We start from the raw sequence: 57,671 nt of genomic DNA, 5'->3' as shown, positions 1-57,671 counted from the left end.
GGACCGCGCCGACGACCAGCGGCTGGTCGCGTACGTGGTGCCGCGCGCCGGCACCGAACCGGCCGGTCTCGACCCGGCGGCCCTGACCGAGCTGGCCCGCGAGCACCTGCCGGAGTACATGGTCCCCTCGGCGATCGTGCCGCTCGCCGCGTTCCCCCAGACACCCAGCGGAAAGCTCGACCGCAAGGCGCTGCCCGCACCCGAGCGCACCGAAGCCGCGGCCGGCCGAGGGCCGCGCAACCACCGCGAGGAAGTCCTGTGCCGGCTGTTCGCCGAGCTGCTCGGGGTGGAGGAGGTCGGCATCGACGTCGACTTCTTCGACCACGGCGGGCACTCGCTGCTGGCCACCCGGCTGGTCGGCCGCATCCGCAACGAACTCGGCGTCGACGTGAAGGTCACGACGGTGTTCCGCAGTCCGACCGTCGCCCAGCTGGCGGGCCGGATCGAGAAGTCGGCCAAGTCGAACCGCCTCCAGCTGCGCCAGATGAACGCTTAGGAGTAGCACGATGATCCCGTTGTCCTTCGCTCAGCGTCGGCTGTGGTTCCTCCACCGTCTGGAAGGGCCGTCCGCGACGTACAACATCCCGTTCGTGCTGCGTCTGGACGGGCCGCTGGACACCACGGCCCTGGCCGCCGCGGTGACCGATGTCGTCACCCGGCACGAGAGCCTGCGCACCCTGCTCGTGGAGAACGCCGACGGCACCCCGGAGCAGCGCATCCTGCCGCCCGAGGAGGCGCGGCCGCCGTTCCGGGTGGCCGACACGGCCGCCGACGCGGTGGACGACGCGCTGCGCGAGGCGGTGGGCGCCGGGTTCGAGCTGGACACGGACCTCCCCCTGCGCACCACCGTCTTCCGTCTGTCCCCGCAGGAACACGTGCTGGTGTTCGTGTTCCACCACATCGCCGCGGACGGCGCGTCGATGGCGCCGTTCATGCGGGACCTGCTGTCGGCGTACGCGGCCCGCCGCGAGGGCGGCGCACCCCGGTGGACGCCGCTGCCCGTGCAGTACAAGGACTACTCGGTGTGGCAGCGGCGGATGCTCGGCGACGAGAACGACCCGGACAGCGTCGCCGCCGAGCAACTGGACTACTGGCGCGAGGCGCTGGCCGGGGTGCCGCAGCCTGTACAGCTGCCGCTGGACCGGCCGCGGCCGACCTCGGCCAGCCACCGCGGAGGCCACGTCGACTTCCAGCTGGAACCGGAACTCGTCGCCGGGATCGGGAAGCTGGCCGCGGACCACGGCGCCACGGCCCCGATGGTCGCCCAGGCCGTGCTCGCCGTGCTCCTGCACCACCTCGGCGCCGGCAACGACCTGACGATCGGCAGCCCCATCGAGGGGCGCCCCGACGAACAGCTCGAGGACCTGATCGGGTTCTTCGCCAACACCTGGGTGCTGCGCGTCGACCTGTCCGGGAACCCGGCGTTCGGCGACCTGCTGGACCAGGTGCGGGACCGGGCCCTGGCCGCCTACGACAACCAGGACATGCCCTTCGAGTACCTGGTGGAGCTGCTCAACCCGGATCGCACCACCGCCTACAACCCGCTCTTCCAGGTCATGCTGGCCTGGCAGTTCGCGTGGTCGGAGATCGAGGTGCCGGGACTGCGCGTCACCCCCGTCCCGGCGGGCACCGACACCGCCAAGTTCGACCTGTTCTTCAACATCGTCCCGGACCCGTCCGGGCGCGCGTACGGGCGCCTGGAGTACGCGACCGACCTGTTCGACCACTCCACCGCCGAGAGCCTCGTGGACCGCTATGTGCGCGTGCTGCGCCAGGCGGTCGCCGATCCCGGGGCGCGGCTCGGCACGGTGGACGTGCTCACCGAGGCGGAGCGGGACCGGCTGGCCCGGCTGAACGCGACGACGCGGCCGGAGCCGGCGGCGACCGTGCCGGAGCTGGTCGCCGCCCAGGTGGCGCGGACACCGGACGCGACGGCCGTGGTGTGCGGGCAGACCTCGCTGACGTACCGGGAACTCGACGCCCGCGCCGGCCGGCTGGCCGCCGTACTGCGGGACCGGGGAGTCGGCCCGGACGTCCTGGTCGCCGTGGCGCTGCCGCGCTCGGCGGAGCTGGTGGTCGCGCTCCTCGCCGTGCTCAAGGCGGGCGGCGCCTACCTGCCGATCGACCCCGACCACCCGTCCGCACGCGTCGACCTCCTGCTCACCACGGCCGACCCGGCACTGGTCCTGACCGACTACGCGACGGCGGCGGTCGTGGCGGCGTGCCGGCAGCGGGTCCTCCACCTCGACGACCTGAGCCTGGACGGCCCCGCCCGCGAAGCCGGGGACACCCCGATCGAGGCGGACAACCTGGCCTACGTGATGTTCACCTCCGGGTCGACCGGAACCCCCAAGGGCGTCGCCCTCACCCACGCCGGCGTGGTCAACGGCGTACGGGACCTGCGCCGGCGCACCCACGTCGAGGCCGGCTCCCGGATGCTCGCCGCCACCTCGGTGAACTTCGACGTCTCCGTGTTCGAGATCTTCACCGCGCTGACCAGCGGAGCGAGCGTCGAGATCGTCCGCGACGTGCTCGAACTCGCCGAACGCGGCAGCTGGACCGGCACCACCCTCAGCGCCGTGCCCGCCGTGTTCTCCGCCCTGCTCGACCAGATCGCCGCGAACGGCCGCCCCGGCCTGGAACTCGACGTGGAGACCGTCGTCTTCGCCGGCGAGGCGCTCTCCTCCGACCTCGTCCGCGCGGTGCACGACACCCTGCCCGGCACCCGCGTCGTCAACGCCTACGGACAGACCGAGAGCTTCTACGCCACCACCTTCACCGTCCCCGAGCAGTGGACCGGGACCGGTGCCGTACCGGTGGGAACGCCCCTGGCCAACATGCGGGCCTACGTCCTCGGGCCGGAACTGACGCCGGTCCCGCAGGGCGTCGTCGGGGAGCTGTACGTGGCCGGCCTGGTCGCCCGCGGCTACCACCGCAACGGCGCCGCCACCGCCGAGCGCTTCGTCGCCTGCCCCTTCGGCCCCGCCGGCGCCCGGATGTACCGCACCGGCGACCTGGCCCAGTGGGACGCCGAGGGCCGGCTGAAGTACGCCGGACGCGCCGACAACCAGGTCAAGGTGAACGGCATCCGCGTCGAGCCGACCGAGATCGAGACGGTCCTCGCCCAGCACCCCGCGGTCGGCCAGGCCGTGGTCACCGTGCGCGCCGACCACACCGGCACCACACGGCTCGTCGGCTATGTGGCGCAGACGGCCGACGCCGGCATCGACGCCGGGGTGACCGTCGCGGACCTGCGGCGGTTCGCGGCCAAGCGGCTGCCGGACTACATGGTGCCCGCCCAGCTCGTCGTCCTGGACCGGCTGCCGCTGACGGCGAGCGGGAAGCTGGACCGGGCCGCGCTGCCCGAGCCGGAGTTCACCGGCGCCGAGTACCGGGCGCCGCGCAGCGCGGTGGAGCGGGTGCTCGCCGAGGTGTACGCCGATGTGCTCGGCGCCGGTCAGGTCGGCGTCGACGACGACTTCTTCGCCGCGGGCGGGGACAGCATCCGCTCCATCCAGGTGGTGGCCCGAGCCAAGGCCCGAGGTGTCGTGGTCAGCACGCGGGAGATCTTCGAGCACCGCACGGTGGCCCGGCTCGCGGAGCTGGTCGAGGGCCGCGCGGACGAGGAGCGGGTGACGCTGGCCGAGCTGCCGGGCGGCGGTGTGGGCTGGGCCCCGCTGCCGCCGACGGCGGCGCATGTGCTCGGCCTGGGCGGGGGCATCGGCCGGTTCTGCATGTCGGCGATGCTGACCCTGCCCCCGGGCATCGACCGTGCGGGACTGGTGGCGACCTTGCAGGCGGTGCTGGACCGCCACGACGCGCTGCGCGCCCGGCTGGACCGGGGCGAGCGGGGCCTGCGGATGCAGCCGGCCGGCAGCGTCGACGCCGCCGCGCTGGTGCGGCAGGTCGCCTACGACGGCGCCGACGTGCAGGCCGAGCTGGACGCGGCCGCGGACCGGCTGGACCCGGACGCGGGGGTGATGGCGCAGTTCGTGTGGTTCACCCCCGCCGCGGACACGGACGCGGGCCGGCTGCTGATCGTGCTGCACCACCTGGTCGTCGACGGGGTCTCCTGGCGGATCCTGGTACCGGACCTGGCCGCCGCCTGGCAGCGGGTGCGCGACGGCCTCGAGCCCCGGCCGGCCGACACCGGCACGTCGCTGCGCCGGTGGGCGCACGCCCTGGCCGAGGAAGCGGCCGCCCCCGGACGAGTGGCCGAACTGCCCGTCTGGCAGGAGATCCTGGCCGGTGACGAGCCGCTGCTCGGCGCACGCGAGCTGGACCCCGCACGCGATGTCACCTCCACCGTGGACACCGTCCGCGTCCAGGTGCCCTCCGACGTCACCGAGGCGCTGCTGACCACGGTGCCCGCGGTGTTCCGCGGCAGTGCCGACGACGGCCTGCTGGCCGGCCTCGCCCTGGCGCTGGCCCGCTGGCGCCGGACCCGCGGCGTGTCCGGGGCCTCCACGCTCGTCCGCCTCGAAGGCCACGGCCGGGAGGAGCACCTGGTACCGGGCGCGGAACTGTCGGGCACGGTCGGCTGGTTCACCGCGATGTACCCGGTCCGCCTCGACGTGGCCGGCATCGACCTGGCCGACGCCTTCGCCGGGGGCACGTCCGTGGGCACGGCGGTCAAGACCGTCAAGGAGCAGCTGCGGGCGGTGCCGGACAACGGCATGGGATACGGCCTGCTGCGCCACCTCAACACCAGGACCGCTCCCGCGCTGGCCGCACTGCGCCGGCCGCAGATCGGGTTCAACTACCTCGGCAAGGCCTCCGGCGCCGACATCCCCGAGGAACTGCGGGGACTGGGCTGGGCGCCGGACACCGCGCACCGGGACCTGATCGCCGCGCCGGACGCGGACATGCCGGTGCTGTCCGCGCTGGAGATCAACGCCGTGGCCACCGACACCGGCGACGGCGAGGAGCTGACCGCCTACTTCGGCTTCCCTACCGGCGTGCTGTCCCGCGAGGAGGTCACCGAGCTGGCCGGGCTGTGGGTGCAGGCGCTGACCGCCCTGGCCCGCCACGCGCGCACGCCCGGCGCGGGCGGGCTGACGCCGAGCGACACGCCCCTGGTGAAGGTGGGCCAGGCCGAGATCGACGCCTGGGAGGCCCGCTTCGGCAAGCTGGCCACGATATGGCCGGCGACCCCCGCACAGTCCGGGATCCTCTTCCAGGCCAGGCTCGCCGGGGCGTCGTTCGACCCGTACCACATCCAGCTGGTGTTCCACCTGTCCGGCGAGGTCGACCCCGAGCGCATGCACCGGGCCGGGCAGGCGCTCCTCGACCGCCATCCCGCCCTGCGCGCCGCGTTCGTCGACCAGGCGGACGGCGACCTCGTCCAGGTGATCCCGGAGTCGGTGACCCTGCCCTGGCGGCACCTCGACCTGACCGCGCTGGAGGAGCCGGAACGCACCGAGACCTTCGAGCAGTTCCTCAGCCAGGACCAGAGGGACTACTTCGACGCGGACGAGCCGCCGCTGATGCGGCTCGCCCTCGCCGTCCTCGACCCCGGCCGGCCCGAACTCGTGCTGACCGCCCACCACGCCCTCTACGACGGCTGGTCCACGCCCCTGCTCATGCAGGACCTGCTGCTGCTGTACGCCTCCGACGGCGACCCGGCCGCGCTGCCCCCGACCCGCGACTACGGCGACTTCCTGTCCTGGCTCACCCGGCAGGACCAGGACGAGGCGGCACGCGCGTGGGCGGCCGAACTCGAAGGGATCGAGGAGCCGGCCCTGCTCGCCCCCGACTCCGCGAACGCGGACGACGGCAGCCGCGACCAGGTGGAGATCGCCCTGCCGCGTGACGAGGCGCACGAACTCGTGCGCCGCGCCTCCGCATTGGGCATCACCGTCAACACCCTGGTCCAGGGAGCCTGGGCGCTGCTGCTCGGTCAGCTCACCGGCCGCCAGGACGTGGTGTTCGGCGCGACCGTCTCCGGACGCCCGCCCGCGGTGACGGACGTGGAGTCGATGGTCGGCATGTTCATCAACACCGTTCCCGTGCGGGCGCGGTACGGGCCCGCGGACACCGTCTCCGCGTTCCTGCAGCGGCTGCAGAGCCGGCAGGCCGGCCTGGTGGAGCACCACTACTACGGGCTCGCGGAGATCCAGAAGTCCGTCGGCGTCCGCTCCCTGTTCGACACGCTGGTCGTCTTCGAGTCGTACCCCGTCGACCGGGAGGGGCTCGGCGCCGCCAGCGACGCCGCGGACGGGATCACCTTCACCGGGCTGCGCCCGTCCGCGGGCAACCACTACGCGCTGTGCCTGACGGCGGCGGCCGACCCGTACCTCCAGCTCGTCATCCAGTACGCGCCGGGCGTCTTCGACCGGGACACGGTGGAGACGTACGCGGCCCGCCTGGTGCGCTTCCTGCGGCAGCTGGCGGCCGACCCCGGGCCGAAGCTCGCGCGGATCGACTCGCTCCAGCCGGGCGAACGCGAGCGGATGCTGGCCGGGTTCGACGAGGCGGCCGCCCGCGCCCGCCACCTCACCCTCACCGAACTGGTCGAGGCACAGGTGGCCCGGACCCCGGACAAGGTCGCCGTCGTCGCCCAGGGCGAGTCGCTCACGTACGCCGAGCTGGACGCCCGCGCCGAGCGGCTCGCGGACGAGCTGGCGGGGCACGGGGTGGGCCCGGAGACCGTGGTGAGCGTCGTCCTGCCGCGCACCGTGGACGTGGTCGTGGCCCTGCTGGGCGTGCTCAAGGCGGGCGGCGCCTACCTCCCGGTCGACCCCGCCTACGCCGCCGCGCGCCTGCCGCACGTGCTGCCCACCGCCCGGCCCCACCTGATCCTGGCCGACGCCGGCACCCGCGCCCTGGTCCCCGCCACGGACATCCCGGTCCTCGTCCTCGACGACGTCGACCTCGTGGGCACGACCGCGGACGCCACGGCCGCCGCCCGGAGGGCGGTGCGCCCGAAGGCCGGCCCCGACAACCTCGCCTACGTCATCTACACCTCCGGCTCCACCGGCGTGCCCAAGGGCGTGGGCGTCACCCAGGCCACCGTCGTCAACGCCGTGGACACCCTGGTCGCGCAGGCCGGCGCCGAGTCCGGCCTGCGGATCCTCGTCGCCGCCTCGTTCGGCTTCGACGTCGCCACCTTCGAGACGTTCGCCGCGCTCACCCGGGGCGGCACCGCCGAGATCGTGCGCGACGTGCTGGAGCTGGCCGAACGCGACAGCTGGGACGTCGACGTCATCTGCTCGGTGCCGTCGGCCTTCGCCGAACTCGTCGACCAGCTCGCCGGCCGCATCCGCCCCACGGCCCTGAACATCTCCGGGGAGGTGCTGACCCCGGTCCTGGCGGAGCGGGTGCGCACCCGCTGGCCCGAGGCCCGCGTCATCAACAGCTACGGCCCCAGCGAGACCTTCTACGCCACCGGCTTCCTGCTGGACCCCGACGAGCCGTACGCGGCCGGCGTGCCCATCGGCCGGCCGTTCCCCGGCGTGCGCGCCTACATCCTCAGCCCCGGCCTGGCCCTGCTGCCCCCGGGCACGCCGGGCGAGCTGTACCTGGCCGGCGCCGGACGCGGCTACCACCGCCAGGCCGCCCTGACCGCGGACCGCTTCGTCCCCGACCCCTACGGCCCGCCCGGCTCCCGCATGTACCGCACCGGCGACCTGGCCAGCTTCACCCCCGAGGGCGAGCTGCTGCACCTGGGCCGCATCGACACCCAGGTCAAGATCCGCGGGTACCGGGTCGAACCCGCCGAGGTCGAGGCCGCCCTGACGGCCCATCCGCACATCGCCCAGGTCGCCGTCGTCACCCAGCAGCCCGGCGACACCACGCCCTACCTGGCCGCCTACCTCGTGCCCGTCGAAGGCCGGAGCGTCCCGGACCCGGACGCGCTGCGCGAGCACCTGGCCGACCGGCTGCCCGAGTACATGGTCCCCGCCGCCTACGTGTCGCTGGACCGGCTGCCGCTGTCGCCCAACGGCAAGCTCGATCTCAAGGCCCTGCCCGCTCCCGACCTCACCTCCGGCACGCCCTTCAGGGCGCCCGGCACCCCGCGCGAGCAGGCGCTGGCCCGCCTGTTCGCCGACGTGCTCGGCGTGGAGAAGGTCGGCGCCGACGACGGCTTCTTCGAGCTGGGCGGGCACTCGCTGCTCGCCACCCGGCTGATCACCCGCGCCCGCGCCGAACTGGGGATGGAGATCCCCATCCGCAAGATCTTCGACCTGCCGACGGTGGCGGCGCTCGCCGCATGGTCGGAGGAATCGGCCGTCCCCCTTCGCCCCGCTCTCCGCAGGATGATCGTAGAGGAGTAGACCCAGTGATTCCGCTTTCGTTTGCACAGCGCCGCATGTGGCTCACGCATCAACTGGAGGGCGGGGCCGAGACCTACAACATCTCCCCGGCGTTCCGGCTGAAGGGGCCGCTGGACCAGGACGCCCTCGTCGCGGCGGTCCAGGACGTGGTCGCCCGGCACGAGACGCTGCGCACCACCTACGTGCTGGACGAGAACGACGAGCCCCACCAGCGGATCCTGCCGGCCGCCCAGGCGCCGGTGGAGGTGCCGGTGGTCGAGGTGGCGCCCGACGGCCTGGACGCCGCGGTCGACGCGTTCATCGCGCACCGCTTCGACCTGACCGCCGACATCCCGTTCAAGGTCCGTCTGTTCCGCTGCGCCCCCGAGGAACACGTCCTGGTCCTCCTCATCCACCACATCGCCTCCGACGGCGTCTCGGGCGGCCCGCTGGCGCGGGATCTGACCACCGCCTACACCGCGCGCCTGGAGGGCCGGGCCCCCGAGTACGAGCCGCTGGCCGTGACGTACAAGGACTACGCGCTGTGGCAGCGCGAGCTGCTCGGCGACGTGGCGGACCCGGGCTCGCTGGCCGCGGCACAGGCCGAGTACTGGCGCAAGGAACTGGCCGGCGTGCCGCAGCCGCTGAGCCTGCCGCTGGACCGTCCGCGGCCCGCGACCAGGAACTCGCAGGGCGGCTCGCTCGGCATCGAGGTGCCGGCGCGGGTGGCGGCCGGACTGCAGCGGCTGGCCGACGAGCGCGGCATGACCATGTCGATGGTCGTGCAGGCCGCGCTCGGGGTGCTCCTGGGCAAGCTCAGCGGCGGGGAGGACGTGACGATCGGCAACCCGATCGCCGGGCGGACCGACGAAGGCCTCGCCGACCTGGTCGGGCTGTTCGTCAACACCCAGGTGCTGCGGATGGACCTCTCCGGCAACCCGTCGTTCGCCGACCTGCTCCCGCAGGTGCGGGACAAGGCGCTGGCGGCCTACGAGAACCAGGACGTGCCGTTCGAGACGCTGGTCGAGCTGATCAACCCCGAGCGCTCCACCTCCTACCAGCCGCTGTTCCAGGTGATGTTCGCCTGGCAGAGCTTCGAGAAGGCGGACTTCGAACTGCCCGGGCTCAAGGTGGAGTTCGAGCAGTACCTCACCAACACCTCGCTGGCCGACCTGTTCTTCAGCCTCGCCTACGACGGTTCGGGAGCCCTGCGCGGCGACCTCATGTACGCCACCCAGCTGTTCGACCAGGACACGGCGGAGGCCATCGCCGGCCGGTTCGTGCGGGTGCTGGAGCAGGTGGCCGCCGACCCGCAGGCGCCGCTGAGCGCCGTCGAGGTGCTGGAGCAGGACGAGCGGGACCGGCTGGTGCGGCGGGTCAACGACACCGCGCGTCCGGTGCCCGAGGGCACGCTGCCGGACGCGTTCGAGGCGCAGGTGGCGCGGACCCCGGACGCGGTGGCGGTGATCGCGGAGAGCGAGACGCTGACGTACGCGGAGTTCAACCGGCGGGCGAACCGGCTGGCGCACTGGCTGATCGAGCAGGGAGCGGGGCCCGAGCAGCTGGTCGCGGTGAAGATCCCGCGGTCGGTGGACCTGCTGGTCGCGGTCTACGGCGTGGTCAAGGCGGGTGCGGCGTATGTGCCGCTGGACACCGAGCTGCCCGAGGACCGGGTGCGGCACGTCCTGGCGGGCGCGCAGCCGCTGCTGCTGCTCGACGGCGTGCTGCCGGACGTGTCCGCCTACCCGGAGACGAACCCGCAGCGCGCGCTGACGCCGGACAACGTCGCCTACGTCATCTTCACCTCCGGTTCCACCGGCGGCCCGAAGGGCGTGCCGGTGGCGCACCGGTCGATCATGAACCGGATCGCCTGGGGCCTGGAGCACTTCCACGTCACCGCCGAGGACCGGATGCTGGTCAGCACCTCGGCGAGCTTCGACGCGTCGGTGCCGGAGATGTTCTCCAACCTGCAGACGGGCGCCTCCGTGGTCGTCGCGAGCGCCGAGGGGCGCCGGGACCCGGCCTATCTGGCGGAGCTGATCAGGCGGGAGCGGGTGACCGGCGCGTTCTTCGTGCCCTCGCTGCTGTCGGCGTTCGTCACCGAGCCGTCCGCCCAGGACTGCACGAGCCTGCGCTGGATCGAGGTCGCCGCCGAGGCGTTCCCGGCCGCGCTGGCCAACCGGTTCGTGGAACTGCTGCCGGGCTGCTCCGCGAACAACCTCTACGGCCCCACCGAGGCCACCGTCGAGGTCACCGGCTGGGAGCACGTGCCCGGCGCGGACCGGGTGCCGATCGGTACACCGATCTGGAACAACCAGGTCTACGTCCTGGACGCGGCGCTGCGCCCGGTGGCGCCGGGGGTGGCCGGCGAGCTGTACCTGGCCGGCACCTGCCTGGCGCGCGGCTATCTCGGGCAGACGGGGCTGACCTCGGAGCGGTTCGTGGCCTGCCCGTTCGGCCCGGCCGGCGCGCGGATGTACCGCACCGGGGACCTGGTGAAGTGGAACAAGGACGGCCAGGTCGAGTACCTGGGCCGTACCGACTCCCAGGTCAAGGTCCGCGGGTTCCGCATCGAACTCGGCGAGATCGAGCACGTTCTGACCGGGCATCCGTCGGTGTCGCAGGCCGCGGTCGTGGTGCGCGAGGACCAGAAGGGCGACCAGCGTCTGGTCGCCTACGTGGAGCCCGACCCGGACGCCGCCGTCGCCGACACCGGCGCGCAGGTCGACGAGTGGCGCCGGATCTTCGACGACAGCTGTGCCGAATCCGCCGAGGAGGCGTGGGGCGAGGACTTCCAGCAGTGGAAGTCGGTGTACGCCGGCGAGCCGGTCCCGCTGGAACAGCTGCGGGAGTGGCAGGACGCGGCGGTCGCCGGGGTGCTGCGCTTCGCACCGCGCCGGGTGCTGGAGATCGGCGTCGGCTCCGGCCTGCTCCTCGCGAAGATCGTCGGCGAGGTCGACGAGTACTGGGGCACCGACCTGTCCGCCGCCGCCGTCGGCCGGCTGCGGGCCCAGGCCGAGCAGGCCGGGCACGCGGACCGGGTACGGCTCAGCGTCCAGGCGGCCGACGACGTCTCCGGCCTGCCGCGGGGCGGGTTCGACACCGTCGTCCTCGACTCGGTGGTCCAGTACTTCCCGAGCGTGGAGTACCTGGAGCGGGTGCTGGACCAGGCCATGGACCTCCTCGCGCCGGGCGGCCGGCTCGTCGTCGGCGACGTCCGCAACGCCGCCACCCAGCGGATCCTGGCCACCGCCGAGCAGCGCGCGGCGCAGCCCTACGCCTCGCACGAGGAGATCCGGGCGGCGGTGGAGCAGGCGCTGCTCGCCGAGCGGGAGCTGCTGGTCGCCCCCGAGTGGTTCGCCGAGTGGGCGGCGCAGCGCGGCGCCGGAGCCGACATCCGGCTGAAGGCGGGGCGGGTGCACAACGCGCTGACCCGCCACCGCTACGAGGTCGTCCTGCACAAGGAGCCGGCCGACGCCCTCGACCTGGCCCGGGTGCCCGCGGTGCCCTGGACCGAGGTGGCCGGCCTGGACGGCCTGGCCGGCCGCGTGCAGCGGGCCGGCGGCCCGGTGCGCGTCACCGGCATACCCAACGCACGGCTCGTGGAGGAGACGGCCGCCGCGGTCTTCGCCGGTGTCGTCCGCGAGGACGCCCCCGCCGGCACGCCGGTAGACCCCGAGGACGTCGCCGCCTGGGCGCGGCAGCGGGGTCTGGACGCGGTCCTCACCTGGTCGGGCGAGGCCGTGCACGGCTTCGACGCGGTGCTGCTGCCCGAGCGGCGGGCCGTCCGCGGAGGCTTCGTGCCCAGCGGTGTGGCCGGCAAGGCCCGCGCGAACGCCCCCGCGCTCGCCAAGGCGATCGGCCCGCTGCTGGCCGAACTGCCCGAGTACCTGGGCGCGCGCCTTCCGGACTACATGGTCCCGGCCGCGATGGTGCCGCTGTCGCAGCTGCCGCTGAACCCGGCCGGCAAGATCGACCGGGGGGCGCTCCCGGCCGAGCACGCCACCACCGTCAGCAGCGGTGAGCCGCGCAACTCCCACGAGGAGGAGCTGTGCTCCTTCTTCAGCGAGCTGCTCAAGCTGGAACGGGTCGGCATCGACGACGACTTCTTCGCCCTCGGCGGGCACTCCCTGCTCGCCACCCGGCTCAGCGCCCGCATCCGCAAGCGGTTCGGCGTCGACATGCCGCTCAGGACGATCATCCAGTACCCCACGGTGGCCGAGCTGGCCGCGCTGCTGCTGATCGGCAGCATCCCCGGTGACCACGCCGACTCCTTCAACGTGGTGCTGCCGCTGAACCGGGACCCCGGCACGGGCAAGGAGCCGGTGTGGTTCTTCCACGGCGGCGGCGGCCTCGGCTGGGCGTTCTTCACCTTCGCGCCGTACGTGCCCGACCGCGCGGCCTACGCCCTGCAGTCCCGCGGCTCCAACGGCACCGACCCGCTGGCGGAGTCGGTGGAGGAGATGGTCGCCGACTACCTCGACCAGATCCTGAAGGTCCAGCCGGAAGGCCCCTACTACCTGATCGGCTGGTCCTTCGGCGGCCCGATCGCGCACGCCGTCGCCGAGGCGATGGACCGGCGCGGGCTCGAGGTCGGCCTGCTGGCCGTCCTGGACTCGCAGCCGGCCAACTCCGCCCCGGACAACGGCTTCCGGGAAGTGGCCGGCCGGACGAAGGAGCTGTACCGGGCCGACGTCGAGGAGGTCTTCGGCAAGTTCATGAACACCGGCAACATGGACAGCTTCCTGGACACCATGTCGCGGGTGGGCGCCAACAACCTGCAGAAGATGGGCGTCTTCGAGTCGCCGGTCTACCGCGGTGACCTGCTGTACTTCAACGCGAAGCTGGACAAGGTCGACGGAGTGACGTCGTACGGCCCCGACTGGCGGCCGCACGTGCTGGGGTCCATCGAGGAGTACGACGTGGACGCCACCCACCACGACCTGCACATGCCCAAGCCCGCGGGGCAGATCATGCGGGTCATCGCCCGGAAGCTGGCGCAGTGACATGTGCTCGCAACCGGTTCAGCGAACCATCGACAGGATGATCGGGAGGTGGTCGGGATGACGCAGCCCGGCACGTCCACGGACCACGGGGAGCAGACCACGCTGCTGTGCGTGCCGTTCGCCGGAGCAGGTCCTTCGTTCTTCCACCCGTGGCGGGAGCTCGCCGCCGGGCGGTGGCGCGTGACCTCGGTCGAACTGCCCGGCAGGGAGCGGCGGATCCTGGACACGCCGTACCGCAACGTCGTCGAGGCGGCCAAGAACGAGATCGACGGCATCGTCGCCGATCTCGGCGAGGGAACCCGGACCGTGCTGTTCGGACACAGCCTCGGCGCGGTGCTCGCCTACGAGCTGGTGCACCTGCTGGGCCGGCGCGGCGTGCACGTCGAGCGGCTGATCGTCAGCGGCTCTCCGGGGCCGTGGACCCAGCGCGAGCGGCGGGCCGCGGGCCTGCCGGACGAGGAGTTCCTCGCCAGGGTGGAGGAGTTCGCGGGCTTCCGGCACGAGGCACTCGACCACCCGGAGATGCGGGAACTGATCCTCCCCGCGCTGCAGGCCGACTGCGAGATGCACGAGGCCTACGTCCCCAGCACCGACGAACCGGTGCCGGTGCCGATCTGCTCCCTGCGCGGCGACCACGACGGCCTGGTCACCGCGGAGGAGGCGCGGCAGTGGCGGGACGCGACCACGGCCGGCTTCAGCTACGCCGAGTTCCCCGGCGACCACATGTACCTGGTCGACCACGGCCGGGAGATCCTGGACGTCATCGAGGCGGAGTCCGCACGCGGCCGCTAGCGCGGCCCGCGGCTCACGGAAGGGCGTCCGCCCCCCGGCGGACGCCCTTCCGGCGTGTGCGGGCGCCCCCGGCGGCCGCGTCCACCGCGTCCACGGCGCCGTCGAGACGGATTCGAGGGCCGTGTCACGGGTCTGACAGGCCCGTGCCAGGGGCGTGGGGACAGTGGCGGTATGAAGAGTTCCGCGATCGCAGTCTCAGGGCTGCGCAAGGCGTATGGCGACAAGGTCGTGCTCGACGGCATCGACTTCGAAGTCGCCGCGGGATCGGTCTTCTCCCTGCTCGGCCCGAACGGGGCGGGCAAGACGACTACGGTGAACGTCCTCACCACGCTGCTGACCGCCGACGCCGGGACGGTGCGCGTCGCCGGGCACGACGTCGTGACCGCCACCAAGGAGGTGCGCGCGGCCATCGGCGTGACCGGCCAGTTCGCCGCCGTGGACGATCTGCTGACGGGCCGGGAGAACCTGCGGCTGATGGCGGACCTCAAGCGGGTGCGCTCCGGTGACCAGCTGGTCACACGGCTGCTGGAGCGGTTCGACCTGGCGGAGTCGGCGGACAAGATGGCGTCGACCTACTCCGGCGGCATGCGCCGCAAGCTGGACCTGGCGATGACGCTGGTCGGCAACCCGCAGATCATCTTCCTGGACGAGCCGACCACGGGTCTCGACCCGCGCAGCCGGCGCACCCTGTGGGGGATCGTCCGCGAGCTGGTGGCCGACGGCACCACCATCTTCCTCACCACCCAGTACCTCGAGGAGGCCGACCAGCTCGCCGACCGGATCGCGGTGCTCAACCAGGGCCGCCTGGTCGCCCAGGGCACGGCCGACGAGCTCAAGCGCCAGATCCCCGGCACCCACGTGCGGCTGCGGTTCGCCGACGCCTTCGAACTCGACACGGCGGCGCGGATCTTCGCCGGCTCCACGCGGGACGACGAGGAGCTGACCCTGCGGGTGCCCAGCGACGGCGCGTCCAGGTCGCTGCGGGCCCTGCTGGACCGGCTCGACGAACACACGCTCGACGCCCAGGAATTCTCCGTGCACACCCCCGACCTCGACGACGTCTTCCTCGCCCTGACCGAGCGCCCGGCCGAGGACACCGAGCACACCAGCGAGAACAAGGAGGCGATCGCGCGATGAGCAGCGTCTCGACGGCGTTTGCCGACTCGGCGATCATGTTGCGCCGCAACGTGAAGCACACCCTGCGCAACCCCACCACGGTGTTCAACGCCGTCCTGTTCCCGATCGTCATCATGCTGATGTTCGTCAAGGTGTTCGGCGGCGCGTTCAGCGTCGGCCAGCACTACATCGACTACGCGACGCCGGGTCTGCTCGTGATGGCCGTCAGCTACGGCCTCGGCGCCACCGCGACGTCCGTGAACGACGACATGACGAAGGGCATCATCAACCGGTTCAAGACCATGGACGTCTCCCGCGGCGCCATGCTGACCGGACACGTCGTCGTCACCACCGTGCGCTGCCTGGTGGCGTCCGCGGCCATCGTCGGGGTGGCCTTCGCGATGGGCTTCGACCCGCACGCGAGCGCCCTCGACTGGCTGGGCGTGCTGGGGCTCTTCGTGCTGCTCGCCGTCGGGGCCAGCTGGCTCACCGTCGCCATGGGCCTGGCCGCGAAGACCACCGAGTCGGCGGGCCTCGCCACCGTACCGCTGATCATGCTGCCGTTCCTGAGCAGCGCGTTCGTGCCCGCGGACACCATGGGCGCCGGTGTGAAGCAGTTCGCCGAGTACCAGCCCTTCACCCCCATCATCGAGACCCTGCGCGGACTGCTGGCGGGCCATGTCTCGAGCGGCCACGCCATCGCGGCCCTCGCCTGGTGCGTCGGGTTCGCCGTCCTCGGGTACGTGTGGGCGCTCTCGACGTTCAAGAAGCGCGCCTGACCCCGACGGGCCCGGACCGGCCGGCCCGTCTTCGACCCGCCTCGGCGAACCCCGTGTCGCCGGGGCGGAGCCATGTCCTGTGCAAGGAGCAGAACGGGAGAGCCACCCGTTCGACGAGAATCGGTTAAGGAGACGGAGATCATGGCCGAGCCGTTCGTCAGCCTGACGAACCCCGAGTTCACGGACGACCCCATCGGCGCCTACGCGCGCCTGCGCGAGCAGTCCCCGCTCGTCCGCATCGGGTTCCCCGGCGGGCCGCCGGTCTGGCTGATCACACGGAACGAAGACGTCAAGGCCGCGCTGAGCGATCCGCGGCTCGTCGTGGACTACAGCAACGTACCCGGCCACCAGGGGCCCGGCATCGCGGACCAGATGGTCGCCGCGCTCGATCTGCCGGACGAGTTCGTGCCCTACGTCGCCGCCAACATGATGCTCAAGGACGGCAAGGACCACGCCCGGCAGCGCCGGCTCGTGACGCCGGCGTTCTCCGTCCGCCGCATCAAGGCACTGCGGCCCCGCATCGAGGAGATCTCCGCCGAACTCGTCGACGCGCTGGCCCGGAAGGGATCCGGCGACCTCATCGCGGACTACTCCTCCCCCCTCACCGGCACCGTCATCTGCGAGCTCATCGGCATCGACAAGGAGGACCAGCCGCAGATACGCGAGTGGATGAACGAGTACACCGCTCCCGACGCCGACCTGGCGGAGAGCGGCCGGGGCATGGTCGAGTACGTCAAGAAGCTCATCGGGCGGCGCCGGGCCGAGCCCCGCGAGGACATGGTCTCCGCGCTGGTGCAGACGACCGACGACAGCGGCGACCGGCTCAGCGAGGACGAGATCGTCTCGATGGTGCTGCTGGTGGTGAACAACGGGCACCACTCCACGTCCCACTTCATCCCGAACGCCGTCCTCGCGCTCTTCGACCACCCGGAGCAGCTGGCCCTGCTGCGCGCCAGGCCGGAAGCACTGCCGCACGCCATGCACGAGCTGATGCGGATCGCGAACCCCGTCCCGACCGCCGGCCCCCGCTACGCCACGGAGGACATGGAGTTCGCCGGGGTCCCCATCCGCAAGGGCGACGCCCTGACGGGCTCCTACCTGTCCGCCAACTACGACCCGCGGGTCTTCCCCGACCCCGAACGGTGCGACGTGGAGCGGGTTCTGGAGCGCGGGCAGAGCCACCTGTCGTACGGCGCCGGACCGCACTACTGCCCCGGCGCGGCGCTCGCCAACCTCGAAGGCCAGATCGCCCTCGACCACCTGCTGATCCAGCGCAACACCCTCGAAGTCACCGTCGCCCGCGAGGAGTTGACGTACACCGAGGCCACACCCGGAGGCGCCCGGCTGCTCGACGCGCTGCCCGTGCGCCTGTGAGCGCCGGCCGGTGACACACGAGGGCGGCCCCCGGACGGGGATGCGTCCGGGGGCCGCCCGCGCGGGCGCCGCCTCAGGCGGCGTCGAGGAGCCGCACCCTCGCCCGCTGGTCCTGCACGAGCTTGCCCAGCCGCTCCACGCCCAGGGCGATCTGCTCGGGCGTGAGCACGCTGAAGGAGAGCCGGGCCTGGTGGAACCCGCCCGTGCCGCCGTAGAAGTGGTGCATCGGGGTCCACAGGACGCCGAACTGGGAGGCCGAGTACTCGAGCATGTCGTCGTCGGCCGGGAACGGCAGCGTGACGACGACGAACATGCCGCCCTGCGGCGTGTTCCACGAGACGTCCCGCGGTGCGCCCGGCGCCGGTGCGAAGACGGATTCCAGACCGTCCAGCAGGGCCGCCAGGTTCCGGCGGTAGACCTCGGCCTCGCGGGCGGTGGCGCGCTTGAGACTGCACCCGTTGTCCAGGAGATACCCGCCGATGACCGCCTGGGCGACGGTCGAGGTGTTGAGCGTCACCATGCTCTTGAGCTTGGCGAGGTGGTCGGCGAGCAGCACCGGCTGCGCCGAGGACGCCCCGGCCGGCGTGACGGGCTGGTCCGCGATGACGTAGCCCACGCGGGCGCCGGCGAAGGCGGACTTCGCGAACGAGCCGAGGTGGATCACCTGGCGGTGCTCGTCCAGCGCCTTGAGCATGGGCAGCGGGGAACCACCGGCGCGGAACAGGGAGTACGGGTTGTCCTCGATGACGAGGATCTGCTGCCGCCTGGCCAGTTCCAGCAGCGCACGCCGGTCCGCCAGCGACATGCTTGCGCCGCTCGGGTTGGCGAAGTCCGGGACGACGTAACAGGCGCGGGGCCGCAGTCCCTCCCGCCTGGCCGCGTCGATCTGCCGCTGCAGGTCCTCCAGGTCGATGCCGCCCGCGCCCTCCCGGACCTCGCGCAGGGGAGCGCCGGCCACCCGTGCCGCGCCGATGAACCCCACGTAGTTCGGCGTTGCGGCCAGGATGACGTCGCGGGCGTCCCGGACGAGCGCGCGCAGCAGGAGCACCATCGCCTCCTGGCAGCCGGTGGTCACCACGATGCTCTCCGGGTCGACGGTGAGCCCCTCGTCGATCCGGAGCTGGCGCGCGATCAGCTCGTGGATGAATCCCTTGGTGCGCCCGTACTGGAAGAAGGTGCGCCGCACGTCCTGCGCGGGAAGTCCTTTCACCTCTTCGAGATAGCTCTTGAACGTCCTGAGGTGACGTGACAGATCCTCTACGTCGTAGAAGCCCTCGAAAGGGCGGCCCGCGGAGAAGGAGACCGCTTCCGGGTACCTTCCCGCGAGCTCGTTGAGCAGCGTCATCGAGGTGAGTGCGGGATCGTCGACCGCCTCGTGCAGATCGGTGACACTCAGCCGAATGGCCCCTGGTGGTATGGACATGGTCACGTCGTCATCCTCATCCGCCGGAGTCGAACAGCGCCCGGTAATGGCGCATGAATGCTGCCTCGTCGGGGTCCTCAAGAAGATATGTGCCGGCCCTCGAAGCGCGGACGACCACGACTAAAGGAGAGATGGATTCCGGCTCGGCTGAAAACCGCCCCCTCACTGTCCCGTCAGCGGGACGTTGACACCCTCCTGGGCGGCGGACAGAGTAGTGGACTGCTGGGAAAAGGCGAATCGCGTCCGCCGGGCGAAGAACGGAAAGGACCGGGTCGCGAGCCGAGTTGCCCGGCCAGAAAACGGCTGCGGATCAGGGCGATGCCGCGTCGACATCCCGCTTCGACCACCTCCACATATCCGGGGCTGAACGCCAGGAGCCGGCGGACGGTACGCGCGGCGGCTCCACGAACTCGTTCCGCGCGGCGAGCGGTACCTGACACCTGAAAAGGAGCTGACGCATGACCACACTGGACCAGGGCGTTCTGGAGAAGGCCGCGGCGGAATACGCCGAGCAGGGTTTCTCCATCATCCGCAACGTCGTGCCGCAGGACCTCCTCGAGGAGGCGTGCGCCCACGTCGACTGGCTCACCCGCAAGTACCCGGATCTGCGTCCCGAGCACTTCCACCACCCGCTGATCCGCAACGACGCCTTCTGGGCACGGCTGGTCTCCGACCCGCGCCTGGTGGACATCGCGGAGTTCTTCCTCGGCCCGGACCTGGCCTGCTTCACCGCCCACTACATCTGCAAGCCCCCCTACGACGGGCAGCCCGTGCTGTGGCACCAGGACGGTGCCTACTGGTCGCTGAGCCCCATGGAGGCGCTCACGGTGTGGCTCGCCGTCGACGAGAGCACCACCGAGAACGGCTGCCTGCGGATGATCCCCGGCAGCCACGAACTGCCCCTGCACAAGCCGTCGCTGCGCACCGACACGGACAACATGCTGTTCTCCGCCTCCGACGAGGACCTGGTGCGCGAGTGGGTGGACAAGCGCGGAGTCGTGGACATCGAACTCCAGCCGGGTGACGTCTCGATCCACCACCCCCACCTGCTGCACTACTCGGAGCCGAACACCTCCGCCAAGCGGCGCTGCGGTCTCGACATCGGCTACATCGCGACGACCACGCGGATCCACAGCGAGGGCATCTACCTCGACCCGCTGCTCGTGCGCGGGACCGACGCGGCCGGCCTCAACAGCTACCGCCCGTTCCCCGCCTACCAGGAGGGGGAGACGATCCCCTTCGCCGGGCAGGAGGAGTGGGACGAGCAGGTGGCCGTGCGCAACGCCGCGCTGCCGCCGCGTTCCCGGGAGCTGCCCGCGCAGAGCCCGATCGAGACGACGCGGCACATGATCGACCGCCTGCGCGCAGGCACCGCGAAGAGCTGACCCCGAGCCGGCCGCCGGCGCGCCGCGCCAGGACGTGCGTGCGGCGGCCGGTACCGGACCTGTGGCCCGACACCGCTCGACGGCGTCGCGCCACAGGTGATGCCGTATTTTCGAGGCCGCGGCGGGCCGCTGGGACCAGGAAGCGCGCCGGCACCGGGTGCGCCCCGACGTCCCTCGCGTCCACGCAGACGGCCGGCGGCCGGGCCCGTGGCCCGGCCGCCGGCCGCGGTCGGTCACCAGTCGAACGCCTCGCCGTCGCCCCGCTTCTCGACGCAGTACGTGCGGTAGGCCTCGGCCTTCGCGATCATGCCGGCGTCCCCGGTGCGCCGCGCCGCCTCCACGTACCAGTCGAACGCCGCGGTGGCGTGCGCGTGCCGCACGAAGTGGAACTCGGCGAACCGGCGGAAGTGCGCCCGCATGGTCGCCGGGGTCATGTCTGCGGCGGAGCCGATGAGCTCCTCGATCTCCGCCTCGGCCGGCGCGGGCCGCTCCACGATGCGGATCGGTTCGGACGCGGGGACGGTGCCCCGGATCGCCAGGGGCTCCCCGGTGTCCGCGAAGTCCAGGCAGAGCGAGAGCCGGGCGTTGCCGGACGTGCTGCGCGCGGAGTGCGGGTCGGTCGAGTGGATCTTCCACACCTCACCGCGGCGGATGTGGTAGACGAGGTCGTTCTCGGAGTGGAGGGACTCCTCGCTGGTACGCAGCGGAACCTGCACCCGGGTGCCCGGCTTCGCCCACTCGAGGAAGTCCACGTGCGGGGCGATGATGCCGTCCCGGAGGGCGAAGACGCGCACCCACTGCAGGCGGTCCAACGGGAAGTGCCCGGTCACCAGGGACATGATCGCCGGCAGTTGCCTGCCCAGTTCGGTGAGGGTCAGACTGCCGTCGTGGGGGCGGAACGCGGTGTCGGAATCGGCGCCGCTGCCGTTGGCGAGCACATGGGACGACCAGGATCCGAAAGTGAAGGCATCGTATTTGCCGTCGTATTCGTGACCGTCCAGGATGGACAGTTCGGATTCCAGGTCGTACGAATCGATGGGTAGCACAGCAAGCCGTTCCGACTTAAGCAAGGAAATCCCCTCCAGCGCATGATCGTTTGGCGCACCCGGAAATTGCTGGGCGTTCCCACCCGTTCGTCACCATAATTCTCCGCGGATATCCGTGGCAACGCTGCGGCGGTGCCTGCGGGCACCGCCGCAGCGTTGCCGTCGGCGGGCGGTACCGTCCCGTCGGCAGGACAACCGGCGCCCGGCGAAGGCGCACCCGGCTGTCAGCTCTTGCCCGGGCTTTCCCCGGCCCTCTACGTTGGCGTCGCGATGGCCCCGGGCGCACGTACCGTCTCGTAGCCGCACGGCGCCGGCCGGTGAACTTCGCGCACACCCAGACGTCCTTTCCGAGACGGCACGAATCCATCAGTGCCTGGACCGTCCGGCCTCCAGGCACGGCGCCCGTCGCAAGGGCGCTCGTCAGCCATTTCCGGGGATTTCGTCCCGCCCGGCGGGACGGCGGAAAGGGCCCCAGTGGCCGTGACGGCGGTGCCGGTCCGCGCATGCGGCCCGCGACGACGTGGGCGGGAATTCCCGTTCGACAGAGGAAGGAAAGGCTGGCAATGGCGTCAGAAGGACAGGCCGCGCCGTCGAGCGCGCCGGCATCGCTCGTGCAGGAGATCTCGACGCTGTGGCAGGACCACCTCGGCGGTCGCGAAGTCGGTCCGGACGACGACTTCTTCACGCTCGGCGGCAATTCGCTGACCGGCATCAAAATCATCGAGAAGGTGGCCGAGGACTACGGCGTCCAGCTTTCCGTGCGCGACTTCTACCTGGCACAGACCCCGGCCCGGGTCGCCGAGCTGATCGAGCAGGGGAGGGCGGCGACATGAGGCTGACGCCGGGCCCCGCGCGCGACGTCGACCTCGGCAGCGTCGACCTGTTCGACCTGGACCTGTACGCCTCCGGCGATCCGCACCCGGTCTGGGACGTGATGCGGGCCAAGGCCCCTCTGCACCACCAGGTCCTCCCCGACGGGCGGGAGTTCTGGTCGGTGACCCGCCACGAGGACGTCTGCCGCGTCCTCGGCGACCACCGGGAGTTCACCTCCGAGCGCGGCACGACACCCACCCACGTCGGGATCGACGACCCCGCGGCGGGCAGGCTGCTGACGTCCACCGACCCGCCGCGGCACACCGAGGTCCGCAGGCCGCTCGGGTCCAAGCTGACGGCCCGGGCGGTGAAGTCCTGGGAGGACTCCGTCCGCGGGACCGTCCAGCGCTTCCTCGAGCCGGCGCTCGACGGCGGGGTCTTCGACCTGGCCGAGCGGGCGCTGCTGCTGCCGGCGATGGTCACGGGCCCCCTGCTCGGCATCCCGGAGAAGGACTGGGCGGAACTCGTCCAGCTGACCGCGATGGTGACGGCTCCCTCGGACCCGCACTTCATGGTGGGCAACGAGCCGGCGACGCTGGCCATCTCCCACCACGAGCTGGTCAGCTACGTCACCGAGTGGGTCAAACGGCGCCGGGCGGCCGGCGGCGAGGACGACACCCTGCTCGCCCACCTCATGAGCGTCCGCGCGGGCGGCGCCCCGCTGACCGACGAGGAGATCGCCCTCGACGGCTACAGCATCCTGCTGGGCGCCAACGTGACGACCCCGCACACCGTCTCCGGCACGGTGCAGGCCCTCATCGAGCGGCCCGAGCAGTTCGAGAAGGCGCAGGCGGACCCGACGCTGATCCCGAACCTGGTCGAGGAAGGGCTGCGCTGGACGTCGGCCGCCTGCAACTTCATGCGGTACGCGGTGGACGACGTGCACATCGCCGGGGGCACGATCCCGGCCCGCGCGGCGGTCGTCGCGTGGATCGGGTCGGCCAACCGGGACGCCTCCCTGTTCACCGACCCGCACACGTTCGACATCACGCGGAGCAACGCCAAGCGCCACGTCGCCTTCGGGTTCGGGCCGCACTTCTGCATCGGGGCGCCGCTGGCCCGGATGACCCTGCGCATCTTCTTCGAGGAGCTGCTCCAGCGGTTCGGATCGATCGAGCTCGCCGGCGAACCGCAGCACCTGCGGTCGTACTTCATCGCCGGGATGACCCACCTCCCCGTCGTCGCCCAGAAACGAAGGACGCCATGACAACCGGCTCCACCACCGCCCTGTCGCCGTGGTTCGTCCGGCCGCCGTCCACCGACCACCCCGCCCGCCTGTTCTGCTTCCCCTTCTCCGGGTCCGGGGCGTCGGCCTTCAGCGCCTGGCCGGCCGCGCTCGACGACGTCGAGGTCTGCCCGGTGCAGTTCCCCGGCCGCGAGAACCGGCTCGGCCACCCCCACTACGGCACCTACGAGAACCTCGCCGCCGACCTGGCCGAGGCCCTGGCGCCGCTGCTCGACCGGCCGTACGCGTTCTTCGCGCACTGCGCGGGCGCGCTGCCCGCGTACGAGACCGTGCTCCGGCTCGCCGAGCGCGGCCTGCCCATCCCGGACTGCCTGTTCGTGTCGGGCCAGCCGGCGCCGCACGACGCCTCGCGCGACCGGATGCTCACCATGACCGAGCCCGAACTGCGCGCCGAGGTCGAGTCGTTCGTCCGCAGCCGGGGCATCGAGCCCCGGCCGGACATGGTCGACATGGGCCTCATGGTGCTGCTGCGCGACCACGCCGCCGCGGGCGCGTACCGGCGCACCGAACCGGTCGCGGTGGACTGCCCCGTCGTCGTCCTGCACTGGCGGGACGACCCGGACGTGGGCCTCGCCGACCTGCAGGGGTGGCGCCGGTACGCGGACTCCGTCGAGTTCCGGGTGGTCGACGGCGGCCACTACGACTTCATGGACGCGCCGGACGAGCTGCGCAAGCTGCTGACCCGCTGGTTGTGAGCGCACACCAGCCGCCCCCAGAGCCGTACACCGAGGGACCGGAAGGAACGCGTATGAGTGGCGCAGCCACCGATATTGCCGTCGTCGGGATGGCGTGCCGCTTTCCCGGTGTGCACGACCTGGCCGGGTTCTGGCGCCTGCTGCGCGCGGGGGAGTCCACCATCGGCACCTTCCCGGAGCAGCGGGCGGCCGACGCGCACACGCGGCACCTGTCCCACCCGGACGCCGCCACCTTGGACTCGGGCTCGTTCTTCGAGGCCGTCGACGCCTTCGACGCCGCCTTCTTCGGCACGAAGCCGGCGGAGGCGGCCGCCATGGACCCCGTGCAGCGGCTGGGGCTCGAGCTGGCCTGGGAGGCCGTCGAGGACGCCCGCATCCCGGCGAGCGCGCTCGCGGGCCGCGAGGTCGACGTCGTGGTCGGCGCCGGCCCTTCCGGCTACGAGCTGCTGCGCAGGCTGTCCGGCAGCGACCAGGACGACCACTACGCGGTGCTCGGCTCCAGCGGTGCGCTGATCGCGAACCGCATCTCGGGCCTGTTCGACGTGCGCGGGATGAGCCTGTGCGCGGACTCGGGCCAGTCCTCCTCCCTCGTGTCGCTGGCGCTGACCTGCGACCGGATACGGTCCGGCGCCGTCGACATGGCGATCGCCGGCGGCGTCCACCTGATCGTCGACCCGGAGGCCGGGGCGGGCCTGGCGAACCTCGGCGCCCTGTCGCCCGACGGCCGCTGCTTCCCCTTCGACGCACGGGCCAACGGCTTCATCCGGGGAGAGGGCGGGGCGTTCGTCCTGCTGAAGCGGCTCGACCTCGCCGTCGCCGACGGCGACCACGTCTACGCGGTGGTGCGCGGCTGGGGCGTCGGCAGCGGCGGCGCGACCTCCCGGATGCCGGACCCCAGCCCCGCCGGGCAGGCGGCGGCCGTGCGGTCCGCCCTGCGGCGCGCGGCGGTCGACTTCGGCGACGTCGACTACGTCGAGGCCCACGGCACCGGCACCCGGCTCGGCGATCCGGCGGAGATCGCCGGGCTGCGCGAGGTGTTCCGGGAGACCGGCCGCAGCCGGCCGCTGGCGATCGGCTCGGTGAAGGCGAACGTCGGGCACCTGGAGCCGGCCGCGGGGATCGTCGGCTTCGTGAAGGCCGCGCTGTGCGTGGACCGCGCCGAGCTGGTGCCGCAGCCGGGCTTTTCCTCCGCGAACCCCGCCATCGAGGACTTCGAGAAGGACTTCGACGTCCCGCGCTCCGCGCGGCCCTGGCCGGGCGAGCCGGGCCGGCCGCGGCGGGCCGGGGTGTCGTCGGTCGGGATGGGCGGCACCAACGCGCACGTCATCCTCGAACAGGCCCCCGAGGCGGCCCGGCCCGAACCGCCCGCCGGTGACGAGGACGCGACCTGCACGGGCGTGACCGGGCTGGTGCCGTGGGTGCTGTCGGCGCGCTCGGAGCCGGCCCTGCGGGAACAGGCGGCGCGGCTGCGGGAGTTCGTGACCGCCGACCCCTCGCTGTCGGCGGCCGACGTGGGGCACTCGCTGGTGACGACCCGGTCGTCGTTCGAGCACCGGGCGGTGGTGCTCGCCGGCGACCGTGCAGAGGCGCTGGCCGGTCTCGACCTGGTGGCGGCGGGCGGCGACGCGGCCCGGGCGGTGCGCGGCGTGGCCACGGCAGCCGCCGGCCCGGTCGTCTTCGTGTTCCCCGGACAGGGGTCGCAGTGGCTGGGCATGGGCCGGCAGCTGTACGCGGAGTCGGAGGTGTTCGCGCGTGCGATCGACGAGTGCGCGCGCGCTCTGCGGCCGTGGCTGGACTGGTCGCTGCTGGACCTGATCACCGGCGCGGAGTCGGCGCCGTCGCTGGAACGCGGCGACGCCGTGGTCCAGCCGGCGCTGTTCGCGATGATGGTGTCCCTGGCCCGGCTGTGGCGGTCGCTGGGAGTGGTCCCCGACGCGGTGGTGGGGCACTCGCAGGGCGAGATCGCCGCGGCCTGCGCGTCGGGCGCGCTCAGCCTTCAGGACGCGGCGCGGGTCGTCGCCCTGCGCAGCCGGGCCCTGACCGCCCTGGCGGGCCTGGGCGGGCTGAACGCGGTGGCCGCGCCCCTGAAGTGGGTCGAGGACCGACTGGGCCGGTGGCCGGCGCGGCTGTCCGTGGCCGCGGTCAACGGACCGGCCTCCGTGGTGATCGCCGGGGACCTCGAGGCGCTGGAGGAGTTCGCCGCGCTGGCGGCGGGCGACGGGGTCCGGGCGCGCCGGGTCAGGATCGAGTACGCCTCCCACTCCCACCAGGTCGAACGCATCCGCGACCAGGTACTCGAAGCCGCCGCGGGTATCACGCCGCGCCGGACGGCGGTGGAGTTCCACTCCACGGTCACCGCGGGACCGCTCGACACCCGCGCGCTCGACGCCTCCTACTGGTACGACAACCTGCGGTCGACGGTGCGGTTCGGCGAGGTCGTCGAGAACCTGATGCGCGAGCGCGGTGGCGTGTTCGTGGAGGTCAGCCCGCACCCCGTGCTCCGGGTGGCGATGGAGGAGGCCGCCGACGCGCTGGCGAGCCCGCCGCCGGTGGTGAGCACCCTGAGCAAGCACGACGGCGGCCTCGGCAGGGTCCTCACCTCCCTGGCCGAGCTGCACGTGCGCGGGGTGCCGGTGAACTGGCAGGCGGTGTTCGCCGCCGGCCGGCCGCGCCGGATCGGCCTGCCGCTCTACCCGTTCCAGCGGCAGCGGTACTGGCTGACGGCGCCCGCCGGCACCGACCCCGCGCACGGCACCGCCGCACAGGCGGACGGGCCGGGCGCGCACGCCGGGGCGGCGGCCCCGGACTCGCCGTCGGCGGTCCTCGCCCTCGTGTGCGCCGAGACCGCGGCGCTGCTGGGCACGAAGGGCGCGGGCCCGACCGGCACCGGTCTCCAGGCGCGGTCCACCGAGACCTTCAAGGCGCTCGGCTTCGACTCCTCGATGGCGGTGGAGCTGCGCAACCGGCTGGCCGCGGCGGCCGGGGTGCGGCTGCCGGCCACCGTCGCGTTCACCTACCCCACGCCGCACGCGCTCGCCGGCCACCTCTTCTCCCTCCTCGAGCCCGAGGCGCCCGAGGCGCCCGAAGCTCCCGGAACGGCGGAGGACACGGGTCTGGAAGGCCGCAGCGACGACGATCTCTACGCGTTGATCGAACGCGGATACGTATAGCCACACCGTTCTCAACAACCCTTGGGGGAGGCCCTGGTGGAGGATGTCGACAAGCTCCGGTCCTACCTGCGACGCGCCGTCGGCGACGCGCAGGAACTGCGGGAGCGGGTGCGCGAGCTGGAGGAGTCCGCGCGCGAGCCCATCGCCGTCGTGGGTGTGGGATGCCGCTTCCCGGGCGGGGTGACGTCCCCCGAAGGACTGTGGTCGGTCGTGTCCGAGGGCGTGGACGCGATGGGCGGCTTCCCCCTGGACCGCGGCTGGGACGTGGACGCCCTCTACGACCCGGATCCCGAGGCGCACGGAAAGACGTACACGCGCACCGGCGGGTTCCTGCCCGATCTGGCGGAGTTCGACGCGCAGTTCTTCGGCATCAGCCCGCGCGAGGCGCTGGCCATGGACCCGCAGCAGCGGCTGATGCTGGAGACGACGTGGGAGGCGCTGGAGCGGGCGGGCATCGACCCGGCCGGGCTGCGCGGCTCGGCGACCGGGGTGTTCACCGGGATCTACGGCGTCGACTACGGCCCACGGGTGGGCGGCGGCGCGGCCGGTGAGGTGGAGGGCTTCCAGCTCACCGGCAACTACCTCAGCGTGGCCTCCGGCCGGGTGGCGTACGTGCTGGGTCTGCACGGCCCGGCGGTGTCCACCGACACCGCGTGCTCGGCGTCGCTCGTCGCCGTCCACCAGGCCGTGCGGTCGCTGCGGTCCGGGGAGTGCACGCTGGCGCTGGCCGGCGGGGTGGCGGCGCTGCCGACCCCGGGGATGCTCGTGGAACTCGCCCGGCAGCGGGGCCTGTCGGCGGACGGCCGGTGCAAGGCGTTCGCGGACGCCGCGGACGGCACCGGCTTCTCCGAGGGCGCGGGCGTGCTGGTCCTGGAGCGGCTGTCCGACGCGCGGCGCAACGGCCGGCGCATCTGGGCGGTGATCCGCGGCTCGGCGATCAACCAGGACGGCGCGTCGAACGGGCTCAGCGCGCCCAACCCCCTGGCGCAGCAGCGGGTCATCCGCGCGGCCCTCGCCGACGCCGGGCTGCGGGCGGGTGACGTGGACGCGGTGGAGGCGCACGGCACCGGCACCAGGCTGGGCGACCCCATGGAGGCGGAGGCACTGCTGGCCACCTACGGGCAGGACCGGGACGGCACGGGCCCGTTGTGGCTGGGGTCGCTGAAGTCGAACATCGGGCACACGCAGGCGGCCGCGGGCGTCGGCGGCATCATCAAGATGGTCATGGCGATGCGGCACGGGGTGCTGCCCAGGACGCTGCACGTGGACCGTCCTTCGACCCATGTGGACTGGTCGGCCGGGGCGGTGGAGCTGCTGACCGAGGCCCGGGAGTGGACCACGCCCGAGGGCCGGCCCCGCCGCGCGGGCGTGTCGTCCTTCGGCATCAGCGGCACCAACGCCCATCTGATCCTCGAACAGGCACCCGAGCCCGCCGAGCGGGAGGAGACGCCGGCTCCCGCGGCCGGGGACGCCGCCGGACCGGTGCCGTGGGTGCTGTCGGCGAAGTCGGAACAGGCGCTGCGCGAGCAGGCGGTGCGGCTGCGGGACCACGTGGCCGCGGACGCGGACCTGCCGGTCGCGGACGTGGGGCGGGCACTGGTCACCACGCGCTCGCTGTTCGAGCACCGCCAGGTGGTGATCGGCGCCGACCGGGACGAGCTGCTCGCCGCCCTGACCGCCGTCGCCGCGGGCGACACCGCCGGCGTCGCCGGCGCGGTGTCCGGCGTCGCGCGGCCGGTCGGCAGGACGGTGTTCGTCTTCCCCGGCCAGGGCGGGCAGTGGGCCGCGATGGGCCGGGAGCTGTGGGAGACCTCCCCGGTCTTCGCCGAGGAACTGCGCGCCTGCGCGACGGCGCTCGAACCGTGGGTGTCCTGGTCGCTGATCGACACCGTGTGCGGCGGGCCGGGCGCGGCGGACCTGGAGGACATCGACGTCGTCCAGCCGGTGCTGTTCGCGGTGATGGTGTCGCTGGCCCGGGTGTGGCGCTCGCTGGGCGTGACCCCGGACGTGGTGATCGGCCACTCCCAGGGCGAGATCGCCGCGGCTTACGTCGCCGGCGCCCTGACCCTTGAGGACGCCGCCAAGATCGTCGCCCTGCGCTCCCGGCTGCTGGCCACCGTCACCGGGCAGGGCACCATGGCCGGCCTGCTGCTGCCCGAACAGCGCGTGCGGGAGCTGCTGGAGCCGTACGGGTCCCGGATCGGGATCGCCGCGGTGAACGGCCCGAACTCGACGACGGTCTCCGGCGAGACCGAGGCGGTCGAGGCGGTCGTCGCCGCCTGCCAGGCCGAGGGCGCCCGCGCCCGGCTGATCAAGTCCAGCGTGCCCGGCCACTCGCCGCTGCTGGACCGGTTCGACGGAACGCTCCAGGCGGAGCTGGGCCGGATCACCCCGCGGCCCACACCGGTGGCGATCTACTCGACGGTGACCGGCGACCTGATCGACCCCATGGAGCTCGGCACCGCCTACTGGTACCGCAACCTGCGGCAACCGGTGCAGTTCGCGCCCGCCATGCGGCGCCTGGTCGAGCAGGAGCGGGACAGCGCGGTCGTCGAACTCGGCCCGCACCCGCTGCTGGTGATGAACATCCAGGAGATGTTCGACGCCACGCCCGGCGCCACCGGGTTCGTGGTCGGCTCGCTGCGCCGCGACGAGGGCGGCCTCGCACGGCTGTACCAGTCCGCGGCCGAGGCCTTCGTCGCGGGCCTGCCGGTGTCGTGGGAGGCGGCGTTCCCGGCCGGCGCCGGCCGGTGGGCCGAGCTGCCCACGTACGCCTTCCAGCGGCAGCGCTACTGGCTGGACGCTCCCGCCGAGACCACCACCGCGAGCACCTCCGACCACCCGCTGCTCGACGCCGTGATCGATCTGCCCGGTGACGGCGGGCACGGCTCGGTCGTGGGCAGCGGGCGCCTGTCCCTGGAGCGCCACCCGTGGCTCGCCGGGCATGTGGTCCACGGCGCCGTCCTGGTGCCCGCCACCGTGCTGGCGGAGCTGGCGGTGTGGGCGGCGCACAAGGCGGGCCGCGACGCCGTCGAGGAACTCACCATGGAGACACCGCTGGTGCTGTCCCGGACGGCCGAGCGCGAGATCCGCGTCATGGTCGACGGCACGCGTGCGTTCAGCGTGCACTCCCGCGGCGCGGGCGAGGACGCATGGACGCGCAACGCCGTCGGGGTCGTCGGATCCGGCACCGGGGCGACCGGCGCACAGGAGGGTCTCGCCGCGTGGCCGCCCGCGGGCGCGGACGCCGTGCCCTTCGAGGACGTGTACACCAGGCTGTCCGCCCTCGGGTTCGACCACGGGCCCCTGTTCCGGGGTGTGCGGCAGGTGTGGCGCCAGGGCGACACCCTGTTCGCCGAAGTGGAGCTGCCCGCGGCCGACGGCGCCGACCAGAGCGGGTTCCGGGTCCATCCGGCGCTGCTGCACGCCGCGCTGCTCCCGGCCGGGCCGGCGCCGTGCACCGGCACCTCACGGCCTGAGGGCCGGCTGCCGTACCGGCTCACGGGCCTCGGCCTCGGCTCCGGCCGGCCGGCCGCGCTGCGCGTCCGGCTCGCCCCCGCCGGCGAGGACGCGCTGTCCGTCACCCTCGCGGACCGGAACGGCACACCGGTCGGGGGCATCGCATCGCTGAGCCTGCGGCCCGTGGACGTCGCACAGCTGGCCGAGCTGAGCTTCGACCGGCAGGACTCGCTGTTCCAGGTGGACTGGACCCCCCTCACGGTCGCGTCCGGTCCGGCCGCCGGCCGGTACGCGGTGGTGGGCGGCTCCGACACGCTCACCGCGTCCCTCGGCCAGGGCCGGCCCGTCCACACCGACCTCGGCGAACTCGCCGCCTCGGGCGGGGAGACGCCCCCGGTCGTCATCGCCGTCGTCGAGCGTGCGGACGGCGCCGGCACACCCGCCGACACCGAGCGGAACCTGCACCGAGTGCTGCGCTGGACGCAGACCTGGCTCTCCGACGAACGGTTCTGCGACTCCCGCCTGGTCGTGGTGACGCGGGACGCCTTCCACGACGAGCAGGTGCCGCACCCCGACCCCGCGGCCGCCGCGGTCTGGGGGTTCCTGCGCACCGCGCAGACCGAGAACCCGGGCCGCTTCACGCTCGTGGACACCGACGACCGGGCCGCCTCGTGGGCCCGGATCCCGGCCGCGGCCGCCACCGGGGAGGCCCAGCTGAAGATCCGGGACGGCAGGGTGAGCACACCGCAGCTGGTCCACGCCACGGGCGCGCCGGACGGGACACCGGAAGCCCTCGGCTCCGGCTCGGTGCTGATCACCGGTGGTACCGGCGGCCTGGGCGCGATGCTGGCCCGGCACCTCGTCGCCCGGCACGGGGTGCGCCGGCTGGTGCTGACCAGCCGGCGCGGGCCGGACGCCCCGGCCGCGGCGGCGCTGCGGGAGGAGCTGACGGCGGCCGGCGCCCACGTCGACATCGTGGCCTGCGACGTGACAAGCCGCGACTCCGTGGCCCAACTGATCGCCGGCGTGCCGTCCGAGCACCCGCTGACCGCGGTGATCCACTGCGCGGGCGTGCTGGACGACGGCGTCGTGGAGGCCCTGACCGAGGACCGTCTGGACGCGGTCCTCGCGCCGAAGGTGCGCGGCGCCTGGCACCTGCACGAGCTGACCCGGCACCTGGACCTGTCCGCGTTCGTGCTGTTCTCGTCGGTCGCGAGCGTGCTCGGCTTCGCGGGACAGGCCAACTACGCGGCGGCCAACGCCTTCCTCGACGGCCTCGCGCAGGCGCGCCGGGCCGAGGGGCTGGCGGCCCGTGCGCTGGACTGGGGGTTCTGGGCGGAGCGCAGCGAGATGAGCGCCGCACTCACCGACGCCGACGTGGCCCGCATGCAGCAGCAGGGCGTGCAGCCGCTGTCGTCGCAGGAGGGGCTCGCGCTCTTCGACGCGGCCGTCCCGGTGGACGAGCCGGTGCTCGTGCCGGTGCGGCTGAACCTGACGGCGCTCGGCCCGATGGCCTCGCCGCTGCTGCGCACCCTGGCCGGGGCGGCCGCGGGCGCCGAGGGCCCGGCGGGCCGGGAGTCCACCGGCACCGCCCTCGCCGAGACGCTGGCGTCGCTGCCGCCTCACGAGGCGCAGGCGGCCCTGCTCGACGCCGTACGCACGCAGACCGCGCTCGTCCTCGGCCACCCCGACACCGGGCGGATCGGCCCCGCCGCGACGTTCAAGGAGCTCGGGATCGACTCGCTCACGGCGCTGGAACTCAGGAACAAACTGGCGGCGGTGACCGGCCTGAAGCTGCCCGCCACGCTCGTCTTCGACCACCCGAACCCCGCCGACATCGCCCGGTTCCTGGCCGAGCGCATCACCCCCGACGCCGGCCCCGGGCCGCAGTCCCCGGCCGGTCACCTGGTCAAGGAGATCGAGGGGCTGGGCGCCCGGCTCGAGGAGGCGTTCCACGGGCTCGCGCAGGAGGACCAGGCCACCATCTCCGGTCTGCTCGGCGAACTGCAGGGCCGGGTCCGTTCGCTGGCGGGCGCCGGGGCACCGGCCGGCCTCGCCGACCAGATCAGTTCGGCCTCGGCGGGAGAGCTTCTCGCGCTGCTGGACAAAGAGCTCGGCTAGGGGAGAGCGATGACCAACGACAACAACGCCGACGTTCTCGACTACCTCAGGCGGACGTCGATCGAGCTGATCGAGACGCGCAAGCGCCTGCAGGAGCTGACGGACGCCGCTGCCGAGCCCATCGCGATCGTCGGTGTCGCCTGCCGGTACCCCGGAGGAGCGGCGTCCCCCGAGGAACTGTGGGAACTGGTGCGGGCGGGCGCCGACGTCATCTCGGACTTCCCCGACGACCGCAACTGGGACCTGGAGTACGACCCGGACCCCGACCGGCCCGGCACCTGCTCCACACGCAAGGGCGGGTTCCTGTACGACGCGGGCGACTTCGACGCCGAGTTCTTCGGGATCAGCCCGCGCGAGGCGCTGTCCGCCGACCCCCAGCAGCGGTTGCTCCTGGAGACCTCCTGGGAGTCCCTGGAACGCGCCGGCATCGACCCCGAGTCCCTGCGCGGCAGCGACACCGGCGTGTTCGCCGGCCTCGCCTACTTCGGATACGGCAACCACTTCGCCACCCCCGAGGCCATCGCGGGCTACGCGCAGATCGGTTCCCTGCTGAGCGTGGCGTCCGGGCGCGTGGCGTACACGCTGGGGCTTCAGGGCCCGGCGGTGTCGACCGAGACGGCCTGCTCGTCGTCGCTGGTGGCGGTGCACCAGGCGGTGCAGTCGCTGCGGCAGGGCGAATGCGGCCTCGCTCTGGCCGGCGGTGTCACCGTCGTCGGGATGCCGCAGGTCTTCCGGGAGATGTCGCGGCAGCGGGGCCTGTCGGCGGACGGCCGGTGCAAGGCGTTCGCGGACGCCGCGGACGGCACCGGCTTCTCCGAGGGCGTCGGCGTGCTGGTCCTGGAGCGGCTCTCCGACGCGCGGCGCAACGGCCGGCGCATCTGGGCGGTGATCCGCGGCTCGGCGATCAACCAGGACGGCGCGTCCAACGGGCTGACCGCGCCGAGCGGCCCGGCGCAGCAGCGCGTGATCCGGGCGGCGCTGGCGAACGCCGGGCTGCGGGCGGGCGACGTGGACGCGGTGGAGGCGCACGGCACCGGCACGACGCTGGGCGACCCCATCGAGGCGGGCGCCCTGCTGGCCACCTACGGGCAGGACCGGGACGGCACGGGCCCGTTGTGGCTGGGGTCGCTGAAGTCGAACATCGGGCACACGCAGGCGGCCGCGGGCGTCGGCGGCATCATCAAGATGGTCATGGCGATGCGGCACGGGGTGCTGCCCAGGACGCTGCACGTGGACCGTCCTTCGACCCATGTGGACTGGTCGGCCGGGGCGGTGGAGCTGCTGACCGAGGCCCGGGAGTGGACCACGCCCGAGGGCCGGCCCCGCCGCGCGGGCGTGTCCGCCTTCGGGGTCAGCGGCACCAACGCGCACGTGATCCTGGAGGAGGCCCCGCCCGAGGAGCAGGCGCCCGAGAGCGCCTTGGACGCGGGCGTGACCGGCGGCCCGGTGCCGTGGGTGGTCTCGGCGAAGAGCGCGAAGGCGCTGGAGGAGCAGGCGGGCAGGCTGCGCGACTTCCTCGCCGCCGACGCCGGCCTGGACCTCGCCGACGCCGGCTGGTCGCTGGTGGCGGGCCGGTCGCGGTTCGAGCACCGCGCGGTGGTCCTCGGCCACGACCGCGACGGCATGCTGAGCGGCCTGGCGTCGCTGAGCGCCGGCGAGGAGTCCGCCGCGGTGGTCCGCGGCGTCGCCGGTGACCTCGGCGGAACCGTCTTCCTGTTCCCGGGGCAGGGCAGCCAGTGGTCCGGCGCGGCACGGCAGCTGTACGAGGCCTACCCCGTGTTCGCGCAGAGCCTCGACGAGACCTGCGCGCGCTTCGACACGCACCTGCCCTTCGCACTCAAGCCCCTGCTCCTCGCCGACGAGCTGGAACCGGCGCAGCGCGAGCGCACCGACATCGCCCAGCCGGCGCTGTTCACCCTGCAGGTCGCCCTGTACCGGCTGCTGACCCAGTACGGCCCGCGGCCGGACCACCTCATCGGCCACTCCGTCGGCGAGATCGCCGCCGCCCACGTCTCCGGCGTGTTCGGCCTGGACACCGCCACCAGGCTGGTGGCCGCGCGCGGGCGGACCATGCAGACGGTCAACGAGCGCGGCGCCATGCTGGCCGTACGCGCCTCGGAGGCCCGGGTGGGCGCCCTGCTCGGCGCGTACGACCGCGTCGGCGTCGCCGCCGTCAACGGCCCGGAGTCGGTCGTGGTCTCGGGCCTGCGCGAGCAGGTCCACGCCCTGCGCGACCGGCTCGTCGCCGACGGCGTCTCGGCGAAGCTGCTCGCGGTCGACCACGCCTTCCACTCCCCGCTGATGGACCCGGTCCTGGACCGGTTCAGGGCCTCGCTCACCGAGTTCCCGGCGGGCGAGATGGCGGTCCCGATCGTCTCCACCAGGCTGGGCCGCGAGGTCACGCTCGAGGAGCTGACGACCGTCGAGTACTGGGTGGACCACGTCCGTCAACCGGTGCGCTTCCACGACGCGGTGGAGTGCGCCCGCGCGGCCGGCGGCCGCCTCTTCGTGGAGGTCGGGCCGGGCGCGACGCTCGCGGGCATCACCCAGGAGAACTTCGCCGCCCAGGGCGTGGACGACGCGGTGGTCGTCTCGGCGTCGCGGCGGGACCGCACCGGCCCGCAGGCGCTGACCGGCGCGCTGGCCCAGATGCACGTGCGGGGCGCCCGCGTGGACTTCGCCGCCCTGTTCGGCACGCGCCGCGGGGTGGACCTGCCGACGTACGCCTTCCAGCGGCAGCGGTACTGGCTGGACCTGCGGGCCGGGACCCGGTCGGCGGACGTCGCCTCCGCCGGTCTGGCCGCCCCGGACCACCCGCTGCTCGGCGCCGTGGTGGACCACCCCGGCACCGGCGAGGTGGTCTTCACCGACCTGTGGTCCCTGCGGACCCACGGCTGGCTGGCCGACCACTCCGTGTTCGGCGCGGTCGTCGTACCGGCGACGGCCCACCTCGACCTGGCGCTGTCGGCCGGCGACCACGTCGGGTGCGGCAGGGTCGAGGAACTCACCCTGGAAGTCCCCCTGATCCTGCCCGACTCGGGCGACGTGCAGGTGCGGGTCGTCGTCGGCGCCGCCGACGAGACCGGACGCCGCTCCCTGGACGTGTACTCGAGGCCCGGCGAGGACGGCCCGGCGGTGGGCGGCTGGACCCGGCACGCCATGGGCAGCCTGGCACCGGCCACCGCACCGCCGGCCGCCCCGGCCGACGGCACCCGCGCGCTCGCCGTCTGGCCCCCGGCCGGGGCCCGGCAGCTCGGCATCGACACCCTCTACGACGACTTCGCGGACGCGGGCTTCGACTACGGTCCGGCGTTCCGCGGGCTGCGCGAGGTCTGGCGGCGCGGCGACGACCTGTTCGCCCTCGCCACCCTGCCGGAGGCCGCCGAGGACCCGGCGGGCGGCGCCTTCGCCCTGCACCCGGCGCTGATGGACACCGTCCTGCACGCGTCGATCGCCGGCGGTGTCATCGAGGTGACGGGCGAGCAGGCCCGGATGCCCTTCTCCTGGTCCGGCGTGGACCTGGCCGCACGCTGCGGTACGACCGTGCGGGTCCGCCTGTTCCCGGCCGGCGACGACGCCGTGTCCCTGACGGTCGCCGACGAGCACGGCCGCACCCTGGCGTCCGTCGGGGCGCTGACGTTCCGTCCCGCCAGTGCCGAGCAGGTCCACTCGGCGCGCGGCGGAGAGCAGCCGTCGCCGTACGAAGTGCGGTGGCGGCCGGCCGAGGCGGCCGGGAAGGAGACCGGCCGGGAGCCGTGGGCGGTCCTCGGCGCGAGCAGCGGCCCGGCCTCCCGGCTCGCCGCGGCGGGCGGCGACAGCGCCGTGCTCCGCGCGTCCCTGGACGAGGTCCTCGCCGGACCGGCGCCCCGGCACCTCGTGCTGTGCCTGGACGACGTCGCCGCCACCGGCCCCGACCTGTTCACCGCGGTCGCCGGCACCGACAAGCTCCTGCTGCACCTGGTCCAGCGGTTCCTCGCCGAGGAATCGCTCGCCGCGTCCACGCTGGTGGTGCTCACCCGCCGGGCCCTCGACACCGGTGCCGGCGAGGGCGTCGACAGCCTGCCCGGCGCGTCCGCGTGGGGCCTGATCCGGTCCGCGCAGACCGAGCACCCCGGCAGGTTCCGGCTGGTGGACATCGACGACGAGGACGGCTCCTGGGCGCGCTTCGCGGACGCGCTCGCCCTCGACGAGGCCCAACTGGCGCTGCGCGACGGCGCGTTGCTCGTGCCCCGGCTGGCCCCGGCCGCAGCCGACGACCAGCGGATGGAACCGCCGGCGGCCGGCGCCCACCGGCTCGGCATCCCCGACAGGGGGACGCTGGAGAACCTGACCTGGGTGCCGTGCCCGGAGGTGGAGGCACCCCTGACGAGCGGCCAGGTCCGGATCGCCGTCCAGGCCGCGGGCCTGAACTTCCGCGACGTCACGATCGCACTGGGCCTGGTGGACAGGACGGCCATCGACGCCGGGCTCGGCAGTGAGGGCGCCGGAGTAGTCCTCGAGGTGGCCGACGACGTGACGCGTCTGGCGCCCGGCGACCGCGTCATGGGCATCTTCACCGGCGCCTTCGGACGCACCGCCGTGGCCGACCACCGCATGCTCATGCCCATCCCCGACGGGTGGAGCTACGCCGAGGCCGCGTCCGTGCCGTGCACCTTCCTCACCGCCTACCACGGGCTGTTCCGCGTGGCGGGCCTCGAGAAGGGGCAGCGGGTCCTCATCCACGCCGCGGCCGGCGGCGTCGGGATGGCCGCCGTCCAGCTGGCCCGGCACGCCGGCGCCGAGATCTACGCCACCGCCAGCCCGGCCAAGTGGCCGGTGCTGCGCGGCATGGGGCTGGACGAGGCCCACCTGGCGTCCTCACGCGACCTGGACTTCGCCGGGAGGTTCCTGAAGTCCTCGAACGGCCGCGGCGTGGACGTCGTGCTGAACTCCCTCGCCCACCGGTTCGTCGACGCCTCGCTGACCTTGCTGCCCCGCGGCGGCCACTTCGTCGAGATGGGCAAGACGGACATCCGCGACCCCCGCCGGGTGGCGGCCGACCACCCCGGGGTCGACTACGAGGCCTTCGACCTGTACGAGGCGGGCCCGGACGCGATCCACGAGATGTTCCGGGCCGTCATGGACCTGTTCGCCGACGGGCGGCTGCGGCTGAACCCGGTCTCCCTGCGCGACGTCCGCGACGCGCGCCGGGCCTTCCGCGAGATGAGCCAGGGCCGCCACGTCGGCAAGCTGGTCCTCGAGGTGGGCGACGGCTTCGGCGGCGGCACCGTGCTGGTCACCGGCGGCACCGGGGGCGTCGGCTCGCTCGTGGCCCGGCACCTCGTCGCCGAACACGGGGTGCGCAGCCTGCTGCTGGCCGGCCGCCGGGGACCGGCGGCCGACGGGGTGCCCGAGCTGGTCGCGGACCTTCAGGACGCGGGAGCGTCCGTGCGGGTCGTCGCGTGCGACGTCGCGGACCGGGACGCCGTGGCGGACCTGCTCGCGGACCTGCCCGGCCGGTATCCGCTGACCGCGGTCGTGCACGCGGCCGGCGTCCTCGCGGACGGCACCGTCGAGTCGCTGACCGCGCAGAGCTTCGACCACGTGCTGCGCGCCAAGGTGGGCGGCGCGGTCAACCTGCACGAGCTGACGCAGGACCGCCCCCTGTCGGCGTTCATCCAGTTCTCCGCCCTCGCCGGCGTCCTCGGCAACGCGGGCCAGGCCAACTACGCCGCCGCCAACGCCTTCCTGGACGGCCTGGCGGCCCGGCGCAGGGCGTCCGGCCTGGCCGGCACCTCGCTGTGCTGGGGCTGGTGGGAGCAGAGCAGCGGCATGACCGGGGAACTGGACCAGGCCGACCTGAACCGGCTGCGGCGGACGGGCATCGCCGCGATGCCGACCGCCGAGGCGCTGGCCCTGTTCGACGCGGCCCGCGCCGCCGGCGAGCCGGTCCTCGTCCCCGCCCGGCTGGACCTCGCCGCGCTGCGGGGCAGGCCCGGCGACGAGGTGCCGCCGCTGCTGCGGGACCTCGCCGGCGGCCGCCGGCGCCGCGAGCGGACGGCCACGGCCAGGGACGGCGGCTCCGCCGCACTGACCTCCCGGCTGGCCGCCCTGCCGGCCGAGGAGGCGCGGGCCGCCCTCCGGGAGTGGGTGCGCGAGCAGGTCGCCGTCGTGCTCGGGCACTCCTCCGGTGCGGGCGTCGACGTCGACCAGGCGTTCACCCAGCTCGGCTTCGACTCGCTGATCGGGGTCGAGCTCTGCAACCGCCTGTCCGCCGCCACCGGGATGCGCCTGTCGTCCACCCTGATCTTCAACTACCCGACCCCGCACGAACTGAGCGAGCACCTCTTCGGCCTGCTGCGTCCGGCACCGGACACCGGCCCGGCCGGGGCCGCCGGAGCGGCCGAGGACGCCGGGATCCGGGAGGTGCTGCGGACCGTCCCGATCGACAGCCTGCGCCGCGCGGGCGTCCTGGAACTGATCCTGGCCTGCGCCGAGGCGCCCGGTGCGAGCGGCGAGGCTCCGGTGCCGGATGCGGACGCCGCCGCGGGCGAACTGTCGGACCTGGACCTGGATGCACTGGTCGACCTGGCTCTGGACGAGAAGAGGTAACTGACATGACCAACTCCGCGGAACGCACGGCGGACGGCGCGGACCGGGTCCAGCGGGCGCTCCGCACGCTCCTGGAGGAGCGGGACCGCCTCCGGCAGGAGATCGACGCCCTGAAGGCCGGGCGCGGCGAGCCGATCGCCGTGGTGTCCATGGCATGCCGGTATCCGGGCGGCGTGTCGACGCCCGAGGACCTGTGGGACGTGGTCCGCGAAGGCCGGGACGTCGTCGGCGACTTCCCGCAGGACCGCGGCTGGCGGGACGTGTACGACCCCGACCCGGACGCCGTCGGCCACGCCTACACCCGGCAGGGCGGGTTCCTGACGGACGTCGCCGGCTTCGACGCCGACTTCTTCGGCCTCAGCCCGCGCGAGGCCCTGGCCGTCGACCCGCACCACCGCCTGCTGCTGGAGACGTCCTGGGAGGTCTTCGAACGGGCCGGCATCGTCCCCGCCGAGGTGCGCGGTTCCGAGGTCGGCGTCTTCACCGGGATCAGCTCCTCCGAGTACGGCTGGCGCTTCCTGGAGGGCGGCCAGAAGGAACTGGAGGGCTATCTGCTGTACGGCAGCGCGCTGAGCGTCGCCTCCGGCCGGGTGGCGTACGAACTGGGCCTGACCGGGCCTGCGGTGTCGGTGGACACGGCGTGCTCGTCGTCGCTGGTGGCCCTGCACATGGCGGTGCAGTCCCTGCGTGCCGGGGAGTGCTCGCTCGCGCTGGCCGGCGGGGCGCTGGTGATGGCGACGCCCGCGATGTTCGTGGAGTTCTCCCGGCAGGCCGCGCTGTCGGCCGACGGCCGCTGCAAGGCCTTCGCGGACGCGGCCGACGGCACCGGCTGGGCCGAGGGGGTGGGGGTGCTGCTCCTGGAGCGGCTGTCCGACGCCCGGCGCAACGGCCACCCGGTGCTGGCCGTCGTCCGCGGCAGCGCGGTCAACCAGGACGGCGCCAGCAACGGGCTGACCGCCCCCAACGGCCGCGCCCAGGAGAAGGTCATCCTCAAGGCCCTGGAGAACGCCGGGGTCGCCGCCTCGGAGGTGGACCTGGTCGAGGCCCACGGCACCGGGACCACGCTGGGGGACCCCATCGAGGCGGGCGCGCTGCTGGCGACCTACGGCCGGGGCCGGCCCGAGGGCAGGCCGCTGTGGCTGGGATCCCTGAAGTCCAACATGGGGCACGCCCAGGCCGCCGCCGGCGTCGGCGGTGTCATCAAGGCCGTGATGGCCCTGCGCCACGGCCATCTGCCGAAGACCCTGCACGTGGACGCGCCGTCGCAGCACGTGGACTGGTCGTCCGGCGCGGTGGAGATCCTCACCGAGGGACGCGCCTGGACCCGGGCCGACGGCCCGCGCCGGGCCGGGGTCTCGTCGTTCGGGGTCAGCGGCACCAACGCGCACGTGATCGTGGAGGAGGCCCCGCCCGAGGAGCTGGCGGCCGGGCCCGCCCCGGACCCGGGCGTCGTCGGCGGCCTCATCCCGTGGGTGGTGTCCGGGCGCAGCGCCAAGGCCCTGCAGCAGCAGGCGGGCCGGCTGCGCGACTTCCTCGCCGGCAACGCGGACCTGGACCTCGCCGGCGCCGGCTGGTCGCTGGCGGCGGGCCGGACCCGGTTCGAGCACCGCGCGGTGGTCCTCGGCCGCGGCCGCGACGAACTGCTGAGCGGCCTGGCGGCGCTGGGCGACGGCGCGGACTCCGCCGCGGTCGTCCGCGGCACCGCGGGGAACCTCGGCGGCGTCGCCTTCGTGTTCCCCGGGCAGGGCTCGCAGTGGGTCGGCATGGGCCGCGAACTGTACGACGCCTTCCCGGTCTTCGCGCAGAGCATGGACGCCTGCGCCGCCGCACTGGCCGAGTGGGTCGACTGGTCGCTGCTCGACGTGGTGCGCGGCGTGGAAGGGGCGCCCACCTACGACCGGGTGGACGTGGTGCAGCCGGCGCTGTTCTCGGTGATGGTGTCCATGGCCGCGCTGTGGCGGTCCTGGGGCGTGGAGCCGGCCGCCGTGGTGGGCCACAGCCAGGGCGAGATAGCCGCCGCCCACGTGTGCGGTGCGCTGTCCCTGCGGGACGCCGCCAAGACCGTCGCGCTGCGCAGCAAGGCCCTGGTGGAACTGATCGGCCACGGCGGGATGGCGTCGGTCGCGGAGTCCGCGGAGGTGGTCGAGGAGCGGCTGGGGCCGTGGAGCGACCGGGTGAGCGTCGCCGTGATCAACGGACCCCGTTCCGTGGTGGTGTCCGGGGAACCGGACGCCCTCGACGAATTCATCGAGAAGATGAAGGCCGACGGCGCCCAGGCCCGCCGCATAGCGGTCGACTACGCCTCCCATTCCCACCAGGTGACCCGGGTCCGCGACCAGGTGATCGGCGCGCTGAACGACGTACGCCCGAAAACCTCGCACCTGCCCTTCTACTCGACCCTGTACGGCGAAATCATCGACACCGCCCGGTTGAACGGCGATTACTGGTACGAAAACCTGCGGGAAAAGGTCCGTTTCCAGTCCTCCGTGCAACGCCTTGCCGCCGACGGCTTCAAGGTGTTCATCGAGATGAGCCCGCATCCCGTGCTGACCGTCCCGGTGCAGGAGATCGTCGAGGACGTGGACGACGCGCTGGTCCTGTCGTCGTCGCGGCGGGGCCGGGGCGAGGTGGAGGCCGTGCTCGGCTCGCTCGCCGGGCTCCATGTCCGCGGCGGAGCGGTGGACTTCGGCGCCCTGTTCGGCACGCGCCGGCGGGTGGACCTGCCGACGTACGCCTTCCAGCGACAGCGGTACTGGCTGAGCTCCTCGCCCACCGCGGCGGTGGCGCAGGTGGCCCAGACGGCGCCGCCCGCGGAAGAAGACCAGGTCATCGCCCTGCCGGAGCGGATCGCCGCCCTCTGCGCCGACGACGCGAAGGCCTTCGTCCTCGACCACGTCCGCGAGAAGATCGCCGTCGTGCTCGGCCACCCCTCCGGTGAATCGGTCGGCCCCGACCAGGAATTCACCGAGCTCGGATTCGACTCGATGCTGTCGTCGGAACTGAGCAAACGTCTGACCGCCTCGACCGGACGCAGACTGCGGCCCAACCTGGTGCTGCGGTACCCGTCCGCGCGCCTGCTGGCCGAGCACATCACGTCCCTGCTGGCCGGACCCGGCCCGCAGTGATTCCCGTAGTCCCGGGCGTACTTCCGCCGGCGGGAATGTCCCGCCGGCGGGACACCGCAAGCTCCGCGACGGCTTGTCCCGCCCCCGCGCCATGATGCCTTGACCGGCTGATTCACCTTCCCGGAAAGTGAGGGTGATCTGCGAATTCCTCCGATTCCGGACCTGTTCTTCCGAAGCCTGTTCTTCCAAGGGGTTGATCCGTGTGCGTTCATTCGCTGCGTCGTCTGCGCATAAAGGACTGTGGCTGGCGGAGGAAATGTCTGCCGACACGCTGAACCATGCGCTGACCATGTGGGACGTGGACGGCGAACTGGACGCCGAGATCATGGAATCCGCGTTCCTGCACGTGCTGGGCGAGGCGGAGGTGCTGCGCGTCACCTTCGCCGACGACGGCGGCGGACTGCGGCTGACCCCGCGCGACCTGGGGGACTGGCGGCCGTTCCACCTGGACGTCAGCGCCGAGGACGACCCCGAGCAGGCGGCGCGCGACGCGCTGGCCGGCATGCTGCGCAAGCCGTTCGACCTGGGCCGGGACCTGCTGTTCCGGATGGGCGTGGTCAAACTCGCGGCGTCCCGCTCGCTCGTCGTGATCGCCTACCACCACCTCGTCTCGGACGGGTTCGGCACCGGCGGCCTGCTCTCCCGGCGCCTCGCCGAGGTGTACACGGCGCTGGCGCGCGGCGAGGACGCACCCGAACTGCCGCACCCGTGGGACGCCGAGTCGTTCGCGGCCGAGGCCGCCGAGTACCTCGCCTCGCCGCGGTTCGCCGAGGACACCGAGTTCTGGCGCACCTACCTGGCCGACGCGCCCGCCCCCGCCCAGGCCCCCCGCCCCGTCCTGTCCGACGCGGCCCGCTCCGCCCTCTGCGAGCCGATGAGCGGCGCCGACCGCTGGGGTGAGCTCACCGAGCCCATCGGCATGGTCAGCCGGACGCTGACCGTGCCCCGCGCCGAGGCGGACGCGTGGACGGCGGCCGCCAAGTCCATGGGCGTGTGGATGTCCACGCTGCTGACCGCGTCCGCCGCGGTGTACTTCCGGCACCGCTGCGAGCGCCCCGAGTTCCTTCTCTCGCTCGCCGTCGGCAACCGGATCGGGGTGGCGAGCAGGACACCCGGCCTCGCCGTCAACGTCGTACCGGTGCGGGTGCGCATCCCGCTGAACGCCACCTTCACCGACATCGCCGACGCGATGGTCGACGCCACCTACGAGATCTCCGGACACACCGCCTGCCACTACTCGGACATCCAGCGCGCGAGCGGTACTGCCCTGAGCGAGCGCGGCAGCTTCGGCGCCGTCATGAACGTCGTCGAGTTCGTCGAGCAGCTCCACTTCGCCGGCAGCCCCGCCCGCTACCTGGGCGGGACCACCGGCTCCTTCGACGAACTGTCCGTCGGCGTCTACACCGACGGCACCGCCGGCAGCGACCTGTTCATCCGGCTCGACGCCCCCGCCCGCCTGTACTCCCGCGCCGAACTGCGTTTCATCGGCGAGGAGCTGATCGCCCACATCCGTGCCGTGGTGGCCGCCGGGGACCGGCCGGTCGGCGCGCTGGACGTGGGGAGCGGCGCCGTAGTGGACCGGGCGCCGGACGCCACCGAGGCGACCGCGACCGATCCGACCGTCCCTGAGCTGTTCACCCGGCAGGCGCAGCGGGACCCCGACGCCGTCGCCCTGGTCTCCGGCGAAGGCACGGTCTCGTACCGGGAACTGGACGAGCGGTCCGAGCGCCTGGCCCGGGCGCTGCGCCGGCGGCACATCGGCCCCGAGACGGTCGTCGCGGTGGCGCTGCCCCGGTCGGTGGACCTCGCCGTCGCCCTGCTCGGCGTGGCGAAGGCCGGCGCGGCCTACCTGCCGGTCGACCCGGCCTCACCGGCCGCGCGGATCACGGCGGTGGCCGCCGACGCCCCGGTGCGCGCCCTGCTCGGCGACGCGGCGACGGCCCCCGCCCTGGCCGCCGCCCTGGACGTGCCGGCGCTGCTCTTCGGCGATCTCGCGTCGGACACCACCGGCGACGACGGCGACAGCACGCCGCACGCCCGGCCGGACAGCCTGCTGGCCGTGCTCCACGGCTCCGGCACGGCCGGCGCCGTCGGAGTGACGCACCGGAACACGGCGCACCTCCTCCTGGCCCACCACGGGCGGGACACGGACCGGAGCACCGTGCTGTGGCACGCGCCGCAGACCGGCGACGCACTCGCCCTCGAACTGTGGGCGCCCCTGCTGAGCGGCGGCCGCGTGGTCGTGGCACCCCCCGGCGAACTCGGCGCCGACGCCCTGGCCGAGGCGCACGCCGCGCACGGGATCACCACCGTGTGGCTGCCCCCGGCCCTGTTCGCGGCGATCGCGGCCGAGCGCCCCGAGAGCCTCGCCGGGCTGCGCGAGGTGTGGACCGGCGGCGACCGGGTGCCCGCGGCCGCGCTCGCCCGGGTCCGCGCGGCCTGCCCCGAGCTGACGATCACGGCCGGCCACGGCCCCGCGGAGACCACCGTCTTCGCCGCCTGCCGGCGCCCGGCCGCCGGCGAACCGGTCACGCCGGGCACGCTCGGTGAGCCACTGGACGGCACCGCCCTGTACGTCCTGGGCCCGGGCCTGGCGCCGGTCCCCGCCGGCGTGACCGGAGAGCTGTACGTGGCCGGACCCGGTGTGGCGCGCGGATACCTCGGCCGGCCCTCACCCACCGCGCAGCGCTTCGTGCCCTGCCCGTTCGGCCCGCCCGGAGCGCGCATGTACCGCACCGGGGACCGGGTGCGATGGGGCGCCGACGGCCGGCTCGAGCACGTGGCCCGCGCCGGCGCGGGCACGGACGTACGCGGCGTCCGGGTCGAGCCGGCCGGGATCGAAGAGGTGCTGTCCGAGCATCCCGCGCTCACCCAGGCGGTCGTGACCGTCCGCGACGACGGCACCGGGCAGCAGCGTCTGGTGGCCTACGCCGTCCCGGTGGACGGCCGTACCGTCACGGGCGACGAACTGCGTCGGTTCGCCGCGGCCCGGCTGCCGGAGTCCGCGGTGCCGTCGGTGTTCACGGTGCTGCAGAGCCTGCCGGTGACGCCGGGAGGGCGGGTGGACCTGGCCGCGCTGCCGCAGCCCGTCTCCGAGGAGGACACCTACCGGGCCCCGCGCAACGAGACCGAGCGGATCCTGGCCGCCGCGTTCGCCGACGTGCTCGAACTGGACCGGGTCGGCATCGACGACGACTTCTTCGACCTCGGCGGCAACTCGCTGCGCGCGATCCGGCTGGTCGGCCTGATCCGGGCCGAGCTGAAGCAGGAGGTGTCCATCCGCGCCCTGTTCGCGGCGCGCACCATCACCGGCCTGTCGGACATGTGGAAGGACCTCGGCCGTTCCAGCAGGCCCACCCTGCGCAGGAGGACCAAGGAGGGCGCCGTCCTCTGAGCGCCGCTTCGCCGCCGACCGCTTTTCGAACAGCGGGGTAAGGAGAAAGGGAATCATGGATTCTTTGACAGAAGCCCTGCTGTCCGGGGCCGGCCCGGACGAGATCGGGCGACACGAACTCCCCCAGGAATACGAGGCCGCGCATCTGCTCGCCTCCGACGTCGGCATGTTCGACGGCGTGGCGGACAACGACGTCCGCAAGTCGCTGCACGTCGGGCAGGTCCCGATGCCTCAGATCGCACCGGACGAGGTGGTCGTCGCCGTCATGGCGAGCTCCATCAACTACAACACGGTGTGGTCGGCGACGTTCGAGCCCGTGCCCACCTTCGACTTCCTCCAGCGGTACGCCCGCCAGGGCGGGTACGCCGCCCGGCACGACCTGCCGTACCAGGTGGTGGGCTCGGACGCCTCCGGGATCGTCGTACGCGTCGGCGCCGGGGTACGGCACTGGAAGACCGGCGACCACGTGGTCGTCAGCTGCGTCCAGGTCGACGACCAGGAACCGGCCACGCACGCCGACGCCATGCTGGGGGCCGGCCAGCGGATCTGGGGCTACGAGACGAACTTCGGCGGGCTCGCCCACTACGCGGTGGTGCGCGCCGGCCAACTGCTGCCCAAGCCGGCCCATCTGACCTGGGAGGAGTCGGCGAGTGTGCTGCTGACCGCGGCGACCTCCTACCGGATGCTGGTCAGCGACAACGGCGCCCGGATCAAGCAGGGCGACATCGTGCTGATCTGGGGCGCCACGGGCGGTCTCGGCGCGTACGCGGTGCAGATGGTGAAGAACGCGGGCGGCATCGCCGTCGGCGTGGTCGGCTCCGCACGCAAGGCCGAGGCGCTGCGCCGGCTCGGCTGCGACGTGGTGATCGACCGCAGCGAGATCGGCCTGGGCGGCGACGACCCGCTGACCCCGCAGCGCACGATCGAGCTGGGCAAGCGGCTCGGACGGGAGATCCGGCGGCAGGTCGGCGAGGACCCGCACGTCGTGTTCGACTACGTCGGACGGGCCACCTTCGGGATCTCCGTGTTCGTCGTCCGCAAGGGCGGCACGGTCGTCACCTGCGGGTCCAGCACCGGCTACGACCACCACTTCGACAACCGCTACCTGTGGATGAACCTCAAGCGGATCGTGGGCAGCCACGCCGCCAACCTCCAGGAGCAGGCGGAGTGCATCCGGCTGTTCCGGCTGGGGCACCTCGCACCCGTGCTGTCCGAGGTGTTCCCGCTGAAGGACGTCGGCGAAGCCGCACGCCTGGTGCAGACGAACCGGCACATCGGAAAGGTCGGCGTGCTCTGCCTCGCCCCCGAGGAAGGGCTCGGCGTCACCGACCCCGCACTGCGGGAGCGGATCGGCGCGGCCCGGCTCAATCCGCTGCGCGGCTCCCGTGTCCCCGCCTGCGCAGAGGTGTCCTGACATGGGGATCGGCATCCTCTCCACCGGCTCCTACCTGCCCAAGAACGAGGTGGGCAACGACGAGGTCGCCGAGCGCGTCGGCGTCACCGCGGAGTGGATCGAGCGCAAGACGCAGATCCGCTCCCGCCGCTACGCCGCACCGCACGAGGCGACCTCCGACCTGGCCGTGCGGGCCGCCGAACGAGCTCTCGCCCAGGCCGGTCTGACGGCGGATCAGATCGACTACATCGTCCTGTCGACCTCCACCGGGGACTTCCCGCAGCCGCCCACCTCCTACCTGGTGCAGCACGGCCTGGGCGCCTACGGCGCCGCCTGCTTCGACGTCAACGTCGTGTGCAGCGGCTTCGTCTACGCACTGGCGCTGGCCCACAGCCTGGTGACCGTCCGCCCCGAGGCCCGGGTCCTGGTGATCGGCGCGGACGTGTACTCGCGGATCCTGGACTTCACCGACCGCAGGACGGCGATCCTGTTCGCCGACGGCGCCGGCGCGGCGGTCGTCGGGGCGGTGCCGGAGCCGTACGGGATCATCGCCAGCGACCTGTCCAGCCGCGGCGACGCCCACCATCTCATCCGGGTCGAGGCCGGCGGCAGCCGCAGGCCGGCGTCGGCGGCGACCGTCGCCGAGGGCGGCCACTTCTTCAGGATGGACGGCCGCGGGGTACGGGACTTCGTCGCCGAGCACGTGCCGCCCGCGCTGCTCGCGCTGGCCCGCAGGGCCGGCGTGGACATCGGCGCGGTCGACCACTTCATACCTCACCAGGCCAACGGCGTGATGCTCGGCGAGGTCGTCGAACGCACCGGGCTGGGCGCCGCGCAGACGCACCGCACCCTGATCAGGTACGGCAACGTCGGCAGCGCCTCCGTGCCGGTCGCCCTCGACGAGGCCAACCGCACCGGCGCCCTGTCGCCGGGCGACCTGGTGCTGCTCGCCGGTTTCGGCGGGGGCATGTCGATCGGAGCATCACTTCTGACCTGGGGGACCGCATGACCACGGCCACGCACAGCACCGCAGCGGGCATCGAACGGGTGGGTGTCGCCGGCAGCGGCATCATGGGCACCGGCATCGCCGAACTGTGCGCGAAGGCCGGGCTGGACGTGACGGTCGCGGTGTTCTCCGAGACCTCGCTGCGCTCCGCGCCCGAGCGGCTGGCCGCCTCCCTCGACCGGGGCGTGGCCAAGGGCAAGCTGACCGCCGGGGAGCGCGACGCCGCGCTGGCCCGGGTCTCCTTCACCCGCGACCTCGACCGGCTGGCGGACCGCCAGCTGGTGATCGAGGCGGTCAAGGAGGACGAGCAGCTCAAGCTGGAGCTGTTCACCGCCCTTGACAAGATCGTCGAAGACCCGGGGGCGATCCTGGCGACCAACACGTCCTCGATCCCGGTCGTACGGCTGTGTGCCGCGACCCGGCGCCCGGGCCAGGTGCTCGGCATGCACTTCTTCAACCCGGTGCCGGCGCTGCCGCTCGTCGAGCTGGTCTCCTCGGTGCTGACCGACGAGGCGGTGGCCGCGCGGGCGCTGGTCTTCGTCCGCGACGTCCTCGGCAAGCAGCCGATCGCCTCACCGGACCGGGCGGGCTTCCTCGTCAACGCGCTGCTGTTCCCGTATCTGCTGTCCGCGATCCGGATGGTCGAGTCGGGCCTGGCCACGGCCGAGGTCGTCGACCAGGGCATGATGCAGGGCTGCTCGCACCCGATGGGCCCGCTGCGGCTCGCCGACCTCATCGGCCTGGACACGACCGTGTCCATCGCCCGTGCCATGTACGAGGAGTTCAAGGAGCCCCTGTACGCGCCCCCGCCGCTGCTGCTGCGCATGGTCGAGGGCGGCCTGCTGGGCAAGAAGTCCGGGCGGGGCTTCTACACGTACGCGTGATCGATGCCGAAAGGGGCCCGGCGGACCGTTCACGGTCCGCCGGGCCCCTTCGCGCCGGCCGCCGGGTGACGGCAGGTCAGGAGGCGGCCGCTTCGGCGAGCAGTCCCTCGGCGAGGGCGGTGGCGACCTCGTCGAGGTGGTCGAAGAGGTAAAAGTGGCCGCCGGGGAAGACCCGCACGGTGAAGTCGCCGGTGGTGTGTTCGCCCCAGGTACGGGCGTCCTGGACCGTCGCGATCGGATCGCTGTCCCCGATCAGGGCGGTCACCGGCGCCGTGAGCGGCTCGCCGGCGTGCCATCGGTAGGTGCCCAGCGCCCGGTAGTCGGCCCGCAGCGCCGGCAGCACCAGCTCCAGCATGTCGGGGTCCTCGAGCATGGACCGGTCGGTGCCGCCCAGCCGGCCGACATCGGCGAGCACATCGTCGTCGTCGAAGAGGTGGTAGGGGATGTCGTTGCCGGTGTTCGGGCCGCCCCGGCCGGAGAAGAACAGCCGCTGCGGGGCGGGCAGGCCCTGCCGCGCGAGCAGCCGGGCCGTCTCGAACGCCACCAGGGAGCCCATGCTGTGGCCGAACAGGGCGTACGGCCGTGCGTCCGCGGCCAGTTCGCGGGCCAGCTCCTCGGCCACGGCCTCGGCGAGGGCGGCCAGGTCGGTGAACGGCTCCTCGCGGAAGCGGTCCTGGCGCCCCGGGTACTGCACGGACACCACGTCGACGTGCGCGGGCAGCCTGCGCGCCAGGTCCTTGAACGCCGTCGCGGAGCCTCCCGCGTGCGGGAAGCACACGAGCCGCGGCCCGTCCTCGGTGGCGGTGGTGAAGCGTCGCAACCACGTGCTCTTCACTGTCGGTGTGTCCCTTCCTCGGGTCGGCTCGTCCGGGTCGCTCGTCGGGGTCGCTCGTCGGGGGGGCCGGCGGGCCGGTTCCCGCGCGGGCGGACCGGGCGGCCGTTGGTTTCGGGCGGTGTCTCATCCCCGCAGGGCAGGGCCGAACCAGGTGGCGAGAGCGGCCTCGAGCGCGGTGGTGTCGACCGCTTCGGCGGTGGCCGCCCAGGCGACATGGCCGTCGGGGCGGATGAGGAGCGCGGCGGGGGCGGCGATGTCGCCGAGTGCCGGGACGGGCCAGTGCCCGTCCTCGCTGCGGGCCTCGACCAGGTCGACGCGGTCGGACCAGCCCTTGGCCGCCGCCGCCACGTCGGCGCTGCCGGTCAGGTCCAGCAGGACCGGGCGGGCGGAGTGCAGCAGTTCGTGGACACGGGTGACGCCGTCGGACGCGTCGAGGTCGGCGTCGGGGACCCGCCGGCCCACCAGCGGGTGGTCGCCGTCGATCGGGTACCGGATGTCCAGCGCCGTCAGCATGTGGCGCAGGTACTGGTTGACGTCGTCGAACACCATGAGGGAGCTGAAGACGTCGCGCAGCGCGTCCGTCTGCGGGCCGGGCCGGACCAGGGCCGACTGGGCCCGGGTGTTGTGCAGCACGCGCTCCCCGACCGGGTGGCGCTCGGCGTGGTAGGTGTCCAGCAGGCTCTCCGGCGCCTGACCGCGCACCACCGAGGCGAGCTTCCAGCCGAGGTTCACCGCGTCCTGGACGCCCATGTTCAGGCCCTGCCCGCCCGCCGGGAAGTGGATGTGCGCCGCGTCGCCGGCGAGCAGCACCCGGCCCTGGCGGTAGTGGGCGGCCTGCCGTGCCGCGTCGCTGAACCGGGACACCCACCGGGGGTTGCGCATGCCGAAGTCCGTGCCCGCGACCCTGATCAGCGACTCCCTGAGCTGCTCGAACGTCACGGGTTCGTCGCGGCCGGCGACGCGGTCGAACTCGGAAGTGATCACCCGGTACCAGCCCGGCTCGAAGGCGATCGCCGAGTAGTCGCCGCCCGGGGTGCGCCGCACCCAGACGTAGTCCTCGGGCAGGTCGGGCAGTTCGACGTCGCCGATCAGCGCGGTCATGGTCGGCTCGGTGCCGGGGAAGGCGATGCCCGCCAGCTTGCGCACCGTGCTGCGCCCGCCGTCGCAGCCCACGAGGTAGCGGGCGCGCAGCGTCGCGGGCGCCTGACCGGTGCGCAGCTCGACGGTCACGCCGGTCTCGTCCTGGTGGAGCCCGCTCACCTCGCACGAACGGCGGATGCGGACGCCGAGTTCGGCGGCCCACTCCTCCAGGAGCCGCTCGATGGCGGACTGAAGGATCATCAGCGGGTAGGGGTGCCGGGACTCGGACTCGTCGAAGTCGAGGTAGAGGCCGGAGAAGTGGCCCACCGGCTGCAGCTGGCCCTCCACGAGGAAGCGGTCGACGATGCCGCGCTGGTCCAGCACCTCCAGGGTGCGCGAGTGGATCCCGCCGGCCCGCGACTCGCCCGACCGCTCGGTGAGCCGCTCGGCCACCACCACGTCGGCGCCCGCCAGCCGCAGTTCGCAGGCGAGCATCAGGCCCGTGGGCCCGGCGCCCGCGATCACCACATCCGTGTCCATGCCGGTGTGTCCCACGTCGGTCCCCTCTTTCCGCTGCGGCTGGTGCGTCGTCGGATCGGCTCCACGTTCACGCACGTGGATGAGCGGTTCAAGACAACTCGGCACCGGTGCAGGGCACTTCGCCGCCGTGACTGTCCCGCCGGCGGGACAGACACGGCGGGGGCGGGAAGGCCTGCGACCCCGCCGGAGATCTCTCGGACGGGGTCGGGGCATCCGGCGCCGCGGCGGCCGCGGCCGGCGTGCCGGGACGGCGCCCGGCGCGGTCGTCAGGCGGCGTCGAGGGCCTGGGTGATCTTGTCGGTCATCGCGGTCAGGACGGGGCCCGGCTCGCCCTTGCCGGTCCGGGTGGCCGCCTCCACGGCGACCAGGACGGTGCTGCGGAAGTTGCCCGCCTCCTCCGGCGCCTGCTTCTTCAGCAGCTCCATCGCCGCCGTCAGGGCCGGCAGCACCCGGTCGGCGATCTCCGCGGTGGACCTGCCGTCCACCTCACCGACCTCCGCCTTCTCCGCCAGCACATGCCCGATCAGACCCGTCGCCGAATGCAGCGCGATGCTGCCCTGAGCCGCCACCTTGTGCGGCGAACCCGTACCGGCAGCAGCAGCCGCCAGCAGCGACACCGCCCCGTACGCGGCGGTCCGCACGGTGAGCTTGTCCTGGTCGCTGAGGATGACCGACATGGCGGGACTCCTTCTACGTCGTACGCCGTGACCCGGCGTCGCTCCGTTGCAGTGACTCCATCATGGCACATTTATGGCGCCTTGGCGAGCCATAAATGGCACCATGAATGTGTCATGAGGTCACGGACGGGCTGCCGCTCGTAAAGCCGCAGGTCACGCCGCCTGCCCGGGAAGGGAGGGACCCGCCGGTGCCCCTCGGGGGATGGTGCGGGGCGCCGGCGGGTGGCGCGGCGCTCCGTGAAGGCTTATGACCGTCCGCATCGGAGCTCACGGCCGGAGCCTTCCACCCGGCGCTCGACGACCGCTCGCGCGGCGGTGGAGCGCGACCGCGGCCGAAGCCGTCGTCGTCCGGCGCTCCAACCGCCTTCGAGCGGCGCGGCGGAAACTGGCCGCCGGCCCCTGAGCCCATGAGGACGCACGGGCCCCTCACGACGGACGCGTCATCACCACGGACGCGTCCTCGGCGGACAGATCAACGCGACGGCCGGAAGGGAGAACCCATGACCGCCCTGGACGACACGCCGGTCGGGCAGCAGCGCGGCACGGTCGCCGAACTCGAGGCCATACGCGACGCCGTGCGCCGAGGGCCCGGCGACCAGGCCACCGAGGCACAGCACGCCAAGGGCAAGCTCACCGCCCGCGAGCGGCTCGGGCTCCTCTTCGACGACGGCCGGTTCACCGAGGTCGAGGCCCTGCGCAGACACCGGGCGAGCGGCTTCGGCCTGGAGGACAGGCGCCCCTACACCGACGGCGTGGTCACCGGCTGGGGCCGGGTGTACGGCCGTACCGTCTTCGCCTACGCCCACGACTTCCGCATCTTCGGCGGCTCCCTCGGCGAGGCGCACGCCGAGAAGATCCACAAGATCATGGACATGGCCGCCACGGCCGGGGCCCCGATCGTGGGCCTGTGCGACGGCGCCGGGGCGCGCATCCAGGAGGGCGTGACCGCGCTCGCCGGATACGGCGGGATCTTCCAGCGCAACGTCCGCAACTCCGGGGTGATCCCGCAGATCAGCGTCATGCTGGGCCCCTGCGCGGGCGGAGCGGCCTACTCCCCGGCGCTGACCGACTTCGTGTTCATGGTGCGCGGCACCGCGCAGATGTTCATCACCGGCCCGGACGTGGTGCAGGCCGTCACCGGGGAGCGGATCAGCCACGAGGAGCTGGGCGGCGCCGACGCCCACACCACGCTCTCCGGGGTCGCCCACTTCGCCTACGACGACGAGGAGAGCTGCCTCGCCGACGTCCGCTACCTGCTGTCCCACCTGCCCGCCAACAACCGCGAGCTGCCGCCGGCGGAACCCTCCGCCGACCGGCCCGACCGGCTCACCCCGGCCCTGCGCGACCTGGTGCCGTCCGACGACAAACGTGCCTACGACGTGCGCGCCGTGATCGAGGAGTTCGTCGACGCCGGCGAGTTCTTCGAGGTGCACGAGGCCTGGGCGCCCAACGTGGTGTGCGCCCTGGCCCGGCTGGACGGCCATGTCGTCGGGATCGTCGCCAACCAGCCCGCCGCGCTCGCCGGCGTCCTCGACATCCACGGCAGCGAGAAGGCGGCCCGCTTCGTGCAGATGTGCGACTCCTTCAACATCCCGCTCGTGACCCTGGTGGACGTCCCCGGATTCCTGCCCGGCGTCGGTCAGGAGCACGGCGGCATCATCCGGCACGGCGCGAAACTGCTGTACGCGTACTGCAACGCCACGGTTCCCCGCATCCAGCTGATCCTGCGCAAGGCCTACGGCGGCGCCTACATCGTCATGGACTCGCGCTCCGTCGGCTCCGACCTGTCGCTGGCCTGGCCCGGCAACGAGATCGCGGTGATGGGGGCGGAGGGCGCCGCGAACGTCGTCTTCCGGCGCGAGATCGCGGCCGCCGCCGACCCCGCCTCCGCCCGCACGCAGTACGTCAAGGAGTACCGGGAGGAGCTCATGCACCCGTACCACGCCGCCGAACGCGGCCTGGTGGACGACGTCATCGACCCCGCGGAGACCCGGATCAGGCTGATCGACGCGCTCGCCGTGCTGCGCGCCAAGGACGCGGCGCTGCCCTCCCGCAAACACGGCAACCAGCCCCAGTGACGCCCCGTGGCGAAGGGATGCGGTGACGGCGCTCGCGCCGGCCGCAGCCGGTGGCACGAGCGCCGTCACGGCACGCGGCCGCGCGCAGCCGCGTCCGCCCTACGGGGCCGTCTGCGTCCAGGTGACCGGCAGTTCGTGGACGCCGTAGATGTTCATGTCGGTCCTGAGCCGCACCTCGTCCGCGGGGACGGCGAGTTCGAGGGTCGGGAAGCGCCGCAGCAGTCCGGAGAGGCCGGCGCGCATCTCGATGCGGGCCAGCTGCCCGCCGAGGCACTGGTGGACGCCGTGGCCGAAGGACAGGTGGCCGCGGGCGTTGCGGCGGATGTCCAGGGTGTCGGGGTCGTCGAAGCGCCGGGGGTCGCGGTTGGCGGCGAGGAGGGAGACGACGACGGTCGATCCCTCGCCGATGGTCTCACCGCCGAGTTCGAGGTCCTCCGTGGCGTAGCGGAAGAAGATGTCGGCGACGGACAGATAGCGCAGCAGTTCCTCGACGGCGCCGGGCATCAGGTCCGGGTGGGCGCGCAGTTCGGCCGCCTGCTCGGGGTGTTCCAGCAGCGCGAAGGTGCCCAGCCCCAGCATGTTGACGGTGGTCTCGTGGCCCGCGAGCAGCAACAGGAAGGCGATGCCGGTCAGTTCCTCGACGGTGAGGTCGTCGCGGGCGGCGAGGTCGGAGAGGATGTCCTCGCCGGGGGTGGCGCGCTTGCGCGTGACCAGTTCGGCGAGGTACGTGGTCAGGCCGGTGTAGGCGGCCATCTTCTTCTCGAGTTCCACGTCCTTCTCCATGAACGTGGCCGAGTTGGCCTGGAAGCTCCCCCGGTCCTCGTAGGGGACACCGAGCAGTTCGCAGATCACCAGCAGCGGTACCGGCAGCGCGAACTCCCTGACCAGGTCGACCGGCGGGGTCAGGCGCGCCATCTCCGCCAGCTGCCGTTCGGCTATGTCGCCGATGTGCTCTTCCAGTTCCCGCATGCGCTTGACGGTGAAGGCGCCGGTGAGCATGCGCCGCAGCCGCGTGTGGTCCGGCGGGTCCATGCTGATGAACAGGCCCGGCACCTGGGGGGAGGGTTCGGTGACGGCGGGCATGCCGGGGACCTCGTACGGCACGTGGAGGGGGCCGAGGTCCTGGCGGGAGCTGAACCGGGTGTCGGCCATGAGCCGGCGGACCTCGTCGTAGCCGGTGACCAGCCAGCCCTCGTGGCCGTCGGGGAAGATCAGGGGACTGACCGGGCGGGCCTCACGCAGCCGGGTGATCTCGCGGGGCGGGTCGAAGGGCCCCGCGTTGCGCTCCATGGGCAGGCCGTGCGGGACGGGAACGGGGTGGCTCATCGGGTGTCCTTCCGTAAGGGCTGGTGCAAAGGGACGGCGGCGGGCGACGGCGAGCCGGTGCGTCTTGGTGTGCGCATGGCGGAGCTGCTCGTCATGGGGTCCTCCCTGCGGAAGATGAAGGGGCGGAGGGTTGAAGGGACGGAAGGCGAATGGGCGGAAGGGGAAGGGGCGGGAAACCGCGGGCAGCCGGGGCTCAGGGCTTGGCGCGCAGGATGTCGATGTTGCCGTGCCGGGTGCGGGCGCGGACCTCGACGGTGTCCACGCTCTGCTCCGGGGCCTGTGAGGCGGTGAGCATGTTGCGCACCTGCCCCGAGCCCGAACTGACGTCGAGCCAGGCGGCCGTGCCCTCGCGGATGCCGATCTCGATGGCGCCGTAGGAGGTCTCCAGCTGGACGGTGCCGCGGGCCACGTCGGCGGCGCGCACGTTGCCGTGGGCGGTGGTCGCGGCGACCGAGCTCTCGGCGCGCGCGATGTCGATGTCGCCGTGGCCGCCGCTCACCCGCAGCTCACCGGTCACGGTGCCGACGGTCGTCGTGCCGTGCGAGTTCTTCAGTACGGCGGAGCCGTCGACGGTGCCGACGCGCAGGCTGCCGGTGCTGGTGGTGATCTCGGCCTTGCCCTCGACCCGGTCCACGGTGGACGAGCCGTGCGACGCGGTCAGCTGCAGCGGTCCGGTGGTGTCGAGGCGGACGTCGCCGGAGGAGGTCTTCACGCGGACCTCGCCGAGCCGTCCCTCGCCGAGCACCTGGGCCCAGCCGCCGGTCATGTCGACACGTGAGCCCGTGGGCAGTTCGACCGTCACGTCGACGGTGCCGGGACGGCGCAGGGAGGTGCGCTGCTTGGGGGTCCTGACGGTCAGGGCGCCGCCGGCGTGCGTGACCTCGGTCTGCTCGGCGGCGCGCACGTCCCGGTCCTGCTTCGGGTCGCGGGGCCGCACCTCGACGAGGGTGTCGGCGCGGTCGCCCGCGACGAAGCGGATCGAGCCGGCCTCCACATGGGCGGTGACGGAGATCGGTTCCGGAGTGTCGAAAGAAGGCATGGCTGTCCCGTCCTGATGGGTCTCGTGGTCGTCCCCGCCGGTGGGGGGCGGGGTGGGGGAAGCGGGCGGGGTCAGCGCACCCAGCCTGTGAAGCCCTGTCCGACGGTGTGGGTCTTCCCTGTCGTACGCGGCCGGCTGCCGCCCTCGACCGCGGCTGCCACGGCGCGCACCAGCCACGCGTTGACCGACAGGCCCTCGCGGCTCGCGGCCTCCTCGGCGCGGGCCTTGAGGTGGGCCGGCAGCCGGAGGTTGACGCGGGCGGTGCCCCCGTCCTCGCCTTCGGTCACGGGCGGTGCCACGAGCGGTTCGGCGGGCGCGGCCGCGGCTTCGGGCCGGCCGTTCTCACCGGGCGGCAGCGTCACGACGAAGTCGGGGTCCAGTCCGCGCAGCCGTACGTCGACCGAGCCGGGGGCGAGTTCGCGGGTGATCTCGTCCATCGCGGCGGAGAGCACGTTGAGCATGGTCAGCCGGGTGGCCGACTCCAGCGGAGCGATGAGCCGCTCGGCCAGCTCGCGGGCGTCTTCCCCGCCGGCCTCGGCGGCCACCGCGAGTTCACGGTGGAGGGATTCGACATACGGGGTGAGGTCCATGACGCCATTATGGCAGCATTGTGATGCCATAAGCAAGCGTGTGTGGCGCACCACGGTGAGCGCGCGCTCCTCGGCCCATCCTCGACCGGGAAGCGAGCGGACGGGGCCATAGATGGACGGTGGAACAGGTCCACCGGTGGACCGAGATCCCCGAGATCCCCTACAGGAGCGAGATCGGCATGAGCAGCAGCCAGCGCGAACGCACCGGGGAACCCACCGGCGAACTCGGCGATTCCTTCCACGTCTTCGACACGACGCTGCGCGACGGGGCGCAGCGCGAGGGCATCAACCTCACCGTCGCGGACAAGCTCGCCATCGCACGGCACCTGGACGACTTCGGCGTCGGCTTCATCGAGGGCGGCTGGCCCGGCGC

Annotated in this window: 27 protein-coding genes and 2 pseudogenes (1 of these 29 running past the window's edge); 21 read left to right on the top strand and 8 right to left on the bottom strand. The window is 73.2% G+C overall.

All coding sequences use genetic code 11. The features are described 5' to 3' along the window. The 7 genes from ACGFZN_RS37485 to ACGFZN_RS37455 form a co-directional block, all read left to right on the top strand. Window positions 1-496 carry the final stretch of an amino acid adenylation domain-containing protein gene (locus ACGFZN_RS37485; protein ID WP_393862950.1) on the top strand. It extends 7,271 nt beyond the left edge of the window, so 496 of the gene's 7,767 nt are visible here — the last part of the coding sequence; its start codon lies beyond the left edge, outside the window; the stop codon is at window positions 494-496. A 10-nt stretch (window positions 497-506) separates the two neighbouring features. After that, window positions 507-8,276 carry an amino acid adenylation domain-containing protein gene (locus tag ACGFZN_RS37480; RefSeq protein WP_393862949.1) on the top strand — a complete coding sequence of 2,590 codons (7,770 nt, stop codon included), beginning with the start codon at window positions 507-509 and terminating at the stop codon, window positions 8,274-8,276. A gap of 5 nt (window positions 8,277-8,281) precedes the next feature. Further along, complete coding sequence (locus ACGFZN_RS37475) at window positions 8,282-13,261, top strand: amino acid adenylation domain-containing protein (RefSeq protein WP_393862948.1); 4,980 nt, start codon at window positions 8,282-8,284, stop codon at window positions 13,259-13,261. A 57-nt stretch (window positions 13,262-13,318) separates the two neighbouring features. Continuing rightward, window positions 13,319-14,053, top strand: a complete 735-nt coding sequence (locus ACGFZN_RS37470) for a thioesterase II family protein (RefSeq protein ID WP_393862947.1) — start codon at window positions 13,319-13,321, stop codon at window positions 14,051-14,053. 171 nt (window positions 14,054-14,224) lie between these two features. Continuing rightward, window positions 14,225-15,190, top strand: coding sequence for an ATP-binding cassette domain-containing protein (locus tag ACGFZN_RS37465; RefSeq protein WP_393862946.1), 966 nt, complete (start codon window positions 14,225-14,227; stop codon window positions 15,188-15,190). Further along, window positions 15,187-15,948 carry an ABC transporter permease gene (locus ACGFZN_RS37460; RefSeq protein WP_393862945.1) on the top strand — a complete coding sequence of 254 codons (762 nt, stop codon included), beginning with the start codon at window positions 15,187-15,189 and terminating at the stop codon, window positions 15,946-15,948. The genes ACGFZN_RS37465 and ACGFZN_RS37460 overlap by 4 nt, the downstream gene beginning before the upstream one ends. Window positions 15,949-16,089: 141 nt before the next feature. Beyond that, a complete protein-coding gene (locus tag ACGFZN_RS37455; RefSeq protein WP_393862944.1) occupies window positions 16,090-17,322 on the top strand; it encodes a cytochrome P450 in 1,233 nt (410 codons plus the stop codon). 73 nt (window positions 17,323-17,395) lie between these two features. On the opposite strand, the gene ACGFZN_RS37450 is transcribed toward ACGFZN_RS37455, so the two are convergent. Beyond that, window positions 17,396-18,745, bottom strand: coding sequence for a PLP-dependent aminotransferase family protein (locus ACGFZN_RS37450; RefSeq protein ID WP_393862973.1), 1,350 nt, complete (start codon window positions 18,743-18,745; stop codon window positions 17,396-17,398). 458 nt (window positions 18,746-19,203) lie between these two features. Between ACGFZN_RS37450 and ACGFZN_RS37445 the strand changes: the two genes are divergently transcribed. Next, the gene (locus ACGFZN_RS37445) at window positions 19,204-20,130 is read left to right on the top strand and encodes a phytanoyl-CoA dioxygenase family protein (RefSeq protein ID WP_393862943.1); all 927 of its coding nucleotides are present in this window, start codon (window positions 19,204-19,206) and stop codon (window positions 20,128-20,130) included. A gap of 233 nt (window positions 20,131-20,363) precedes the next feature. Here ACGFZN_RS37445 and ACGFZN_RS37440 read toward each other — a convergent pair whose 3' ends face one another. Further along, window positions 20,364-21,200: a putative nonproteinogenic amino acid hydroxylase gene (locus ACGFZN_RS37440; RefSeq protein ID WP_393862942.1), complete on the bottom strand. Its 837-nt coding sequence runs from the start codon at window positions 21,198-21,200 to the stop codon at window positions 20,364-20,366. 539 nt (window positions 21,201-21,739) lie between these two features. Here ACGFZN_RS37440 and ACGFZN_RS37435 point away from each other — a divergent pair. The 11 genes and pseudogenes from ACGFZN_RS37435 (at window position 21,740) to ACGFZN_RS37385 (ending at window position 49,133) form a co-directional block, all read left to right on the top strand. After that, a complete protein-coding gene (locus ACGFZN_RS37435; RefSeq protein WP_393862941.1) occupies window positions 21,740-22,009 on the top strand; it encodes a phosphopantetheine-binding protein in 270 nt (89 codons plus the stop codon). Further along, window positions 22,006-23,256, top strand: a complete 1,251-nt coding sequence (locus ACGFZN_RS37430; protein ID WP_393862940.1) for a cytochrome P450 — start codon at window positions 22,006-22,008, stop codon at window positions 23,254-23,256. The genes ACGFZN_RS37435 and ACGFZN_RS37430 overlap by 4 nt, the downstream gene beginning before the upstream one ends. Continuing rightward, complete coding sequence (locus ACGFZN_RS37425; protein WP_393862939.1) at window positions 23,253-23,990, top strand: thioesterase II family protein; 738 nt, start codon at window positions 23,253-23,255, stop codon at window positions 23,988-23,990. The genes ACGFZN_RS37430 and ACGFZN_RS37425 overlap by 4 nt, the downstream gene beginning before the upstream one ends. 53 nt (window positions 23,991-24,043) lie before the next feature. Next, window positions 24,044-27,160: a type I polyketide synthase gene (locus ACGFZN_RS37420; protein ID WP_393862938.1), complete on the top strand. Its 3,117-nt coding sequence runs from the start codon at window positions 24,044-24,046 to the stop codon at window positions 27,158-27,160. Between the two features lie 69 nt (window positions 27,161-27,229). After that, window positions 27,230-32,740 (top strand): annotated as a pseudogene (locus ACGFZN_RS37415) (SDR family NAD(P)-dependent oxidoreductase); the annotation flags it as partial. Between the two features lie 9 nt (window positions 32,741-32,749). Continuing rightward, the gene (locus ACGFZN_RS37410; protein WP_393862937.1) at window positions 32,750-39,331 is read left to right on the top strand and encodes a type I polyketide synthase; all 6,582 of its coding nucleotides are present in this window, start codon (window positions 32,750-32,752) and stop codon (window positions 39,329-39,331) included. A gap of 5 nt (window positions 39,332-39,336) precedes the next feature. Further along, window positions 39,337-42,456, top strand: a complete 3,120-nt coding sequence (locus tag ACGFZN_RS37405; RefSeq protein WP_393862936.1) for a type I polyketide synthase — start codon at window positions 39,337-39,339, stop codon at window positions 42,454-42,456. Between the two features lie 127 nt (window positions 42,457-42,583). Then, window positions 42,584-45,850 (top strand): amino acid adenylation domain-containing protein, encoded by a 3,267-nt coding sequence (locus tag ACGFZN_RS37400; protein ID WP_393862935.1) that lies wholly within the window; start codon window positions 42,584-42,586, stop codon window positions 45,848-45,850. A 55-nt stretch (window positions 45,851-45,905) separates the two neighbouring features. Beyond that, window positions 45,906-47,264 carry a crotonyl-CoA carboxylase/reductase gene (ccrA, locus tag ACGFZN_RS37395; RefSeq protein ID WP_393862934.1) on the top strand — a complete coding sequence of 453 codons (1,359 nt, stop codon included), beginning with the start codon at window positions 45,906-45,908 and terminating at the stop codon, window positions 47,262-47,264. Window position 47,265: 1 nt separating this feature from the next. Next, on the top strand, window positions 47,266-48,252 hold the full coding sequence (locus ACGFZN_RS37390) for a 3-oxoacyl-ACP synthase III family protein (RefSeq protein ID WP_393862933.1): 987 nt from the start codon (window positions 47,266-47,268) through the stop codon (window positions 48,250-48,252). Beyond that, a complete protein-coding gene (locus ACGFZN_RS37385; RefSeq protein WP_393862932.1) occupies window positions 48,249-49,133 on the top strand; it encodes a 3-hydroxybutyryl-CoA dehydrogenase in 885 nt (294 codons plus the stop codon). The genes ACGFZN_RS37390 and ACGFZN_RS37385 overlap by 4 nt, the downstream gene beginning before the upstream one ends. A gap of 76 nt (window positions 49,134-49,209) precedes the next feature. Here the strand turns inward: ACGFZN_RS37385 and ACGFZN_RS37380 are convergent, their stop codons facing one another. From ACGFZN_RS37380 to ACGFZN_RS37370, 3 genes are all read right to left on the bottom strand, one after another. Continuing rightward, entirely contained in the window at window positions 49,210-49,968 is a 759-nt protein-coding gene (locus ACGFZN_RS37380; protein WP_393862931.1) for a thioesterase II family protein, read from the bottom strand. 123 nt (window positions 49,969-50,091) lie between these two features. After that, window positions 50,092-51,603, bottom strand: a complete 1,512-nt coding sequence (locus tag ACGFZN_RS37375; protein WP_393862930.1) for an FAD-dependent monooxygenase — start codon at window positions 51,601-51,603, stop codon at window positions 50,092-50,094. Window positions 51,604-51,854: 251 nt separating this feature from the next. Then, window positions 51,855-52,265: a hypothetical protein gene (locus ACGFZN_RS37370; RefSeq protein WP_393862929.1), complete on the bottom strand. Its 411-nt coding sequence runs from the start codon at window positions 52,263-52,265 to the stop codon at window positions 51,855-51,857. A gap of 500 nt (window positions 52,266-52,765) precedes the next feature. Between ACGFZN_RS37370 and ACGFZN_RS37365 the strand changes: the two genes are divergently transcribed. Then, window positions 52,766-54,343 (top strand): acyl-CoA carboxylase subunit beta, encoded by a 1,578-nt coding sequence (locus tag ACGFZN_RS37365; protein ID WP_393862928.1) that lies wholly within the window; start codon window positions 52,766-52,768, stop codon window positions 54,341-54,343. Window positions 54,344-54,442: 99 nt separating this feature from the next. On the opposite strand, the gene ACGFZN_RS37360 is transcribed toward ACGFZN_RS37365, so the two are convergent. The 3 genes from ACGFZN_RS37360 to ACGFZN_RS37350 form a co-directional block, all read right to left on the bottom strand. Beyond that, window positions 54,443-55,669, bottom strand: a complete 1,227-nt coding sequence (locus ACGFZN_RS37360; RefSeq protein ID WP_393862927.1) for a cytochrome P450 — start codon at window positions 55,667-55,669, stop codon at window positions 54,443-54,445. Window positions 55,670-55,862: 193 nt separating this feature from the next. Beyond that, complete coding sequence (locus tag ACGFZN_RS37355) at window positions 55,863-56,708, bottom strand: DUF4097 domain-containing protein (protein WP_393862926.1); 846 nt, start codon at window positions 56,706-56,708, stop codon at window positions 55,863-55,865. Window positions 56,709-56,779: 71 nt separating this feature from the next. After that, window positions 56,780-57,298 carry a hypothetical protein gene (locus tag ACGFZN_RS37350; RefSeq protein WP_393862925.1) on the bottom strand — a complete coding sequence of 173 codons (519 nt, stop codon included), beginning with the start codon at window positions 57,296-57,298 and terminating at the stop codon, window positions 56,780-56,782. A 179-nt stretch (window positions 57,299-57,477) separates the two neighbouring features. Between ACGFZN_RS37350 and ACGFZN_RS37345 the strand changes: the two are divergent. Continuing rightward, window positions 57,478-57,671: pseudogene (locus tag ACGFZN_RS37345) on the top strand (citramalate synthase); the annotation flags it as partial.

Source organism: Streptomyces sp. NPDC048192, assembly GCF_043202415.1.
Lineage (GTDB): Bacteria > Actinomycetota > Actinomycetes > Streptomycetales > Streptomycetaceae > Streptomyces.
Note: the sequence above shows the minus strand (reverse complement) of the source record. Positions and strands in the feature narration are given on the sequence as shown.

Bases quoted from the DNA above. Each gene is read 5' to 3' on its own strand.
- ACGFZN_RS37480 (WP_393862949.1), top strand. From the start codon at position 507: ATGATCCCGTTGTCCTTCGCTCAGCGTCGGCTGTGGTTCCTCCACCGT.
- ACGFZN_RS37470 (WP_393862947.1), top strand. From the start codon at position 13,319: ATGACGCAGCCCGGCACGTCCACGGACCACGGGGAGCAGACCACGCTG.
- ACGFZN_RS37465 (WP_393862946.1), top strand. From the start codon at position 14,225: ATGAAGAGTTCCGCGATCGCAGTCTCAGGGCTGCGCAAGGCGTATGGC.
- ACGFZN_RS37460 (WP_393862945.1), top strand. From the start codon at position 15,187: ATGAGCAGCGTCTCGACGGCGTTTGCCGACTCGGCGATCATGTTGCGC.
- ACGFZN_RS37455 (WP_393862944.1), top strand. From the start codon at position 16,090: ATGGCCGAGCCGTTCGTCAGCCTGACGAACCCCGAGTTCACGGACGAC.
- ACGFZN_RS37450 (WP_393862973.1), bottom strand. From the start codon at position 18,745: ATGTCCATACCACCAGGGGCCATTCGGCTGAGTGTCACCGATCTGCAC.
- ACGFZN_RS37445 (WP_393862943.1), top strand. From the start codon at position 19,204: ATGACCACACTGGACCAGGGCGTTCTGGAGAAGGCCGCGGCGGAATAC.
- ACGFZN_RS37435 (WP_393862941.1), top strand. From the start codon at position 21,740: ATGGCGTCAGAAGGACAGGCCGCGCCGTCGAGCGCGCCGGCATCGCTC.
- ACGFZN_RS37430 (WP_393862940.1), top strand. From the start codon at position 22,006: ATGAGGCTGACGCCGGGCCCCGCGCGCGACGTCGACCTCGGCAGCGTC.
- ACGFZN_RS37425 (WP_393862939.1), top strand. From the start codon at position 23,253: ATGACAACCGGCTCCACCACCGCCCTGTCGCCGTGGTTCGTCCGGCCG.
- ACGFZN_RS37420 (WP_393862938.1), top strand. From the start codon at position 24,044: ATGAGTGGCGCAGCCACCGATATTGCCGTCGTCGGGATGGCGTGCCGC.
- ACGFZN_RS37410 (WP_393862937.1), top strand. From the start codon at position 32,750: ATGACCAACGACAACAACGCCGACGTTCTCGACTACCTCAGGCGGACG.
- ACGFZN_RS37405 (WP_393862936.1), top strand. From the start codon at position 39,337: ATGACCAACTCCGCGGAACGCACGGCGGACGGCGCGGACCGGGTCCAG.
- ccrA (WP_393862934.1), top strand. From the start codon at position 45,906: ATGGATTCTTTGACAGAAGCCCTGCTGTCCGGGGCCGGCCCGGACGAG.
- ACGFZN_RS37390 (WP_393862933.1), top strand. From the start codon at position 47,266: ATGGGGATCGGCATCCTCTCCACCGGCTCCTACCTGCCCAAGAACGAG.
- ACGFZN_RS37385 (WP_393862932.1), top strand. From the start codon at position 48,249: ATGACCACGGCCACGCACAGCACCGCAGCGGGCATCGAACGGGTGGGT.
- ACGFZN_RS37370 (WP_393862929.1), bottom strand. From the start codon at position 52,265: ATGTCGGTCATCCTCAGCGACCAGGACAAGCTCACCGTGCGGACCGCC.
- ACGFZN_RS37365 (WP_393862928.1), top strand. From the start codon at position 52,766: ATGACCGCCCTGGACGACACGCCGGTCGGGCAGCAGCGCGGCACGGTC.
- ACGFZN_RS37360 (WP_393862927.1), bottom strand. From the start codon at position 55,669: ATGAGCCACCCCGTTCCCGTCCCGCACGGCCTGCCCATGGAGCGCAAC.
- ACGFZN_RS37355 (WP_393862926.1), bottom strand. From the start codon at position 56,708: ATGCCTTCTTTCGACACTCCGGAACCGATCTCCGTCACCGCCCATGTG.
- ACGFZN_RS37350 (WP_393862925.1), bottom strand. From the start codon at position 57,298: ATGGACCTCACCCCGTATGTCGAATCCCTCCACCGTGAACTCGCGGTG.